Below are 57,671 nucleotides of genomic sequence, written 5' to 3' on the forward strand. Positions count from 1 at the left end.
ATATCTGGCGTTGACTTTTGGCACGCTGTTGAGTTCTCAAGGAACGGACGCTTCCTTCAGGCCCTTTTCACCAGGCCCTCCGGGCTTTCCCTTCGGTCTTGCGTTTCCAACCTTACCAGACCGTTTTCCCATTCCGTTTCCGGACTTGGATTCTGATCGAGTGGCCGTTGGAGAAGCCTTTTTGCCTTTCGGCTGTGCCGACTTTATCAGAAGCATTTCGACTGAGCTAATCAGTCTTCGCGATCCGGATAAGGAGTCGATTTGGCTCCGCGGAAACGTCGTTCCGTCGAGAGCGAGTCAGACACTAGCGGTTGCACTCGGTCATGTCCAGTCCGAGGCAACCGTTCGAATCTACCTCCCCACGCCGACCATGTCAATGGTTTTTGTGGGCAGGCGACGACAGTAGCAGGTCAGGAGGGCTCGACGCACATCAGGCGGCGACGGGAAGCCGGGCGTTCCGGTCGGCTTCCTCCACATCCCCGGTCTCCCCCTCGGCCACCGCGCGGCGGCCGAGGATGTAGACGTACGCGAGGAATGCCAGCTCGGCGGCGATACCGATGGCGATACGGGCCCAGGTCGGCAGGCCGGAAGGGGTGACGAAGCCTTCGATCAGGCCGGAGACGAAGAGGACGAGCGCAAGCCCGATTGCCATGCCGAGGGCCGCCCGGCCCCGCTCGGCGAGGGCCGTACGGCGGGTGAGGGGTCCGGGGTCGACGACGGTCCAGCCGAGTCGGAGGCCCGTACCGGCGGCGACAAAGACCGCGGTGAGTTCGAGCAGGCCGTGCGGGAGGACCAGGCCGAGGAAGACGTCCAGGCGGCCCGCGGAGGACATCAGTCCGATGCCGATCCCGAGGTTGGCCATGTTCAGGAGCAGGATCCAGATGACCGGGATACCGAGGAAGGCGCCCAGGGTGAGGCAGATCGCCGCGGCCTGGGCATTGTTCGTCCAGACCTGGGCGGCGAAGGACGCGGCCGGGTTACTGGAGTAGTAGGACTCGTAGTTCCCGCCGGGGCGGGTCATCTCCCGGAGCTCGTCCGGGGTGGCGATGGAGGACTGGATCCCGGGGTGGGTGCCGATCCACCAGCCGATCAGTGCCGCCACGACGACGGAGAGGACCGCCGCGGGTATCCACCAGTGGCGGGTTCGGTAGACGGCGGCGGGGAATCCCGCCGTGAGGAAGTGGAGCGCGTCCCGCCACCCGGCCCGGCGGGTGCCGGTGACCGTGGCCCGCGCACGCGCCACGAGTCGGGTGAGGCGGCCGGTCAGCATCGGGTCGGGGGCGGTGGAAGTGATCAGGGAGAGATGGGTGGAGGCGCGTTGGTAGAGGGCGACGAGTTCGTCGGCCTCGGCTCCGGTGAGTCGACGTCCCCGGCGCAGGAGGTACTCCAGGCGATCCCACTCGGCGCGGTGGGCTGTCACGAAGACATCGAGGTCCATGTCGGCTGCTGCCCCTCCTGGGCGCGGGGTGCGGGTGTACGTCGGCGGCGCGCTTCCGGGTCAGCTTGGCAGACTGAGGGGGCCGGGGGCCGAGCAGGGCGAACGCTCTGGACGCCGGATGCCCCGGATCGCTTGTGCGAGGGGCTCGTACGACACGGTTCGCGCGGATCGACATGGAGGGGCGGCAGCGGTGAGTGCGCTTGTGACGGGGGACGCGGTCGTCCTGGGGCTTCAGCCCGCGAAGCTGCCGAGCCGGGCGCTGGCGATGACCATCGACCTCGTGCTGGTGTGGGGCCTTTTCCTGCTGGTGTCCTTCGTACTGACCCTGACGACCGCGTCGCTGGATCCCGCGGCCGGCGCGGCGTTGGCGGTGGCCTCCTTCCTGCTGGTGGCGGTGGGGATGCCGATCTCCGTGGAGACGCTGTCGAAAGGGCGGTCGCCGGGGAAGCTGGCGTGCGGGCTGCGGGTGGTGCGGGACGACGGCGGGCCCATCCGGTTCCGGCACGCGCTGGTCCGGGGGGCGATGGGGGTCGTGGAGATCACGGGATCGCTGGGAGTCATCGCCTGTATCGCGTCGCTGGTCTCGGCGCGGGGGCGGCGGATCGGGGATGTGTTCGCGGGCACGCTGGTCGTACGGGAGCGGGTGCCGACGGGCCGGGACGGGCGGGTGCCGCCGCCTCCGCCCTGGCTCGCGGGGCGTTTCGCGGCGCTGGATCTGTCGGCCGTGCCGGACGATCTGTGGCTGGCGATCCGGCAGTACCTGACGCGGTCGGGGCAGCTGGATCCGGCGGTGGGCTGGTCAATGGGCGTGCGGTTGGCGGATGAGATCGTCCGGCGGACGGGCGCGCGGGCGCCGGAAGGGGTGCATCCGGGCGCTTTCCTGGCGGCGGTGGTGCACGAGCGGCAGACGCGGGACGCGCGGCGGGCTTTCGGTACGGAGGCGGTCATCGGAGGGGCGGCCGGGGTGTTCGGCGGGGATCCGTCCGGGGGCGGTGGCGTGGACGCCGTTGCGAGCCGGGGGTGGGCGGCGGTGGAGCCGTTGCCGGGCGCGGTGGCGGAGCCGGGGTCCGGCCGGGTGCCCGGACCACGTGACGTGGGGTCCGGGAGCGGTCGCATTGATGCTGCCGGGGACGGTGGGGGCACTGGTGCAAGTGGGGCGGCGACGGGGTTCGTACCGCCCGGGTAGACCGGGCATCCGTTCCGGAGTGCCGGGACTCCGGGACCCCGGGGCCGGGGCCGGGGTCGGGGTCCGTGTCAGGGGAAGACGGAGGGAGGGCTCTCCAGCTCCTCCAGTTCGATTCCGGGCGCGGCCAGGACGACGTCCCCGGCGATGTGCACGGTGTGCTGTTCCCCGGTGTCCAGGGCGTTGACCTGGTACGCGTCCACGATCAGGGGGCCGTTGTCAGTGGTGTGCGCTTCACTTTTCAGCAGAGCCCAGGACTGGTCGACGGTGAGGGGGGCGAGTACGGGGGCCGTGAACGCGACGAGGCGGACACGGGTCGCCGGGGATCCGGGGGTGAGTCGGAGAAGTCGCGCGGTGGCGACGAGGAAGGCCGGGGAGGTGCCGGTGAAGGCATGGGCCGGTGCGGTGTTCTCGGAGGCATGGACACCGCTGGGGTCGGTGCGGACCCAGGTGACGCCGTCGATGGCGGCGCCGCGAACGCGCCAGCTCGCGGCGTGGAGTTCGAGGCGGATGGGGCGGCCCAGATCGTCCACGGCGAGGTCGACGGAGCCCGTGTGGTCGCCGGAGGGGCTGGTGTTCTGTGCGACGTACCGCCAGCCGGAGGGGCCGGGGGCGCAGTGGAAGTGTTCCTCACCGAGAGGGGTGTGATCGTGCGGATCGTGGAGCGAATAGCGGCCGCGGGGCATGGGGGCTTCGGGGTCCTTGTGCGGTGAGGCGCGGTGGTGTCACCGGACGGCCGTGCGGCGGTCGGTGTCGGCGGCGTCCGGGGACCGGCGGTGGTCCGGGGCCGTCAGGGGGAGCGTACGGGCAGGCCCCCGGCACCGGGGGTGCGGGGGCCTGTCGTGTGATGACCGTGACGGTGGAGTGCCGTGCCCCGGCCGTCGGACCCGCCCTGGAGCGGGCGGTTCCGGGTGGCTCGCGTAGGGGTCGCCGTGCGGCCGGGGCGGGGACGGTCAGTAGCGGTAGTGGTCGGGCTTGTAGGGGCCGTCGACCTCGACGCCGATGTACGCGGCCTGCTCAGGGCGGAGGGTCGTCAGCTTGACGCCGAGGGCGTCGAGGTGGAGACGGGCGACCTTCTCGTCGAGGTGCTTGGGCAGGACGTAGACCTCGGTCGGGTACTCCTCGGGCTTGGTGAAGAGCTCGATCTGCGCCAGCGTCTGGTCCGCGAAGCTGTTGGACATCACGAAGGACGGGTGGCCGGTCGCGTTGCCCAGGTTGAGCAGACGGCCCTCGGACAGCACGATGATCGTCTTGCCGTCGGGGAAGGTCCAGGTGTGGACCTGGGGCTTGACCTCGTCCTTGACGATGCCCGGGATACGGGCCAGTCCGGCCATGTCGATCTCGTTGTCGAAGTGGCCGATGTTCCCGACGATGGCCTGGTGCTTCATCTTGGCCATGTCGGCGGCCCCGATGATGTCCTTGTTGCCGGTCGTGGTCACGAAGATGTCGGCCAGGCCGACGACCTCGTCGAGGGTGGTGACCTGGTAGCCGTCCATCGCGGCCTGGAGGGCGCAGATGGGGTCGATCTCGGTGATGATCACTCGGGCGCCCTGGCCGCGCAGGGACTCGGCGCAGCCCTTGCCGACGTCGCCGTAGCCGAAGACCACGGCGACCTTGCCGCCGATGAGGACGTCGGTGGCGCGGTTGATGCCGTCGATGAGGGAGTGGCGGCAGCCGTACTTGTTGTCGAACTTGGACTTGGTGACGGCGTCGTTGACGTTGATCGCCGGGAAGAGGAGGGTGCCGTCGCGGTGCATCTCGTACAGCCGGTGGACGCCGGTCGTGGTCTCCTCGGTGACGCCGCGGATCTCGGACGCCAGCCGGATCCACTTCTGCGGGTTCTCGACGAGGGTGCGGTTGAGCAGCGTGAGGATGTGGCCGTACTCCTCGCTGTCCGCCGTCGACGGGTCGGGGGCCTCGCCGGCCTTCTCGAACTCGACGCCCTTGTGGACGAGGAGGGTGGCGTCGCCACCGTCGTCGAGGATCATGTTCGGGCCGCCGGTCTCGGTGTCGGGCCAGGTCAGCGCCTGCTCCGTGCACCACCAGTACTCTTCGAGGGTCTCGCCCTTCCAGGCGAAGACGGGGACGCCCCGGGGGTTGTCGGGGGTTCCGTCGGGGCCCACCGCGATGGCCGCGGCGGCGTGGTCCTGGGTCGAGAAGATGTTGCAGGAGGCCCAGCGGACCCGGGCGCCGAGGGCGACGAGGGTCTCGATGAGGACGGCGGTCTGGACCGTCATATGGAGGGATCCGGTGATCCGGGCGCCCGCCAGCGGCTGCTGTGCCGCGTACTCCGCGCGGATCGCCATCAGGCCGGGCATCTCGTGCTCGGCGAGAGTGATCTCTTTGCGGCCGAACTCGGCGAGGGAGAGGTCGGCGACCTTGAAGTCGTGGCTGGTGTCGGTCGTCATGGAGGAACTGCTCCTCAGGTGGTCGAGGGTGGGTACGGCTGACTCCACGGCGGTGGGCACAGGATGCCCGGGCCGCGCGCGGCGCAGTCGTCGGAGGCCCTCTCTCCCTCGGTCGGTCCGTCGCGGACCGCCCGACCGCCATCAGCAGCGACGTCTGACTCTGGTGACGAATCTACACCGAATCCTCCTGGGCGGCTTTGGTCAACGCGGGGGCGCAAACGGGACACGCGCCTGGTGGGAGAGGGGCGGTATGGCCGGATACGGAGGTTGTCGACCGCGGTGGGTCCCCGCAGGGGGGTGGGGCGACGAGCGGACGGGGCGTCAGGGGGTCGCCGGGGGGCGGGCCGGGTTGGTGCCGGCCGCGGCCGCCGCGGCGCTGTAGACGTCGGGTTCCAGATAGATCACCCGGGCGATGGGGCAGGCGGCGCGGATCCGGGCCTCGGCCGCGTTGATGGCCGCCGCGACCTCGCCGGCGGTGTTGTCGTGGCGTACCGCGATCTTGGCGGCGACAAGGAGTTCCTCGGGGCCGAGGTGGAGGGTGCGCATATGGATCAGCCGGGTGACGCTGTCGCCGTCGACGACGGCCGCCTCGATCTTGCGGGTGTCCTCGGCGCTCGCGGATTCGCCGAGCAGCAGGGACTTGGTCTCGACGGCGAGGACGAGGGCGATGAGGATGAGGAGGGTGCCGATGCAGAGGGTGCCGATGCCGTCCCAGATCCCGTCGCCGGTGGCGAGGGCGAGGCCGACGCCCGCGAGGGCGAGGAGGAGTCCGATGAGGGCACCGAGGTCTTCGAGGAGGACGACGGGCAGCTCGGGGGCCTTGGAGCGGCGGACGAACTCCCGCCAGGAGTGGTCGCCGCGCACCGCGTCGGACTCCTTGATGGCGGTCCGGAAGGAGATGCTCTCGGCGATGATCGCGAAGGTGAGGACGCCCACCGGCCAGTACCAGGCCTCGATGGGGTGGGGGTGCTTGATCTTCTCGTAGCCCTCGTAGAGGGCGAACATCCCGCCGACGGAGAAGAGGACGATGGAGACGAGGAAGGCGTAGATATAGCGTTCCCGGCCGTATCCGAAGGGGTGCTCGGGGGTGGCCTGGCGGCGGGCGCGTCTGCCGCCGAGGAGGAGCAGGCCCTGGTTGCCGGAGTCGGCGAGCGAGTGGACGCTCTCGGCGAGCATGGACGACGAGCCGCTGAAGAGGTAGGCGACGAATTTGGCCACCGCGATGGCGAGGTTGGCGGTGAGGGCCGCCACGATCGCCTTGGTTCCGCCTGACGCGCTCATCTCCGGGTGTCCCTTCGGTCCCTGGCCCGGGGTCCCGGCCGTGGGGACCGGACCCCGGGGGCGGTCCCGGGGCCGGGCCGGAGGCGGGAGTGCGCCTGCCGGTGCCGCACGGTAGCCGCCCGATCACTGAGGGGCGCCATTGTTGCAGCAGGGGGCGGGGAAACCGGGTCAGGCGGGCACTGTGGCCCGGAAGAGTGTCCCGGGGCCGCCGTCGGCGCCCGAGATCTCCGCCTTGTCCCCCGCGGGTACGAACACGGAGTCGCCGGGCCCGAGTGTCAGTTCGCCCGCGGTGACGCGGCCGGCGGTGCAGAGCAGGATCTGCGGTCCGGCGGAGGTGAGGTCGCGGGTCGCGCCGTCGGGGGCGAGGGCGAGTCGGGAGAGCCGGAACTCGGCGGCGGGCGTGTCGTACACCTCTTCGCCGTCGGCGTCGGCCTCGGGGCGCAGCACGGCCAGATCGTCGGAGGTGAAGCGGACGACGCCGAGGAGTTCGGGGACGTCGACGTGCTTGGGGGTGAGTCCGCACCGCAGGACGTTGTCCGAGTTGGCCATGATCTCGACGCCGAAGCCGTGGATGTAGGAGTGCGGAACCCCGGCACCGAGGTAGACGGCCTCGCCGGGCTGGAGCCGCATGTGGTTGAGGAGCAGGGCGCCGATGACACCGCGGTCGCCGGGGTAGTGGCGGGCGATCCCCGCGTACGGCTCGTAAGGGCCGCCGATACGGGTCGCGGCCGCGGCCGTTTCGGCGACGGTCTCCGCGATGGCGTCGGGGTCCGCGGTCAGGACGGCGGTGAGGACTTCGCGCAGGGCGGCCTCCTCGGGGTGGGCGTGCAGGAGGTCCGCGTACGGCTTGAGGGAGTCGACTCCCAGACCGGCGATCAGATCGGCGGTCTCGGCCGGCGGGCGGAAGCCGCAGAAGCCCTCGAAGGGGGTGAGGGCGCAGATCAGTTCCGGCTTGTGGTTGCCGTCCCGGTAGTTGCGGCGGGGGTCGCCCACGGGGATGCCCGCGTGTTCCTCGGCGGCGTGGCCCACGCGCGCCTGGTCCAGATCGGGGTGGACCTGGAGGGAGACGGGGGTCTCGGCGGCGAGGAGTTTCAGCAGGAAGGGCAGCTGGGGGCCGTGCCGGCGGACGACCTCGGGGCCGAGTTCACGTTCGGGGTCGGCGGCGATGACCGCGTCGAGGGGGCCGCGGTCGAGATGGGAGGGGGCACCCGGGTGGGCGCCCAGCCACATCTCGGCCTGCGGTTCGCCGGTGGGGGCGATGCCGAGGAGCGCTGGGATGGCGGTGGTGGAGCCCCAGGCGTACGGGCGGATGCTGTTGGTGAGGCGATCCATCGGCGGGAGGTTCTTTCGGCTGGGATGATGCGGTTCGTCCTTCGTACGGGCGCATGTCGCACGACCGTACGAAACTGTGTCGGATGGGCATCGTACGGTCCTGATGCCGTGGGGCGCAGCCGGACCCGTGCGCTCCGGGCGTGCGCCGGGGAGCGGTGGGGGGTGGGCCGGTGAAGGGCAGGCCGGCGGAGGGGGTTCCTCCGGTGGTCGCCCGGGGTGTCAGGAGGGGGTCGCCGGGGTGGCGAGTGCCAGGTAGACGGCGGCGAAGTCGGTGACGGCGAGAAGTTCGGCGAGGGATTCCAGCTCGGTGCCCTCCTCCGGTTCCAGCTCGCTGATCGCGGTGTCGTGGCCGAGCGCGAGTTCACGGGCGGCGGGGGCCGCGGTCAGGCCGCCCGCGGGCCGGTCGCGCAGCAGGACGACCCGGGCGCGCAGCGCCTGCGCCTCGTCGACCCGGTCGCGGAAGAAGTCGTCGGGGTCGGCGCCCGCGGCGAAGTGTCCGGCGAGCAGGACGCCATGGGCGGGCAGGGCCTCGGGGAGTTCGGCGGCCAGGGCGGGGCGGCCCGCGAGTTCGGCGAGAACGGCCGCGAACCGGCGGCCCGTCGGGGCGGCACCGGTGCCTTCGGTCCAGATCAGCGGCAGGCTGTCGGCGAGTTCGGTGGCGAGGGTCTTGGCCGGGTTGCTGTAGGTGGCGATGGCCGGGCCGCAGCGTTCCGCCGTCCGGTCGAGCCGGTCGGCGACGCGGCCGAGTGCCTCGGGGGGCGCTTCGAGGAGCCCGACGCGGTCGAGGAGCGCAAGGAGGGGCGTGAACAGGGCCCACAGTGCGCCGGGGCCCGCGCCCACGGTCTCCTCGTACACCTCGTGCGGCGCGGTGGCCATCGGGACGACGAGGCCGTGCCGGCCGCCGACGCCCTCGGCGAGCGGTGAGCTCCGGGGGGTGACGGCGACGACCGTGCAGCCTCGGCGGTACGCCTGCTCGGCGAGGAGGTCGAGGCCGGGTTCACCGCCGTCGATGGTGATGACGAGAAGGAGGTCGAGGGAGCCCGCCCAGCCGGGGAGCGCCCAGCGGAGGGCTCCCGCGGCGGGGGCGACGCCGGTGGGGTGGAGACGTGTGACGGGGGCGCCCGCTCCCGCGAGTGCGCCGATGAGGTCGGCGACCCCGGTGGCGGCGGTGCCCGCGCCGGCGACGAGGACGGCGCGCGGGCGGCCGTCGGGCCTCAGCTCGGCGATGCCCGCCTCGGCCGCGTGCCGGGCGGCGGTGCGTACCCGCGCCCCCGCTTCGGCGGCGCCCCGCAGCAGACCCCTGCGGTCGGCGCGGGCAAGGGCTTCCGGGTCGTCGAGGAGCGTCTCGTCGAGCATGGGCGGGGGCCTCCGATCGCCGTTTCGGGTGGGTTCGTCGCGGACGGATCCGGCGGATGGGCCGCGGGCGCGGTCACCGGAGCCGCGGGGCGGTGGGGCTGCGGGTTCGTCCGGGTCGGGCTCGTGGGTCGTCAGCCGGGGCGGCGGGCCTCGTCGACGAGGAGGACGGGGATGTCGTCGCGTACGGGGTACGCCAGGCCGCAGGCGTCGCCCGTGCAGACCAGCTCGGGGGCGTCGGCCGTGGACCGGTCCTCCAGCGGGCTGTGGCAGGCCGGGCAGGCGAGGATGTCGAGAAGTCCGGCTTCGAGCGGCATCAGAGGGGATCCCTTCGGGTTCTGCGAGTCGCGGGCGGCGTCCCGGTCGGCGGCGCGGCGGCTCCTCGGGTGGTCGCTGGCCACGGGCGCCGGCACAGCTGTTCGTACGGGGCTTGCGCGCAAGTGCTCGTACGGGTGTCGGCGGGTCGTGGTGTCGCATCGTCCGGGGAACGCGGTGGTCGGGCGATCGGGCCTCGTCAGCGTACCGCCGGGGGAAGGGCGGCGGCGCGTTCCGGGGGCGGGCCGCCGGACGGGGGCGGGGCGGTGACGGCGCGTGGGGCACGGGCTCCGGGGCGGGCAGGGCCCGGCGGCGGCCTTCCGGGTGCTCGCCGGGGTTTCCGGCCCGGGGGCGCGGGAATCCGCCGGGAACGGATTCCTCCGGTCCGGGATCAACCGGAGTTCCCGCCTCGGCGGAGATCACACGATCGGGCTAAAGACCCCGGCGGCAGGAGGCCGCCGGGGTCAGCAGGGGTAACAGAGAGTCAGGGACGGCGAATCAGCGCGAGGACCTCGTCGCGGATCTTCGCGAGGGTGGCGGCGTCCCTGGCCTCGACATTGAGGCGCAGGAGGGGTTCGGTGTTGGAGGGGCGGAGATTGAACCACCAGTCGGGGGTGGTCACCGTCAGCCCGTCGAGGGTGTCGACGGTGGCGTCGGGTACGGAGGCGAAGGCGGAGCGCACCGCTTCGGTCGCCGCCGCCTGGTCCTCGACGGTGGAGTTGATCTCTCCGGAGCCGGTGTAGCGGTCGTACTGGGCGACCAGTTCGGACAGCGGGGCGGGCTGGGAGCCGAGGGCGGCCAGGACGTGGAGCGCCGCGAGCATGCCGGTGTCGGCGTTCCAGAAGTCCCGGAAGTAGTAGTGCGCCGAGTGCTCACCGCCGAAGACGGCACCGGTCCTGGCCATCTCCTGCTTGATGAAGGAATGCCCGACCCGGGTGCGTACGGGAACGCCGCCGTTCTCGCGGACGACCTCGGGAACCGACCAGGAGGTGATCAGATTGTGGATGACCGTACCGCCGGGGTGCTTGGCGAGCTCCCGGGCGGCGACCAGGGCGGTGATCGCCGAGGGCGAGACACCCTCGCCGCGCTCGTCGACGACGAAGCAGCGGTCGGCGTCTCCGTCGAAGGCGAGACCGAGGTCGGCGGATTCGGCCCGCACCCGCTCCTGGAGGTCGACGATGTTCGCCGGGTCCAGCGGGTTGGCCTCGTGGTTGGGGAAGGTGCCGTCCAGTTCGAAGTACATCGGGACGAGGGTCACCGGCAGGGACGAGAAGACGGTCGGGACGGTGTGGCCGCCCATGCCGTTGCCCGCGTCCACGACGACCTTCAGGGGGCGCATGGCGGAGAGGTCGACGAGGGAGAGCAGATGCGCCGCGTACTCCTCCAGCGTGTCCCGCTCGGTGATCGTGCCGGGGGTGGCGGCGGGCTCGGGGGCGCCGTGGTCGCTCCACTCCTCCACCAGGGCGCGGATATCGGTGAGTCCGGTGTCCTGGCCGACGGGGGCGGCTCCCGCGCGGCACAGCTTGATGCCGTTGTACTGCGCCGGGTTGTGGGACGCGGTGAACATCGCGCCGGGGAGGCCGAGGTGACCGGAGGCGAAGTAGAGCTGGTCGGTGGAGCAGAGTCCGATCAGCGTGACATCGGCGCCGCGCGCCGAGGCGCCGCGGGCGAACGCGCCCGAGAGCCCGGGCGACGAGGGGCGCATGTCGTGTCCGACGACGATCGCGTCTGCCGACGTGACCTGGACGAACGCGGCACCGAACAGTTCGGCGAGCGACTCGTCCCACTGGTCGGGCACGACGCCGCGTACGTCGTACGCCTTGACGATCCGGGACAGATCAGCAGCAGCCACGGGGCCAGCCTTCCCTCGGGTCTGTGTGGTGGTCGGACCAAATTATCCGGGTACGTCAGTCCTGGCCGTACCGCGGGTCCACCGATTCGGGAGCCAGCCCCAGAAGTTCCGCCACTTGCTCCACGACGACCTCGTGCACCAGCAGGGCGCGCTCCTCCCGGTTCTTCGTCCGGATCTCCACGGGACGGCGGTAGACCACGACCCGTGCGGGCATGCCCTTGCCTGCGGGAATGGTGCCGCCGAGCGGCACTACCGGGGAGAGCTCGTCGGCCGGGGCCGGGGCGGGGACCTCCAGTACCAGGAAGTCGACATCGGCCAATTGCGGCAGCCGTCGCTCGAGACGCTCGACCGAGTCGCGCACCAGATCGCGGAAGGAGTCGGCCCGGCTGACGGAGAGGGGGACCTGGGGCGGGGCGATCGGGCCGCGCATTCCCCGGCCGTGCCGGTCGCGGTGCCGTGGCCGCGGCCCGTCGCCGGGGGCGGAGCCCGGACCGCGGCGACCGGGTCCGGAGCCCTCGGCGGCCCCGGAGGTACCGGATCCCGGGGCGCCGGATCCGGTGCCGGTATCGGTGTCGGCGGCCGGTCCCGGGGCGGCCCCGCCGGCCGGTCCGGAAGTCGCGCTCTGGTCCTGTCGCGCGGGTGACCCCACCGGACCGGACTCGCCCGGGCTCGGTGGTACGGAACTGTCCATCACTTACGCAGGGTAGCTCTCCCGGAGCCCCGCCAGCGGCAGGGGCGGGCACAGAGACGGCGGGTGATAAGGCCGTGGCACGGCCCGGGGGCGGGCCGGGCCCCGCGGCTCGGGACGACCCCGGCCGGACCTCCGCCGGTCCGGGTGGCACACCGGGAAACTCACGGAGGATACGGAACATACGGAAGAGATGAGGAGGTGAGGTGTCATCGAGTCGCCCGGGGGAAAGGAGGAAGGAGTGACGACGAGCGGCCCGGAGGCGGGCGGAAACGGAAGGCGCAGGTGTGTCGGCAATTGACCGTTACGGCCGCGCTTGGCGTCGGTTGTGTGCCGTCCGGCGATCGGGCGACCCTGCGTGAATGACCTGATTTACGTCACGTCATGACCGGTTCACCAGCGGTCACCCCCCTGCCGCGAAAACCGTCGTCGCAGGTCAGAACGGGTCTTCCGGGGCCTCCCGAAACCCGGTTCGCATCACGACACGGTGGAGTGACCTGGTGGAGAGTCGTCGCAGCCCGTTCAAGAGTGCGGTACCGTCCAACCTCGTGAGCCCTGTACGTCGATGTTCGCGCACCGCGTGCGGTCGCCCTGCCGTCGCGACGCTGACGTACGTCTATGCCGATTCGACTGCGGTCCTCGGTCCGCTCGCCACATACGCCGAACCCCACTGCTACGACCTGTGTGCCGAGCACAGTGAGCGGCTGACCGCGCCGCGCGGCTGGGAAGTCGTCCGTCTCACCGACGGTTCGGCGCCGGCCAGGCCCAGCGGTGACGACCTCGAAGCGCTCGCCAACGCCGTACGCGAGGCGGCGCGTCCGCAGGGACGCGCGGCCGCCGAGGGGCAGTCCGGTCGGCGTACCGCGGACCCGATGGAGGTGGCCCGCCGCGGCCATCTGCGGGTGCTGCGCTCTCCCGACCAGCAGTAGGCCCGTCCCGCCACCGCCCCCTCTGCGAGCTCCGTAAGTCGACGGTGTGTCAGTCGTCGAGGACGGACAGCTCACGCCGGGCCGTCGGGACCGAGACCGTGCCGTGGTCGTCGGGGAGCGTCTGGATGGTGAACATCGCGACGCCGCCGCGCGGCAGGGCCAGGGTCCGGGACGCGTGGACCGGTCCGCCGGAGACCGTCTCCACCGTGAGGGCGTACGAACCCTTCAGTCCGGCCGGGACCGGTGGGGTCACCGCCGCTGTGGTGCCCGCCGCGATCCGGTACTCCCGGACGGCGGGGGTTCCACCTTCGGTGCCCGTCGACGCGGTCACCCTGACGCGGGCGGCCCAGTACGGAGCGGTGAGGGAGAGCGTCGTACCCGTGGCCCGGTTGTCGACGGCGCTCGCGCGGTCGCCGACGGGGCCGGTGGCAGGGATATGGGCGGTTTCGCGGCCCTTGCCGGTACCCCGGACGATCTTCAGGGCGGCGACCACCGGGGTGGCGCGGCCCGGCTCGGCGGGACGGAGGACGAGGGATCCGGGTTCGCCGCGGGTGATGTCGCCCAGTTCCACGGCGGTCGTCATGCCCGCTTTGACCCGTACGGTCTCGTGCCCGACGAGTCCGAACGTCCCACCGGGGGAGGCGAGTCCGGCGCGCAGTTCGGCGTCGGCGTCGCCGGGGGCGAGGACGACCAGGCGAACCGAGGTCGCGTCGGCGGGAATGCCGGGCATGACGACGGTGGCGGAGGGCGCGGCGGACGCGGCGAGCCAGTCGCCGCCGGCGCCGTCCTCGGCGGTACGGACCACGGCGCCGACCCGGCCCGTACGGGTCGTCACCCGGACCGTGGCATCGGGGAGTTCCTCGGCTGTCAGGGTCGAGAGCAGCACGGGGAGCCCGGCGCCCGCGGGGACCGGGAGACCGTCGGGGAGGGTGCCGCGGACCCGGCCGTCCCGGCCGAGGATCTCGATATCGGCGACGGCGGGCGTGTCGTCGGGGTTGACCAGGTGGAGATAGTCCTGACGTCCCTTCGCCGTGGAGGCGCCGGGGAACCAGAAGTCGGTACCGGGCGCGGTGCAGGCGGCGCCGAGGAGGGCGCGGGCCCGGCCGTTGGGCAGGACGGTCGTCTGCTGGGCGGTCCAGCCCGGGGCGAGGGCGGCGGTGGCCGTGCCGACGAGGGCGGGTGCGTCACCGCCGGGTGCCGGGACCGCGACCGGGGTGCCGGGGGCTTTCAGGGCGAGTACGGGTTCGGCGCGCCGCGGACCGTCATCGGTGCCGGGAACCGCGGCGGGGGCCTTGTCCGGGGCCGGCTTCCGTTCGGGGGCGGGGAACGGGGCGCCGGCCGGGCGGAGTTCGGCGGTTCCGGGCCGGACGGCGGGACGGTTGCCGTCGGTGCCGTCGGCCGGTTCCGGGGTCGGCGGGGTGAAGGACGTGTAGGTCGTCTTCGCGCCTTCGGAGTGGCCCACCGAGGGGCAGAGCAGACCGGCGCGTTCGACCGGGAGCCGGGCCGGGGCCTTCGCCCCGGCGCCGTCCGCCCGGTCGCCCGGGGCGGTCAGGGCCGCGATACCGGTGATCGCCGCGAGGGCGGTCACGGCGGCGAGCACTGAGAGGGGCGCGCGGTTCACTCGTCACTCGCCTCGGGTCGCGTTGTCGTGGTGACGGGAGAGCCGGACGGGGTCGGTGTCCGGGTCCGCGCCAACAGGGTCCGGGCGGCCGTCCTCGGAGCGGTGCGGCCGGGGCCGTAGCGACTCGGAGGCTTCGGCGGGACCCCGTTGCGGCGGCAGGGCCGCGAGCCGCGGCTCATCGGGCAGGTCGTCGTCGACGCGGCGGCGCCTGCCGGGCAGGGCGAGGACGACCAGGACGAGGAGCAGTACCGGCCGGATCCGGAGCCACGCGGTGTGGAGGGCGTCCTCCTCGTACGCGACCACCAGCCGGCCGCCGTCGGCGGGCAGGTCGAATCCCTGGGCCCAGCCGTCGACGGTCCGCTTCGGCAGTTGACGGCCGTTCAGGGTGGCCCGCCAGCCGTCGTCGGCGCGGTCGGCGAGCCGCAGGACCCGGCCGCCGCCGCCCGCGGGGATCTCGGCGTCCGCCGTCACCGGCCCGGCGGCGACGGGCAGCGGGTCGGCCGTGCCGTCGACGACGGTGATACGGGCGATCTGACGATCCACCGTCCACAGGGTGTCGCCGTCGATGCTGCTGAGCCGGGTCAGACCGGGAGTGGTGTCGAGGACGCGGGTGGTGGCGCCCGGCATGTCGTCGCGGACGAGGACGTAGCGGATGGCGTAGCCGCCGAGTTCGGCCGTGTGGTCGGCGCCGGTGCCCGCGACGAGCCGGGCGACGAGCCGGTCGAGCCGGGGGTCGCCGCCCGCGGCCCGGGTGAGTTCGGCGTCGCCGAGCCGGGCGCCCGGTCCCCGTACGAGTGCGTACGGCACGGTCCCCGGGGACGTACCGCCGCCGAGGACGAGGGTGCGCGGCCGGTCGCGGGTGGTGCTCTCCTCGGCGACGAAGGCCGGGACCTGGACGGGGTCTCGGCGTTGCAGCGGGCCGTCCGCGCCGTCGGCGACCCAGCGGGCGGCAAGCTGGACGGGGGCGAGGGCCGCGACGACGGCGATCAGTACGGCGACGGGCTGGTGCCAGCCGAAGTCGCGGGCGGAGACGCGGGTACGGCCGAGTTCGGCGGCGAGGCAGGCCGCGGCGATCAGGGCGATGCCGTGCACGAGGGTGGCGGGTCCCGCCCAGTGCGAGCCGTTGACGAGGGCCGCGAGGGCGAAGCCGGTCAGGGCGACCGCCCAGGCCGTTTGGACCGCGAACCGGCGGCCGTCCCGGAGGAGGGCGGCGAGCGCGGCGGCGACGAGGCCCAGCAGCAGGAGGGCGCCTTCGGCCCCGGGGCCGCCGGGGCCGAGGGTGAGCAGTCCGAACGCGGTCGCGTCGCCACCGGTGGACCCGGTGTCGAGTCCGGCTTCCCGCAGGGCGGCGGACGGCCGGGCGAGCAGCGTCAGCGACCAGGGCGCGAGCAGGACCACCGGGGTGATCAGGACCGCTGTACAGCGGACCGCGGCGGCGACGAGGTCGGCCCGGCGGACGACGACGGCGGCGATCCCGAGGACGGCGGCGAGCGGCCAGACGACGGGGGTGAACGCGGTGGCGGCGGTGAGCAGCAGGGCGTACGTCCACACCGCGCGCCGGCTCCCGCGGGCGAATCGGTCTCCGGTCAGACCGTGGGCGGCGACGGCGGCGCGGGCGATCAGCGGGAGCAGGACGGCCAGGACGGCGGTGCCCAGGCGACCGGAGGCGAGGGCTCCGGTGGTGGCGGGCAGCAGGGCGTAGGTGACGCTCGCCCAGGCCCGCAGCGGGCGGGAGGCGACGAGGGCGCGGGAGGCGGTGTACGCGGTCACTCCGGCGAGCGGCACCGAACCGATCAGCAGCACGGTCACCGCGAGCCCGGTGGAGCCGAACAGCAGGTCGGCCAGGGCGGCGACGAGCCCGAGGTAGGGCGGGGCGGCGGGCGTGCCGCCGGTGCCGACGGCGTGCCACTGGTCGGCGTACCGGCTCCACAGACCGGAGGTGTCGGCGGGCACGGGCAGCAGCGCGCCGCCCGCGAGGGCGCCGGGGGCGAGCAGCTCGCGGCAGGCGACGAGGGTGACCAGGAGGAGGGTGACGAGGAGGGCGGGGCCGGGTCGGCGGGCGGTCCTCCGCAGCCGGGGGAAGCGGTCGGATACCGGGGCTGGGTGGGGCTCCGCGTCGGAGTCCGGGTCGCCGTCGGCGGACGGCCGGGGCACGGGGGCGGGCGCCGACGCGGGCGCGACGCTCCGGCCGGAGCTGAGGCGGCTCAGCAGCCGGTCCGTGGTGATCCGTACCGTCGCGCCCGGCGGCGGGAACAGCGGGCGCAGCGCCGCCTTGTCCGCGGGGCCGTTCGCCGTCCGGCGGCGGGCGCGGCGGGCCGTGAGGAGCCGGACCGGGCGCAGCAGTACGGCCAGCAGTCCCATCAGTTCGTCGACGGCGTGCCGGGGGGCCTTGCCGACGAGGTTGGCGAGGGTGCGCAGCAGGGTGCCGAGGGTGAGCCGGAGCAGGGTGTACGGCAGGGCGGGCGTACGGGTGTTGGCGAGGAGGGTGTAGACGGCGCCCGCCTTGGCGACCCGGTGCGGGCGGGCGGCGGTACGGCCCGCGCAGTCGACCGTACGGCGCTCCCTGGCGGCGGCCTCGGCATGGCGCATGACGGCGTCGGGGACGATGAGGACGCGGTGGCCCGCGGCGTGGGCGCGCCAGCACAGATCGAGGTCGTCGCGCATCAGGGGCAGCCGGCGGTCGAATCCGCCGAGCGCGTCGAAGGCGTCCCGGCGGATCAGCATGCCCGCGGTGGACACCGACAGTACGGACCTGACCTGGTCGTGCTGGCCCTGGTCGGGTTCCCGGCGGTCGAGCCCGGTCCAGCGGCGGCCGCTGGGGGCGATCGAGACGCCCACTTCGAGGAGTTGGCTCCGGTCGTACCAGCCGCGGAGTTTGGGCCCGGCGATCACCGCGTGCTCGTCGGCGTCGACGACCCGGAGCAGCTCGGCGAGCGCGGTGGGCTCGGGGGCGCTGTCGTCGTGGAGGAGCCAGAGCCACTGGACGGGTTCGCCGTACGGGAGCTCCGGCATCTCGTACGCCGCGTCGGACCAGGTCCTGGTGGCGGGGTCCCAGCCGCTGGGCCGCTTGAGGTAGGGCAGGTCGTCGGGGGTCGGGGCGCCCGCGGTACGGGCCGCCTCCTCGACGGCGGCGCCGAAGCCGGTACGGCGCGCGAGGTGGAGCACCCGTTCGGCGCCGAGGGATTCGGCGAGGAGGCGGGCGGATTCGTCGGCGCTGCCGGTGTCGGCGGCGACGACGTTCTGGGCCGGGCGGTCCTGGCCGGTGAGCCCGGCGAGCGTGTCGGGCAGCCACGCGGCGCCGTCGTGCGCGACGAGGATCGCGGTGACGACATGGCGCGGGAAGGCGCGGGGGTGGTCGGCGCGGAACACCGCGGGCGACGAAGGGGCGGGCTGCGGGGCGGACATGGGGTGGGGCCCTCCGGCCGGGGGACGGGCGCGCGGTGTGGGGGCGCGTCGGCGTCTGAGACGTGCGCCACGATATCGCCTCCGGCCGCGGGGTGCGTGTTCCCGTCCGGCGCCGCCGAGGTGGTCGGCGGTCCGCTCAACGCCCTTGGCGGAACAGGGGGCTTGAGCCGGGCGCTCCCGGAGAGCGGGGTCGTTCCCGGGACACGTCCGCCGGTGGCCCGGGGGCCGGGACCGGACGCGTCCGGCGCCCACGGGTGTTCGTCGGCCCGCGGCCCGTCTCTGGCTTGTCGCGCAGTTCCCCGCGCCCCTGGATGCTTCCGCTTCGCGGTTGGGTGCGGGCCGTCCATGGTTGTTCGCGCAGTTCCTCGCGCCCCTGGATGCCCTTCTCATCGGCCTTGCGGAGGCTTGGCCCTCCGGGCGGGGCCGTGTTTCGGGTGCACGCCGTCTGTGGCTTGTCGCGCAGTTCCCCGCGCCCCTGGATGCTTGCGCTTCGCGGTTGGGTGCGGGCCGTCCATGGTTGCTCGCGCCCCTGAAAACCTTCCCCCCGTGGCGGGCTCCGGGACGAAGGGCAGGTAGGGGTGGCGGTGGTCGGGTGGATGTGGGGTGGCCCCCGCAGCCGTCGGCGGTACGGAAGCGGTCAGCGCTTCCAAGAAGCCGCGCACCGCCGACGGCGAGGAGGTCACCCCGGAGCCGACCGGCCCCACCCGCGCCAAGCAAGCACCCGCGCAAACCCCCGGAGCAACGGCCACCCCCACCACAGCCCCGCCGGCGACTGAGGCGCAGGAGACCCCGCACCCCGCGGGAAACGGGCACCCCGGGAGGCCCCGGGCGCCCTAGACGGCGGCTTTCTTCAAGCGGCGGCGTTCGCGTTCCGAGAGCCCGCCCCAGATACCGAAACGCTCGTCATTCGCCAGTGCGTACTCAAGGCATTCCGAGCGGACTTCGCACGCCAGGCAGACTTTTTTCGCCTCGCGTGTGGAGCCGCCTTTCTCGGGGAAGAAGGACTCGGGATCGGTCTGGGCGCACAACGCGCGCTCCTGCCAGCCGATTTCATCGTCCGCGTCCTCGACCAGCAGTTGTTCGAACAGCTCGGTCATGTGCGCCCCTCGTCTGTCTTGGCGTCCCCGTGATGTTGCCGTGATCGATTCGGCCGAACGACACGAGTGAAATTACAAGTGTGTGCTTCGGGGGCGTCAAGCGGAGATCTGCTATTGGGCCCCGTATTCACTCTGCGGAACCAAGCCTATGCGGAAAGTGTTCAAATCACCAAAAAACTGACACATGACGCAAGCCTCGCCCTTCACCCCCCGATCGACCCCCTTCCTTGCGTCCGAAGACGTCCACACTTTCGATCTTGTTGCGATCGGACCGGCGAAGCGATCGGGATCACATTCCGGTCACGCCGGCGGCTCGGAGCGACAGAAGAGGTCGGATCGTGCGCGATGTGTCCCAACCCTTGCGCTGCATAAACCTTTCTGCGCGCTCCGTAACCGGATGAGGTGAAAGATTGCCGCCAAACCGGTCATCGAGTTGACACCAAAGAGCCCTACCCGTCACCGTGGGTGCCATGTCAGCAGCCCCCGCGCCTCTCGCGACCCCCACCCGTGGGTTCCGCAGCGCTGTGCAGGCCCGCTGTCGTTGTTGTTGCCGCCGCTGAACCGAATTCGGTGGTGCCGCGTCGTCGCAGCCGTCCGGCTCCGGCCGCCGGGTAGTTCCGCGGGGTAGTTATCCCGTCACCGCCTTCGGTTGATTCCCGTTGCTTTCCCTCCCCCTTCTCCGTCGCTTATGCGCCGCGACGGGCCGTGTCTCTCCTGCCAAGGGATCACCGCGTCTCCATGAACAACGACAGCGACCTCCAGATCGCCGGCGACATCCTCGCCGTCCAGCACCTTCTCCAGCCGCCGCGCCGGCATCCCTCCACCGTCGCGGACTTCGTCGGGCTCGCGCGCGCGATCGCCGCCGACCGGGCGCAGTGGGAGGGGGTCGTCGAGTACGACGCCACCAGCCGCTGGTACCACCGGCTCAGGACCGGCCCCGGATACGAGGTCTGGCTGCTGTCCTGGGTGCCGGGCCAGGGCACGGGGGCGCATGACCACGGGTCGTCGTCCGGGGTGCTGACCGTCCTCGAAGGCCGGCTCACCGAACGCTCCGTACACCCGGCCGCCCGCACCGACGAACGCCGGCCGGACCGGGCCCTCGTACCGGGCGAGGTGCGGGTGTTCGCCCCCGGATACGCCCACGAGATGGTGAACGACGCGCTTGAACCAGCCGTCTCCCTGCACGTCTACTACCCGGCTCTGACCGAGATGCCGATGCATGCCGCCCGGTGCGCACCGGCCGCCCGGGACGTCGCCGTCGCCTGACAGACTGCGGTCATGCGAATTGTGGTTCTGGCCGGAGGTATCGGCGGCGCCCGCTTCCTGCGCGGCCTCAAGCGGGCCGCGCCCGAGGCGGAGATCACCGTGATCGGGAACACCGGTGACGACATCCATCTGTTCGGGCTCAAGGTCTGCCCCGACCTCGACACCGTGATGTACACGCTGGGCGGGGGCATCAACGAGGAACAGGGCTGGGGCCGTACGGACGAGAGCTTCCGGGTCAAGGAGGAGCTGGCGGCGTACGGGGTGGGTCCCGAGTGGTTCGGTCTCGGCGACCGCGACTTCGCCACGCATATCGTCCGTACGCAGATGCTGGCCGCCGGGTATCCCCTCAGCGCCGTCACCGAGGCGCTGTGCACCCGCTGGAACCCGGGCGTACGGCTGCTGCCGATGTCCGACGACCGGGTGGAGACCCATGTCGCCGTCGAGATCGACGGCGAGCGGAAGGTCGTCCACTTCCAGGAGTACTGGGTGAGGTTGCGCGCGTCGGTCCCCGCGGAGGCGATCGTGCCGGTCGGGGCCGACCAGGCGAAGCCCGCGCCGGGAGTGCTGGAGGCGATCGCCGCGGCGGACGTCATCCTCTTCCCGCCGTCCAACCCGGTCGTCAGCATCGGCACGATCCTGGCCGTCCCGGGGATCCGGGAGGCCCTCGCGGAGGCCGGGGTCCCGGTGGTGGGCCTCTCCCCCATTGTCGGGGGCGCGCCGGTGCGCGGGATGGCGGACAAGGTGCTCGCGGCGGTCGGGGTCGAGGCGACGGCGACGGCGGTCGCCGCGCACTACGGCTCCGGACTGCTGGACGGCTGGCTCGTCGACACGGTCGACGCGGACGCCGTCGCGACGGTGGAGGCGGCGGGGATCCGCTGCCGGGCCGTACCGCTGATGATGACCGACACGGACGCCACCGCGGAGATGGCCCGCCGGGCGCTGGAGCTGGCCGAGGAGGTACGGGCGTGACGGCGGGGGTCTCGTACGAGGTGTTCGCGGTCGACGGGCTGCCCGAGGTACGGCCGGGGGACGATCTCGCCGGGCTGATCGCCGCCGCCGGGCCGGGGCTCCGCGACGGGGACGTCCTTCTCGTCACCTCGAAGATCGTGAGCAAGGCGGAGGGGCGGATCCTGTCCGCCGCGGACCGTGAGGCGGCCATCGACGCGGAGACGGTACGGGTCGTGGCCCGGCGCGGCACGCTCCGTATCGTCGAGAACCGGCAGGGTCTGGTGATGGCGGCGGCCGGGGTCGACGCCTCCAACACTCCCGCCGGAACGGTCCTGTTGCTGCCCGAGGACCCCGACGCCTCGGCCCGTGCGGTCCGTGCGGGGCTGCGGGCGGCCCTCGGTGTCGACGTCGGGGTGATCGTGACGGACACCTCGGGGCGGCCGTGGCGCAACGGGCTGACGGATCTGGCGATCGGCGCGGCGGGGGTACGGGTCCTCGACGATCTGCGCGGCGGTACGGACACCCACGGCAATCCGCTGAATGTCACGGTCACCGCCGTCGCGGACGAACTCGCCGCCGCTGGCGACCTGGTCAAGGGGAAGACGTCGGGGCGGCCGGTCGCCGTCGTCCGCGGGCTCGGGCACCTCGTCGGTGAAGCGGCAGGACCGGACGGGGCGCGGGCGCTGGTACGGGGCGCGGCGGACGATCTGTTCCGGCTGGGAACGTCGGAGGCGGTACGGGAGGCGGTGACCCGGCGGCGTACGGTCCGCGAGTTCACCGAGGCGCCCGTCGACCCCGCGGCGGTCCGGCGGGCCGTCGCGGCGGCCGTCACCGCGCCCGCGCCGCACCACACGACGCCGTGGCGGTTCGTGCTGCTGGAGTCGGCGGCGGCCCGGACGGAGCTGCTGGACGCCATGCGCGAGGCGTGGATCGCGGATCTGCGGCGGGACGGGAAGTCCGAGGAGTCCGTGGCCCGGCGGGTCCGGCGGGGCGATGTGCTGCGCCGGGCGCCGTACCTCGTGGTGCCGTGCCTGGTCGTGGAGGGCTCCCACCACTACGGGGATCCGCGGCGGGACGGCGCGGAGCGGGAGATGTTCGTCGTCGCGACGGGCGCCGGGGTGCAGAACCTGCTGGTGGCGCTGGCGGGCGAGGGGCTTGGCTCGGCGTGGGTGTCGTCGACGATGTTCTGCCGTGATGTCGTACGGAAGGTGCTCGGGCTGCCGGAGGAGTGGGACCCCATGGGCGCGGTCGCCGTGGGGCACGCGGCGGCGGCGCCGAAGGAACGGCCGGCGCGGGACGCGTCGGCGTTCATCGAGGTGCGGTAGGGATTCCGGCGGGGTCGGTCGCCGGGGCTCCCCCGGAGACCGACCCCGCCGGTCAGAGGAGGCCGATGTCGACCCGGGGCATCTTCGGCTTGCGGCGGGGCGGCACCCGGCCGCTCAGGAGGACGTAGCGGGCCGCCCGGTGGCGCTGGCCCTCGTACGGCGCGAGGAGTTCCAGCATCGCCGCGTCGTCGGCGTCCCGATCGCCCGCGAGCGCCCAGCCGACGATCCGCGGCAGATGGAGATCGCCGACGGTCACCGCGTCCGGGGCGCCGTTGCTGCGCTGCACGGTCTCGGCGGAGGTCCACGGGCCGATGCCCGGGACCGCCTCCAGCCGGGCCCTGGCCGATTCGGGGTCCATCGCCGCGGCCTCCTCCATCCGGCGGGCCACTCGGACGGCCCGCAGGACGGTGGCGGCGCGCTTGTCGTCGACGCCCGCGCGATGCCACTCCCAGGACGGGATCAGCGCCCAGGTGCGGGGCTCGGGGATCACGTACAGACCACCGTGGCCGGGCATGAGGGCCGTGGGGCCGGGGGCGGGCTCCCCGTACTTCCGTACCAGCAGCCGCCAGGCCCGGTACGCCTCTTCTACGGTGACCTTCTGCTCCAGGATGGAGGGGATCAGCGACTCCGTCACCAGGCCGGTACGGGTCAGCCGCAGCCCGGGGCGGCGGTGGCGGGCCAGCGCGACGAGGCGGTGGCGGGGGGTGAAGGCGTCGGGTTCGTCGTCGGCGCCGAGGAGCGCGGGCAGGGTCTCCAGCAGCCACTCGGCGCCCGGGCCCCACGCCTCGGCCCCGACCTCGCCCGCGCCGGCCCGGACATGGACCCGGAGCGTGCCGGGGCCCGCGGGGGTGCGGGCGGTGCGCCAGACCGCGCCGTCGGGCGCGGTACGGAAGGTGGGGTCGGCCGGGCCGCGGCGGAGTACGCCGAGCACCAGCGCCAGATCCAGCGGAGCCGGCGGCCGCCAGGTCCTGGTGCCGGTGCCGCCCGGGGTGGCCGCGCCGCCCGGGGTGCCCGCGCCGTCCGGGGTGCCCGCGCCCGTGGTGTGCTCCGGGCCCGCGCCCGCGGCGGGTGCGCCCTCGACGAGGGCGGGGCGGGGGGAGAAACGGCCGGACACGGGATCCTCGGGGTGGCGGGACGACGGGGTGGTTACGAGGGTATCCCCGGGCGCGGCCCCTTTCCGAGGGGCGGAACCCCGGGGCGCCCGGGGGCGCGCGGAACTGCGCGACCAGCCACCGACGGCGCGCGGACGGAACTCCACGTCACCCCTACGGCGGGATACCGCCGTCCCGGGCACCGGCAGCGTCTGCCGGGTACCCCCGGCCCCGGACCTCACACCGTGAGTGGCTGGTCGCGCAGTTCCCCGCGCCCCTGGATACCCGTGGCCCAGCCACCCCGAGCAGGGACCGGGATACCCGGGGACGAGCCGCACCGCACGGGGGGCCGGGCGCCCGGGGTACCCGGGGGTGCGGTGTGTCCGGGGAGGGCCCGCGCCCCCGGATGACCGCGGACCGCCCGGAGGGCTAGGGGCGGCCCTGGTAGCCCGCTGATGAGGTGCGGATGGTGGGGAGGCGGTTGTAGAGGCGGGTGCCGGGGCAGTCGGTGGAGACGCCGTCGCGGTGGCCCGAGACCACATGGAAGCTGACCTTCCGGCCCCTCGCGTACTTGCCGCTGCCGCCCGATGTCAGCGTCACCTTGCCCTTGGGGTTCGCCGAGAACAGGCCCAGCTTCCAGGCGGTCAGCTTGGCCACCGCCGTCGACACGGCCGACGGCGGGGTCGTGCTCGTGAAGCTGCCCAGGACCGCGACGCCCATGGTGTTGGTGTTGAAGCCCAGCGTGTGGGCGCCCAGGACCGCCTTGGTGACGCCGCCCGCCCGGCCCTCGTAGATCGTGCCGCACTTGTCGACCGCGAAGTTGTAGCCGAAGTCCCGCCAGCCGCTGCTGACGACGTGGTAGCGGTAGATGCCGCGGAGTACGGACGGCGCCTGCTTGCAGGTGTAGTTGTTCCCGGTCGAGGTGTGGTGGACGAAGGCCGCCTTCACCGTCCCCGTGTAGACGTAGCCGCCCTCCCGCAGCGATTCGTTCGCGCCCCACCCCTTCCGGCTGACGATCGTCGGGCGGGGGCCGACGTACTTCTTCGCCGCGAAGAGGTCGGGGAAGGGGGGCCGGGCGAGCGCGCTCGGCAGCGGGCCCGACGCGGGCGCCACGGCGCGGGTCGCGGGCGAACCCGGGGCCGGGTCCGGGTCCGGTGGTGCCGGGTGCCGGGCTCCGGGTGCGGACGGCTCCGCCGCGCCCGGGTCCACCAGCTCCAGCCGGAGGCCCCGGGGCAGCGCCGTATCGGCGGCCCGGCCGCGTACCCGTACCTCCACGCCGTCCGAATCGCCCACCCACAGCGGGGCCGTGGCGCCGCGCAGCCGGGCGGATTCCGCCTCCGGTGTGCCGGGGTCGGCGCCGTGTCCTTCGGTGTGGGTCTCCACGTCCTGCCAGCCGGACCAGGTGCCCGTACCGGTGGTACGGGTGCGGATCTGGACCGTGCCTGGCAGTTCGGCGGCGGCGTCGTCCCAGACCACGCCGACGAGGGAGAAGGGGCGGACCCGGGGCTCGTACCGGCCGCGTTCGGGGAGCGCAGGGCCGGTCGGGGAGACCGAACGGGTGGACGGGGTGTCGGCGGTGGGGCTCTCGGGCAGCGGGAGCGACTGGGTGGTGCCGGGGACGTCGGGGGCTTTGGGAAGGAGTTCGGGTGCCCGTACGGGTTGGGCGCGGGGCGCCGGTGGGACGGCCCGCGGGGTGGTGGAGGCGGTCGCCGCCGACGCTCCCGAGGGCAGCGCGAGCGGGAGGACGAGCGCGGCACAGGCCGCGACACCGGTCGAGGAAGCCAGAAATCCACGCATGGAAGAGATCCTGAGGGCCCGTCGGGCGGTCCGCTCGCCCAAACCGGGCCGGGAAGGCCGGGGCGCTGCGGGCCGACCGGTGGACGGTGTCACCGGTACGAGGGACGCCGCCACCCGGGCGCGCGTAACCTTGCCGAGATGAACGCCAGCGACCGCACCCCCGCCGACCTGCTGCGATCCGCTCTCACCGCGGACCCGGGGCGCCCCTTGATCACTTTCTACGACGACGCCACCGGTGAGCGCGTGGAATTGTCCGTCGCCACCTTCGCCAATTGGGTGGCCAAGACATCGAATCTGCTCCAGGGCGACCTCGCCGCCGAGCCCGGCGACCGGCTCGCCCTGCTGCTGCCCGCCCACTGGCAGAGCGCCGTCTGGCTGCTCGCGTGCGCGTCGGTCGGGGTGACCGTCGAGATCGGCGGCGATCCGGCCGACGCCGACCTGGTGGTCAGCGGCCCCGACACGCTGGAAGAGGCGCGGGCCTGCGGCGGGGAGCGGGTCGCGCTGGCGCTGCGGCCGCTCGGCGGGCGTTTCCCGCAGCCGCCGGCCGGGTTCGCGGACTATGCGGTGGAGGTGCCGGGGCAGGGCGACCGGTTCGCCCCGTTCTCCCCGGTCGACCCGGCCGGTCCCGCGCTCGTCGTCGGCGGTGGGGCCGGGGAGACCGCGCTGACCGGCGCCGGGCTGGTCGAGCGGGCCCGCGCGGACGCGGACCGGCTGGGTCTCGCCCCGGGGTCCCGGCTGCTCACCGGTGCGTCGTACGGTTCCTGGGAGGGGCTGTCGGCGGGGCTCTACGCGCCCCTGGCGGCGGGCGCTTCGGTGGTGCTGTGCCGCCATCTCGACCAGGCGTCCGACGAGCAACTGGCGCGGCGGATCGAGAGCGAGCGGGTCACGGGGACGACCCTGCTGCCGGGCGGCGAGGCGGGTCTGGAAGACTCCTCGATCACCGGGGACGGCGCCTGACACAGGGGTCACGGCGGTCCCCCGCATGTCTGAAGACTCTCCTTACCCAGTTCCTCAGCACCTCCCGCACCACGAGAACCGTCGGAAGCACGGGAGCCGCCGGGCCGCGCCCGCGCGTCCACGCCCGCACGTACCCATGTCGTCGCGGCCCCAACTCCGTTGGAAGATCGGCCTTCGGCGCCGATCGGCCCCGGTTTTCGCACAACCAAGCGCCAGGCTCAGCCGTCTAGCCCTGCGATCGGCGGTCCAGCGCACCGCCGACGCCGTGAAGGATGGACGCAGAAGTGACGGACAGAGCCGGCACACCGACGGGCCCCGAGGGGTCGGACGACGCAGCCGGTGAGCCGACGGGCGAGAAGGCGAGCGGGGAGGCGAGCGGGGAGACCGGGGAAGCCGAGGGGCGTACGGCCCCGGACCCCGCCCCCGGCCCCGCCCGCGAAGACGCGAGCCCCACCCCGGACACCACGACGGACGATGCCACCGAGCGCGCCGAGCGCGCCGAGCGCGTCGCCGACGACGCCCCGGCCGCGCCCCGCCGCAAGCGGCGCTGGCTGCGGTGGACGGCGCTCGCCGTCTCCGTCGTGCTGCTCGGGGGCGCGGCCACGACCTGGTGGTTCTACCGCAAGCTCGAAGGCAACATCACCACCGACACCGCGACCGCCGTCGAGCTGAGGACGCACGAGAAGGAGCGGCCGGTCCCGATCTCACTCGACGCCAAGAACATCCTGCTGATGGGCTCCGACACCCGCCGGGGCGAGGGCAACAGCAAGTACGGGCGGGACGACGGCGGCAGCCAGCGCGCGGACACGGTGATCCTGCTGCACATAGCCGCGGACCGGCAGAGTTCGACATCGGTGTCGATACCGCGGGACCTGATGACGACGGTCCCGTCCTGCCGCCGCCCGGACGGCACCCGGTCCCGGGAGCAGCTCGCGCAGTTCAACTCGGCTTTCGAGCTGGGCGGCGCGGCCTGCACGATCAGGACCGTCGAGCTGATGACGGGCATACGGATCGATCACCACCTGGTCGTCGACTTCCGCGGCTTCACCGACATGGTCGACGCGGTGGACGGGGTCGAGGTGTGCCTCAAGGAGCCGGTCGACGACCCGGACGCGCATCTCGTGCTGCCGTCCGGGCGGCAGAAGCTCGACGGCGCGGAGGCGCTCGGCTACGTACGCGCCCGGAAGTCGATCGGGAACGGCAGCGACACCGAGCGGATGGACCGGCAGCAGCAGTTCCTGGGGTCCCTGGTGAAGAAGGTGCAGAGCGACGGGGTGCTGCTCAACCCGGGGAAGCTCTATCCGGTGCTGGACGCGGCGACCAAGTCGCTGACGACCGACCCCGGTCTGGACTCCCTGAAGGAGCTGTACGACCTCACGCGCTCGTTGCGGAGCATCCCGACCGAGAACATCCAGTTCCTCACGGTTCCCCGGCGCCCCTGGGTGAACAATATAAACCGGGACGAACTGGTACAGCCCCAGGCGACGGATCTCTTCCGGCAGTTGCGGGAGGACACCCCCATCACCGTCCTGGCGCGCGGGAACGGGAAGACGGAACGTATCAGCGCTCCGGGCACCTCTCCGTCGGGGAGCCCGTCGGGTTCTCCGACGGGCTCCCCCTCGGGTTCGCCCACCGGCAGCCCCGGCTTCGCGGGGACGAACGCGGCGGTGGGCGTATGTGACTGAATCGTGTGGTGTGAGTAAAGCGATGCCCAAGCAAGGTCCCAGGCCAGACGGATTGGGCAGATTGCCCCTTGTAAGCGTCGTGGAATTCGTCACCGGCGTCGCTCCGCATTGACCTGGGCGGTTAATGTGACGCGATCCGGTACGCGGACCCGCGCCGCGCACCGCTGAGATCGAGACACCGGGCGCCCTCGGGGGAAGGCGCTTCGCGTGGCCACCGACGGAGGACTCAGAAAACCGTGGATGCGCAGAGCCGCGGCCGGGCCGACGACATCGACCCCGCCGACCAGTGGGTGTTCAACCCGCAGACCGGCAATTACGAATTGCGACTGGATCATTCCGCAGCGCAGTCGTCTCCGTCCGCCGCGCCCGAGCACCCGAGAACTCCAGGCCCGCGCACCCCGTCCGAGCACGGGGACGGGGGATACGGCGGGCGCGGGGGTCACCACCCCGGCGCCACCACGCGTGGCACCGGTACGGGCACAGGCACAGGCACAGGTGCCGGTACAGGTGCCGGTACAGGTACGGGCCGGGGCACCGGCCGGGGTACGGACGCCGGGGAGACCGATACCGGCGTCCCCGGCCAGGTCCCCGTACCGGGCCAGCGGCGGCGCTCCCGCGACGGCTCCGGCGGCGGTGGTACGCCTCCGGGCGGTCCCGGCCGCCGGAAGCGCAAGCAGGGCGCGTCCCGCAAGAAGAAGATCCTCATGTGGACCGGCGGCGGTCTCGCCCTGGTGCTCACGGCGGGCGCGATCACCGGCTTCGTGATCTACCAGCGCCTCGACGGCAATCTGAACACCGTGGACGTGGTGGGCGGCGCCAACAGCTTCAAGAAGGACCAGGCCGTCAACATCCTGGTCATCGGTACGGACAAGCGGACCGGCAAGGGCAATACGGCCTACGGCGACCGGGAGAGCAAGGGTCATGCCGACACGATGATCCTCTTCCATGTCTCCAAGGACCGGTCGAACGCCACCGCGCTCTCCATTCCCCGGGACCTGATCACCGACATCCCCGACTGCCAGGTCAAGAAGGACGGGGAGATCACCACCATCCCGGGGACGTCGAACACCCGGTTCAACGAGAGCCTCGGGGTCTCGGGACGCGACCCGGGCTGCACCATGCGTACGGTCGAGGAGATGTCGGGGATCCCCGTCGACCACTTCATGATGGCCGACTTCAACGCGGTGAAGGAGTTGTCGACGGCGGTGGGCGGGGTCGAGGTCTGCCTCGACAAGCCCATCAACGACAAGGACTCCAAACTGAACCTGTCGGCGGGAAAACACGTCGTCAAGGGTGAGGAGGCCCTGGCGTTCGTGCGGACCCGCAAGTCCGTGGGCCACGGCAGCGATCTCAGCAGGATCGAGATCCAGCAGCAGTTCCTCAGCTCGATGATCCGCAAGATGAAGTCCGGCGACACCCTGACCAGCCCCACGAAGATGTGGGACCTGGCGAACGCGGCCACCAAGGCGCTCACGGTCGACACCGGCATAGGAAGCATCAAGAAGCTCCAGAGCCTCGGCCTGGAGCTGGCGAAGGTCAACACCAAGAACATCACCTTCACGACGGTGCCCGTCAGGGACAACTCCGACGGCGCGACGGTACTGCTGGAGGAGTCGCAGGCCAGGCCGTTGTTCTCGATGATCGAGAACGATGTGTCGCTGACCGAGGTCGAGAAGAAGGAGAAGGCCGCCGGGAAGAAGACACCGGGACCGCTCGACGGCCCCCGGGCACAGGCGTCCGACGTCCGGGTCGCGGTCTACAACGGCAGCGACACCACGGGCGCCGCGAGCGCCACGCTGACCTGGCTCCAGGGCAAGGGCGTGAACAAGTCCAGCAATGAGGCGAACGCCCCGCAGAACATCGCCAAGACGACTCTGGAGTACGGCCCCAACCAGGCCGACCAGGCGCGCAAGCTCGCGGACCTGATGGGCCTGCCCGCCGCGGCGCTGAAGCAGAAGGCGGCGGACGCGCAGGGACGTGAGCCGATGGTGCTCACGCTGGGCGCCGACTTCGAGGGCGCCGGGATCCCGGTCTCCGCCGCGAACGCCAAGGTGCCCGAGGGCGTCAAGAAGGTCGAAGCAGACAAACAGAAGTGCGCCGCGTGACCTCGGCACATCCGATCGGATCCCGGTCCCCTCGGCGCACCTGACACAGGGGACTTTGGGGTGGGACAGAACCACGCACGGGGGAGGGGGAACCGGGACGGCGGCGCAGACCGCCGCGCCGGGGACTCCGGCTGGGGCGATATACCCGGCCAAGGTTCGGCGGGTCACGGCCCGCGCGGCCGGGGCGCCGAAGGAGGCGGCCGTGGCGGCGACGGAGGCGGCGAGGGCCGCCGTACGACGGTGGCCACCGCGTCCGACGACGGCCGGGGGCCCGACGACGGACCACCGGGCGGCGGGCGGGCGGCCCGCCGCAAGGGCGGTGGAGACGGCGGCAGGGCCGGCGGCAGGGCGGCCGACCGGCGCGGACGCCGCAAGCGCGCCCTCGTCTGGACGGCCGGAGTGCTGTCGTTCCTGGTGCTCGGCACCGCGGGCGCGGGCTATCTCTACTACGAGCATCTCAACAGCAAGCTCAAAAAGGACGAGCTGAATCTCGGCAAGGACATGGGCGACCACAAGCCCAACGCGGCGGGACAGACCCCGCTCAATATCCTGCTGATCGGCTCCGACGCCCGGAACAGCAAGGCGAACCAGCGGCTGGGCGGCGCCAAGAAGACCTTCAACGCGCCCCCGCTCGCCGATGTGCAGATGCTGATCCATGTCTCCGCGGACCGCTCCAACATCTCCGTACTGAGCATGCCGCGGGACACGATGCTGGAGATACCCGAGTGCCGGGACAAGAAGAAGAACAAGACCCATCCGGCCCTGGAGTTCGCCCAGACCAACGAGTCCCTGAACCGCGGCGGTCCCGGGTGCACGGTGGCGACCTGGTACAACCTGACCGGGATACCCATCGACCACTTCATGATGATCGAATTCGAGGGTGTGGTCTCGATGGCCGACGCGATCGGCGGCGTACCGGTCTGCGTCGACAAGAACGTCCACTCCCTCACCCGCGACGGCAAGGGCTCCAATCTGAAGCTGAAGGAGGGCACCACCTACATCAAGGGCGAGCAGGCCCTCCAGTGGCTGCGGACCCGCTACGGCTTCGGTGACGGCACGGATCTGTACCGGGCCAGGGCGCAGCAGATGTATATGACCTCGATGGTGCGGGAGTTGCGGAAGAACACCAAGCTCACCGACCCCAACAAGCTGCGCAAGCTGGCGGAGGCGGCGATCGAGTCGCTGACCGTCAGCGACACCGTCAACTCGGTGAAGAAGCTGCTGGACATCGGGAACGACCTGAAGAAGGTCCCGGCGAACCGGATGACCACCGTGACGATGCCGAACGTCTACTCGTCGCGGCGGCCGGGGAAGGTGGAGCCGGAGCCCGGGGCGGCCGAGGAGGTCTTCCGGAAGATCCGTGAGGACATCGCGCTGGACGGCAAGGACAAGCCGAAGAAGCCCGCGGCCGGGAAGACGCCGGTGTCGAAGGATCCGGCGGCCCCGGCAGGGGAGATCTCGGTCCGGGTGCAGAACGGTACGGACGGGGACGGGCTGGCCCCGGCGCGCGGCCGGGCCGGCGAGATCGCGGGCGCGCTCGGCGCGAAGGGCTTCACGCAGGCGGTCACGTCGTCGGTGAGGAACCCGAAGGCGAAGACGGTGATCCGGTACGGCGCCGACGACTTGGCGGGTGACGCCCAGGCGGTCGCGAAGGCGCTGGGGGTGCCGCTGTCGGCGGTGGTGAAGGCCCCGGCGGCGGACGGGTTGACCGGGATCACCCTGACGGTCGGCGCGGACTGGCGGACGGGCGACAGCTTCCCGAAGGCGCAGGCGAAGCCGGCCGGCGACAAGCTGCCGGAGTCGGCGCAGGCGCTGAACGGCGGCGACGACAAGGCGTGTATGCCCGTACAGGAGGGCTACACCTGGTAAGGCGCGAGACGGCAGAAGAGAGCGGGGCCCGGCGGCCGGAGAGCCGCCGGGCCCCGCTCGCGTACTCGATCAGGCGGCGGGCGTCGGGTTCGTGGACTTTGCCGGGCCGGTCGCCGTGACCGCGGGACGGCGGCTCGCGATGACCTTCTTCGCCAGGGACCGGGGGCTGGTGAGGAAGCCGAAGCCCCACGACATATGCATGGTCGCCAGCGCCACCGGGATCCACAGCCGGGCCTTCGGCGGCAGTCCCTTGCCCGCCGGTACGGAACCGGCGGTGATCGCGGCCAGATAGCCGCCGGGGACGATCAGCGCCCAGGGCGTCAGCACCGCACCCGCCACGAGCCCCGCGGCGATCGCGCAGACCGCGACCGGCGGTGCCAGATAGCGGGGGTTGATGGAGCCGCGGTGGAAGCGGGCGACGACATGCCGCCAGCGGCCGTAGTCCTTGTACTGCTTGGCCAGCGCGCGGACCGAAGGGCGGGGCCGGTAGCTCACCCTCAGCTCGGGCGAGAACCAGATCGCGCCGCCCGCCTCACGGATGCGGTAGTTCAGCTCCCAGTCCTGGGCGCGGACGAACTCCACGTTGTAGCCGCCCTGCCGTTCCAGCGCCTCCCGGCGGAAGACGCCGAGATAGACGGTCTCGGCGGGCCCGGCGGCGCCTCCCGTGTGGAAGGCGGCGTTGCCGACCCCGATCTTCGACGTCATCGCGGCGGCGACGGCGCGCTCCCAGTCGTTCTCGCCCTCGGCGTGCATGATGCCGCCGACGTTCTGGGCGCCGGTCTCCTCCAGGAGCCGGACGGCCGTGGCGATGTAGTTCGCGGAGAGCATGCCGTGCCCGTCGACGCGTACCACGATCGGATGGGACGACGCCTTGATGGCGGCGTTGAGCGCGGCCGGGGTACGACCGGTCGGATTGGGCACCGTACGGACCCGGGGGTCCTCACGGACCAGTTCGGCGGCGATCTCGTCGGTACGGTCCGTGGACGGGCCGAGCGCGATCACCACCTCCATCTCGCCGTCGTACTCCTGGCCGAGGATGTGACGGACCGAGTTGCGCAGATGCCGCTCCTCATTGAGGACCGGCATGATCACGGAGACAGGTGGCGTGGCGTTCATCGCCCGCCACGTTACCGCGAATGGGGGACACGGACGCGCGGCGGCCGTCCGGTGCGACCGGCCGCCGATCGTATGGGCCTACGGTGTGCTGGATTCGCCCTTGTAGCCGCATCCGTCCTCACCCGTCCGGGAACGTTCACGGACGTCCTCGCAGCCGGAGGCCCCGCGCCGCATGAAGTCACCACGAGTAGTCATACGTTCATGGGATTGAGCCGGTCGCCCGGCTCGTCACCCGTTCGCCGCCCGCCCCCTTCACTCTTTCGGACCACGGTCCCGTCCGGACCCCGGCCCCTGACCCGGGACCCCTGACCCGGACCCCCGACCCGGTCCGCCGACGCCCGCGGAGGTGTCCCTCTCGTGCCCCCACCGCCCCGCTCCCCCCGCCCCCGACCGCCGCGCCCCGCAGCGCCCCGGGTCAGGGCCGCGGGCAGACGTCCGGCGCCGCCGCCGCGGCGTACGCGGTGGGCGCTGCGGGCCGTGACGGCGCTGTCGGTACTGGTCCTGGCGGCCGGGGCGATCGGGCACGCGCTGATGTCGGGGATCGACACCGGGATCGCGCGGGTGGACCCGTTCCGGGACATGAAGAACCGTCCGGCGGGCGGGCACGGCACCAATCTGCTGGTGGTCGGTACCGACGGCCGGGAGAAGATCACCGGGACGGAGAAGGAGAAGTACCGGCTGGGCGGAGCGCCCTGCAACTGCACGGACACGATCATGCTGGTGCACATCTCGCGGAACCGGGACCGGGCGAGCGTCGTCAGCCTGCCGCGCGACAGCTACGCCGAGCTGCCCGCGCATACCGACCGGACCAGCGGCCGGACGCACAAACCGCATCCGGTGAAGCTGAACGCGGCGTACGCGGAGGGCGGCCCGGCCCTGACCGTACGGGCCGTGGAGCGGCTGACGCGGGTGAAGATCGACCACTATCTGGAGGTCGACTTCACCAGCTTCATGAAGACGGTCGACGCCGTCGGCGGTGTGGACATCTGTACCGCGAGCCCGATGAAGGACAAGTACACCGGGCTCGACCTGCCCGCGGGCAACCACCGGCTCGACGGCGGGCAGGCGCTCCAGTACGTCCGCTCCCGCCATGTCGACGGCGCGAGCGATCTGGGCCGGATGCAGCGCCAGCAGCGGTTCCTCGCGGCGCTGGTCAAGGAGGTCGGGGGTACCGGGATCATGCTCAATCCGGTGCGGTTCCGGCAGGTGGCGTCGACGATGCTGGGCTCGGTGCGGGCGGACCGGGACTTCGGTACGGACGAGCTGCTGGCGCTGGGCCGGGCGATGCGCGGCTTCTCGGCGGCGTCGTCGGAGTTCGCCTCCGTACCGGTCGCGTCCGGTGTCCGCCGGGTGCCGGGCGGCGGCTCGGCGGTGGCCTGGGACCGGGCGAAGGCGGACCGGCTGTTCCGGATGATCCGGGAGGACCGTCCGCTGGCGGGTGCCGGGCTGCGGAAGCCGGGCCAGCGGCGGACGCTGGTGGAGGTCTCCCCGCGGCAGATCCGGGTGCAGGTCTACAACGGGACGCGGACGGACGGTCTGGGCCGCCGGGTGGACGCGGCGCTGCGCGGTACCGGCTTCGACACCACCCGGACGCCGCGGAACGGGACCGGCCACGAGGAGGACCGTACCTTCATCTCGTACGACCCCCGCTGGGACCGCTCCGCGAAGGCGCTGGCCACGGCGCTCAAGGGATGCGAGACCCGGCCGGTGAAGGGCCTGGGGCGGACCCTGCGGGTGACGGCGGGCAAGGACTACTCCGGGGTGGTGCCGGTCCGGGCCGAGAATGTGTACGAGGGCGAGTTCGGGGCGGTACGGGGCGACGAGGTGGTCTGCCCCTGATGCTTCGGGACCCCGGGTGCCGGGCCCCCGGGGTCCCTGGCCCTGGCGGCCCTGGGGCCCCTGGGGCCCCTGGGGTCAGTCCTGCATGCCGTCGGCGGCGCGCTGCTCCCGCAGTTCCTTGATCGCCCGGCGGCGGGCCAGCCGGTGCGTCCGGCGGATCTGGGCCTCCTGGTAGCGCCGCTTGTCGCGCTCGGTCTCCGGGACCACCTGCGGTACGGGCCGGGGCTTGCCATCCCCGTCGACGGCGGCGAAGACGAGATACGCGGAGCCGACCTGCTGGGCGGGGGTCGACTCGTTCCACCGCTCGGCCAGTACCCGGACCCCGACCTCCATGGAGGACCGGCCGGTCCAGTTGACCTGGGCCTTCACATGGACCAGATCGCCGACCCTGACCGGCTCCAGGAAGACCATCTCGTCCATGGAGGCGGTGACGGCGGGCCCGCCGGAGTGCCGACCCGCGACCGCGCCCGCCGCGTCGTCGACCAGCTTCATGATCACCCCGCCGTGGACGGTGCCGAGCAGGTTGGTGTCGCTGCCGGTCATGATGTGGCTGAGGGTGGTGCGGGAGGCGGAGGTCGGCTTGTCCGGGATCGCCGGCCCGCCCTTCTCCGCCACGTGCTGGACGTGATCTGTCATGCCTTCCACCCTAAGCGGGACATGCCGCACATCCGTCCGCTTCCCGGCCCCGCCCGACCCCGGCCGACCCCGGCCGAGGGGGCTCGGAACGGCCCGTGACCGCCCGGCCACGGGGTCGCGCCGACACTCTTCGGACATCCGGCGACGAATGCCACAGCTCTGCTACGAGGCCGCCCCGAAACCGCACCCGCCCTGTCGGGCCGGCCGTGTGATTCGGCACACTGATCACATGAACGATTGGCCCGATGGGTACGGACGAGGCAGCCGGGGCGAGCAGCCCGAAGGCGCGCGGGCGATGCGCCATGTGCAGCGCCCCCAGGTCCCACCGCAGCAGTCGCAGGGGTACGACGACCACCAGGGACCGGCCCCGTACGACAGCGGGTACAACACGGGCCAGGTCTACGGCGGCCCGTCGGGCCACGGTCATCAGCAGGGCGGTCCCCACGGCCCGCACGCCCCCCACAACCCGCACGACCCGCACGACCCGCACGGTCAGGGTCCGGGGCAGCCGCCGCCCGGCGGTCCGCCCGGGCCGCCACCCGGCTCCCAGCCGTACCGGCAGCCGCCGGACTGGCGGCGCCGGATAAAGATCGGCTCCCTGGCGCTGGTGATCACCCTGCTCGTGGTGTCCATCGGGACGTACTTCTGGGCCGACTCCAAGGTCAAGCGGGAGGTCGACCTCTCCAAGGTGATCGAGCGGCCCAAGGGCGGCGAGTGCACGACGTATCTGATCGTCGGCTCCGACAGCCGTGAGGGCCTGTCGGCCGAGGACAAGAAGCGGCTGCGGACCGGGTCGTCGGAGGGCAAGCGCACCGACTCGATGATGATCCTCGCCGACTGCTCGCGCGGCCCGGTGATGGTGTCCCTGCCGCGCGACTCCGATGTGGAGATCCCGTCCTTCAAGGGGTCGGAGTCCGGTAAGACGTTCCCGGCCAAGGGGCAGCGGACAAAGCTGAACGCGGCGTACGCGATGGACGGGCCTGAGCTGCTGGTCCGTACCGTCGAGCACAACACCGGGCTGCGGATCGACCACTACGCGGAGATCGGTTTCGCGGGCTTCGCGGAGATCGTGGACGCCATCGGCGGGGTCGAGATGGACATCCCGAAGGCGTTCAAGGACAAGAAGTCGGGCGCGGACTTCAAGGCGGGCAAGCAGACCCTCGACGGCGAGGAGGCGCTGGCGTTCGTCCGCACCCGGTACGCCTTCGCCGGGTCGGACCTGGACCGGACGAAGAACCAGCAGAAGTTCCTGGCGGCGCTGGCGAGCCAGACGGCGACCCCGGGCACGATCCTCAACCCGTTCAAGCTGTATCCGACGATGGGCGCGGGCCTCGACACCGTCATCGTGGACAAGGACATGTCCCTGTGGGACCTGAGCCAGATGTTCTTCGCGATGAAGGGCGTCACGGGCGGCGACGGCACCTCGATGAACATCCCGATCTCGGGCACCAGGGGCGGCAACCTGACCTGGGACAAGGCGAAGGTGAAGCAGCTCGTGGAGCAGATCGAGAAGGACGAGAAGATCACCGTCACCGAGCGATGACGGCGGGCCTTCGGCCGTAGAGTGGGGGAGAACGAAAGTTCTCCCCCACTTTTCCTTTGAGCCCCCGGGAGGGACGACGGTGGACGCGCGAACGGCGGAACTGCGGGCGGTCGACACGGCCCTGACCCTCTTCGGGGAGCGCGGTGTGCAGGCCGTCGGGATGGACGCGATCCGGACCGCGTCCGGGGTCTCCCTCAAGCGGCTCTATCAGCTCTTCCCGTCCAAGGACGCCCTGGTCGAAGCGGTGCTGCGGCGCCGGGACGAGGAGGTACGGACGGCGATCGCGGCCCATGCGGAGGCGTCGGGCGCGGTGTCGGCGTACGACCGGGCGCTGGACGTCTTCGACCATCTCGCCCGGTGGTTCGAAGAGCCCGGCTTCCGGGGCTGCTCCTTCATCAACGCGTACGGGGAGCTGGGCGGGGTCTCCCCGGGCGTGGCGGACCTGGCGCGGGCGCACAAGGCCGCGGTGCGCGACTACTTCTCGGGGCTCGTCGCCGAGCTGGGCGGGCCGCCGGTGCTGGGGGCGCAGCTGGCGATCCTGGCGGACGGGGCGATGGCGACGGCGGCGATCAGCGGTACGCCGCGGGCGGCGGGCGAGGCGAAGGCGGCGGCGCGGGTGCTGCTGGACGCGGCCCTGAGTTCCGGGGAGGGTCAGGGCGGCCCGGAGCCGTGCAGCCAGAACGCCCCGTAGCCGGCGGATCCGGCCGCCAGCACCCCGATCACGGTCCACACCACGGGTCTCCTCGCCCGGGCGAGGGCGAGGGCAGCGGGGATCAGCAGCGGGAAGGCGGGCATCAGGAGCCGCGGCTTGGAGCCGAAGTAGCCCGATGAGCACAGGGCGAGGGCGGTGACGATGCCGCAGTACACCAGGAGGGGCGCGGGCTGCCCCTGCCGTACCCCGCGTCCGTAGAGCCAGAGCAGACCGGCGACCCCGGCGGCGAGCGCGAGGCCCGCGGGCGGGGTGGTGGCGATCAGATCGCCGATGAAGCGGGCGAAGGCGAGCCCGCCGTCGAAGCCGTTGCCCCAGGCGCCCTGGACGTCGAGATAGCCGAAGACGGGGTCGCCCTCGCGGACCCCGACCCACAGGACGTACCCGGCGGCGCCGAGGGGCGCGATCAGGGCCCCGGTGAGCGGCCGCCACCGGGGGGTGGCGGGGGTTTCGGAGGTGCCGCGCCGGAGGGCGGCGTACGCCCCCACCCAGACGGCGGCGGCCACCGCGAGCCCCACGGGGCGGGTGAGCCCGGCGAGGGACGCGAGCAGCCCGGCGGTGAGCCAGTGGCCGCGGACCACCGCGTACAGCGACCAGGCGGCCAGGGCCGTGAACAGCGACTCGCTGTACGCCATGGACTGCACGATCCCGACCGGCAGCGCCGCGTACAGCGCCACGGTCAGCACCCCGGCGCGCCGCCCGTACAGCAGGGCCACGAGTCGGTGGATGCCCCAGGCGGCGGCGAGCGACGCGACGGCGCTCACCACGAGACCGGCGTCGGCGGGCGACAGCGGGGTGCCGGCCGAGATCCCCTCCTCCAGCCACGGCAGCAGCGGGAAGAACGCCATATCGGAGAGGACCCGCCCGTCGGGCGCGGTGAGGGTGAAGTCGTAGCCGTGCTCGACGACCCGTACGTACCAGAGCGCGTCCCACCGCTCGGCGAGCAGTTGATGCGCGTCGCGATCGGCGACGGCCGCCCAGAGGAACAGCGCGGCGATGCCGAGCAGCCGGATCGCGGCATAGACGGCGAGTGCGGGCCCGGCGTCCCGCAATCCGTCCCGGAACGCCCGCCCCCCACCGCCGCCCTGCCACCGGATCCGGTCCGCCGTGTCGATGGGGGTACGGGTCACGCCTGGTCCTGGTGCTCGGGTCGTCGTACGGAACCCGACCAGTATCCGTGACGGGCTCCTACGGCAGGTTGCGGGCCATGACGATGCGCTGGATCTGGTTGGTGCCCTCGTAGATCTGGGTGATCTTGGCGTCGCGCATCATGCGCTCCAGCGGGTAGTCGCGGGTGTAGCCGTAGCCGCCGAGGAGCTGGACCGCGTCCGTGGTGACCTCCATGGCGACGTCGGATGCGAAGCACTTGGCCGCGGCGCCGAAGAAGGTGAGGTCCGCATCGACGCGCTCGGACTTGGCCGCCGCCGCGTACGTCAGCTGGCGGGCCGCCTCCAGCTTCATGGCCATGTCGGCGAGCATGAACTGGACGCCCTGGAAGTCGCCGATCGGCTTGCCGAACTGCTTGCGTTCGAGGACGTAGCCCTTGGCGTAGTCCAGCGCGCCCTGGGCCACGCCGAGGGCCTGGGCGGCGATGGTGATACGGGTGTGGTCGAGGGTCTTCATCGCGGTGGCGAAGCCCGTGCCCTCGGGGCCGATCATGCGGTCGGCGGGGATGCGGACGTTGTCGAAGTAGACCTCGCGGGTCGGGGAGCCCTTGATGCCGAGCTTCTTCTCCGGGGCGCCGAAGGAGACGCCTTCGTCGGACTTCTCGACCACGAAGGCCGAGATGCCCTTGGAGCGCTTCTCCGGGTCGGTGACGGCCATGACCGTGTAGTACTCGGAGACGCCCGCGTTGGTGATCCAGCGCTTCACGCCGTTGAGCACCCAGTGGTCGCCGTCGCGGACGGCGCGGGTCTTCATCCCGGCGGCGTCGGAGCCCGCGTCGGGCTCGGAGAGGGCGTACGAGAACATCGCGTCGCCCTTGGCCAGCGGGCCGAGGTACTTGGCCTTCAGCTCCTCGGAGCCGGAGAGCATCACGGGGAGCGACCCGAGCTTGTTGACGGCGGGGATCAGGGAGGACGAGACGCAGACCCGGGCGACCTCCTCGATCACGATCACGGTGGCCAGCGCGTCGGCGCCCGCGCCGCCGTAGGTCTCGGGGACGTGGACGGCGTGCAGATCGCCCGCGACCAGCGCGTCCAGCGCCTCCTGCGGGAAACGGGCCTGCTCGTCGACGTCGGCGGCGAACGGGGCGATCTTCGCCTCGGCCAGGGAGCGGACGGCGTCGCGGAGCATGTCGTGCTCGTCGGACGGGCGGTACAGGTCGAATTCAGCCGATCCGGCCACGTTCTCTCACTCCCCAATGACGTTCACTACCGTTAAGTAACCCATGGTAGGACCGTCGCCCCCGTCGGCATAGGTGACCTGCGCGACAGCCGGGGAACGGCGGCCCGGACCACGCGGTTATGCTCGGGCCGTCCCGCCGGGTAGGTATTTGGAGTGCGCATGGCCCTGAAGATCACCGTGATCGGTACCGGCTACCTCGGTGCCACGCACGCCGCGGCCATGGCCGAGCTGGGCTTCGAGGTCCTCGGGCTCGATGTCGTACCCGAGAAGATCGAGATGCTGGCGGCCGGGCGCGTACCGATGTACGAGCCGGGGTTGGAGGAGCTGCTGGCCCGGCACGTCGCCGGGATCGAGGGCTCCACCGGGCGGCTGCGGTTCACCACCTCCTGGGAGGAGGTCGGGGCCTTCGGCGACGTCCACTTCGTCTGTGTGAACACTCCGCAGAAGCACGGCGAGTACGCCTGCGACATGAGCTATGTGGACGCCGCGTTCACATCGCTCGCCCCGCATCTGACGCGGTCGGCGCTGGTCGTCGGCAAGTCGACCGTGCCGGTCGGCAGCGCCGAGCGGCTGGCCGGGCTGCTGCGCGAGCTGGCGCCCGGCGATGTCGAGCTGGCCTGGAACCCCGAGTTCCTGCGGGAGGGCTTCGCCGTCCGGGACACCCTCCACCCCGACCGGGTCGTGGTGGGCGTGGAGAGCGAGCGGGCCGAGAAGCTGCTGCGGGAGGTGTACGCCGGGCCCGTCGGCGAGGGCTCCCCGTTCGTCGTCACCGACTTCCCCACCGCCGAGCTGGTGAAGACGTCCGCGAACTCCTTCCTGGCGACGAAGATCTCCTTCATCAACGCCATGGCGGAGGTCTGCGAGGCCGCGGGCGGCGACGTCGCCAAGCTGGCGGAGGCCATCGGGCACGACGACCGGATCGGGAAGAAATTCCTGCGGGCCGGCATCGGCTTCGGCGGCGGCTGTCTGCCCAAGGACATCCGCGCCTTCATGGCCCGCGCCGGCGAGCTGGGCGCCGACCAGGCCCTCACCTTCCTGCGGGAGGTCGACTCGATCAATATGCGGCGCCGCTCCCATATGGTCGAGCTGGCCCGTGAGGCGGTCGGCGGGTCCTTCCTCGGGAAGCGGGTCGCGGTCCTGGGCGCCACCTTCAAGCCGGACTCGGACGATGTACGCGACTCCCCCGCCCTCAATGTCGCGGGGCAGATCCACCTCCAGGGCGGACAGGTCACGGTCTACGACCCCAAGGGCATGACCAACGCGCGGGCCCTGTTCCCGACGCTGGCGTACGCGGACTCCGCGCTCGCCGCGGTCCGGGGCGCCGACGTGGTCCTGCACCTCACGGAGTGGGGCGAGTTCCGCGATCTCGACCCGGCGGAGCTGGGCGACGCCGTCGTCGGCCGGGTCGTCCTCGACGGGCGCAACACCCTCGACCCGGCCGCGTGGCGCGAGGCCGGCTGGACGTACCGGGCGATGGGCCGCCCGACGGCCTAGCTTTTCGGGGGTGGCGGGGCCCGTCCGGGCGTGGGTGGCGGAGTCGCGCCGGGTGCCCGTCCGGGCGTGGTGGCGGAGTCGCGCCGAGCGCCCAGCCGGGCGGGGTAGACGAGCGACCGCGCGCCGTCGGTGGCTGGGCGCGCAGTTCCCCGCGCCCCTAAAAACCCGGGCTCGCCCGGCAGCTTCAGGCCGGATACGGTCCGCGGACCGAAGGTGGCTGATCGCGCAGTTCCGCCCCCTATGCCTTCGGCAATGGGGGGACCCCCAGCGCCCATAAAGACCCGGGCTCGCCCGGCCCGCGCCCTGCGGAGGGCCTGGATCAGGGAATCCAGGGGCGCGGGGAACTGCGCGACAAGCCACTCACGGTCCGCGGACCGGATATGACCTGCGGTCGCCGGGCGCGGCCGGAACACCGGGCCGCCCTGAGGGCCACGGCCTCCCACGGCGCGGGGCTCAGCACGGGTCCCGGGGCGCGCGGCGGGGGCCGCTCCTCGCGCGGTAGGCGCGCATTTTGGCGCGGGCGCCGCAGACCGACATGGAGCACCAGCGGCCGCGGGCCGCGGGGCTGCGGTCGTAGTAGGCCCAGCGGCAGGTCTCCGCCTCGCAGCACTTCAGCCGCAGCCAGGTGCCCGTGGTGAGCGATGCGGCGATCGCGGCGGCCACCCGCGCCGCCAGGGCGGGTGCGGCGCCGGGCGCCGGGGTCAGGGTCGCGGCGCCGTCGTCGGTGACCGTGACCGCGAGGGGCGCGCCGGCGAGCAGGCGCCCGAGTTCGGCGGGGCGCGGGCCGCCGGGGACGGTATGGCCCGCGTGGGCCAGCAGGGCGGACCGCAGCGCCTCGCGCAGCTCGCGGGCGGCGGGCACGTCGTCGGGCGTCAGACCGAAGGGGGCACGGCCGTCCGGGGTGTCCAAGGCGTCCGCCCCGGACTCCAGGTCCAGCGTGTTCACCAGCGCCTCGATCAGCGCCAGGCCGCCGGGCGCGGCTTGCCTCTCATTCACCCTTGCGACGTTACCTCCATTGAGGGAGCATGAAGTAACCGTTACCCGTAGATGGACTCTGGCAGTAACGCGCCGGGGACGTCCGAGGAGAGTCATGAGCATCGCCACCGTCCACATGGTCACCGTCGACTGCCCCGATCCGGCCGCGCTCGGCCGCTTCTACCAGGGGGTTCTCGGGGGCGAGCTGGAGTTCCCCGACGACGGCTGGGCGGTGCTGCGGCCTCCGGCCGGTCCGCCGCTGGGGTTTCAGAGGGTGCCCGGGAACATCCGGCCGACCTGGCCGGAGGGTGCCGTACCGCAGCAGTCCCATCTGGATCTGACGGTCACGGACCTCGACGCCGCCGAGAAGGAGGTCCTGGCGCTGGGCGCGACCCGGCTGGCGGCCCGGCCCGACCAGGGCTGGCGGGTGTACGCCGATCCGGTCGGACACCCCTTCTGTCTCTCCCTCTGAGGATCCGTTCGTACGACGGAGGGCGCGCGGCCGGTGTCGGCCGCGCGCCCTCCTGTCGTCGTTCGAACGGGCCGGTCAGCCGTCCAGTTCGGTGATCGTCGCGTTCGACGGTCCCCGGCGGGATCGCTCCTCGCGGGCGACCGCCTCCGCGTCGCGCAGTACCCGTACCGCGTTCGACCAGGTCAGTTTGGCGATATCGGCCTCGGACCAGCGGCGGTCCAGGAGCTCCGCGATCAGCCGGGGGTAGCCGGAGACGTCGTCGAGCCCGGCCGGGGTGAACGCCGTGCCGTCGTAGTCGCCGCCGATGCCGATGTGGTCGACGCCCGCGGTCTCGCGCAGATGGTCGAGATGGTCGGCGACGGTGGCCGCGGTGGCGACCGGGCGCGGGTGGGTCTCCTCGAAGGCGGCGTGGAGCCGCATCGCCTCGGGGCCGGTGTCGAGGTGGTGGAGGCCGTGGGCGCGCAGGTTCTCGTCGGCCGCGGCCGTCCAGTCGACCGCGGCCTGGAGCACGAACTTGGGGACGAAGGTCACCATGGCCACGCCCCCGTTGCCGGAGAGGCGTTCCAGTACGTCGTCGGGGACGTTGCGCGGGTGGTCGCAGACGGCGCGGGCCGAGGAGTGGGAGAAGATCACCGGCGCGGTGGAGACGTCGAGCGCGGCCCGCATGGTCGCCGGGGCGACGTGGGAGAGGTCGACCAGCATCCCGCAGCGGTTCATCTCCCGGACGACCTCCCGGCCGAAGGCGGTGAGCCCGCCGTGCCGGGGCGTGTCGGTCGCCGAGTCCGCCCAGTCGTTGTTGTCGTTGTGGGTGAGGGTCAGATAGCGGACGCCGAGCCGGTGGAGCGTCCGGAGAGTGGCGAGGGAGTTGTTGATGGAGTGGCCGCCCTCGGCGCCCATCAGGGACGCGATCCGGCCCTCCGTCCTGGCCTTCTCGATCGCGTCGGCGTCGTCCGCGGCGGCCAGGTCGGCCGGGTAGCGGGCGATGAGCTGCCGTACGGCGTCGATCTGTTCCAGCGTCGCGCTGACGGCCTCGTCCCCGGTGAGGGACGAGGGCACGTACACGGACCAGAACTGGCCGCCCACTCCCCCGGCCCGCAGCCGGGGGATGTCGGTGTGCAGCCGGCCGGTGCGGTCGCCGGAGACGTCGAGCCGGTCGAGGTCGTAGCGGACCTGCTCGCGCAGGGCCCAGGGCAGATCGTTGTGGCCGTCGACGACGGGGTGGGCGGCGAGGATCTCCCGCGCCCGGGCCAGCCGCTCTTCGGCGGGGGTTTCGGTTGCCATGGCCGTTCTCCTGCCCGCCGGGTTACTTGCCGAAGCCGAAGGCGTCCTGGCCGCCGACCTTGGCCCGCAGCCGCTTGCCCTTCTCGGTGGCCTGCTGGTTCAGCTCGGTCTGGAAGTCGCGCATCCGGGCGCGCAGTTCCGGGTCGTCGGCGCCGAGGATCCGGGCGGCGAGCAGTCCGGCGTTGCGGGCGCCCGCGACGGAGACCGTGGCGACGGGGACGCCCGCGGGCATCTGGACGATGGAGAGCAGGGAGTCCATGCCGTCGAGGTACTTCAGCGGTACGGGGACGCCGATGACGGGCAGCGGGGTGACGGAGGCCAGCATGCCGGGGAGGTGGGCGGCGCCCCCGGCGCCCGCGACGATCACCTTCAGACCGCGGGCGTCGGCGCCCTCGCCGTACGCGATCATCTCGTGCGGCATCCGGTGCGCGGAGACCACGTCGACCTCGTACGGCACCTCGAACTCGGCCAGGGCCTGGGCCGCGGCCTCCATCACGGGCCAGTCGGAGTCCGAACCCATCACGATGCCAACCAGCGGGGCGGTGCTGCTCATTCGGTGATCGTTCCTCTGAGGTAGTCGGCCGCGTGGCGGGCGCGCTCGCGGACGTCCGCGAGATCGTCGCCGTAGGTGTTGACGTGCCCCACCTTCCGGCCGGGCTTGACGTCCTTGCCGTACATATGGATCTTGAGCCGCGGGTCGCGGGCCATGCAGTGGAGATACGCCTGGTACATGTCCGGGTAGTCGCCGCCCAGCACATTGCACATCACGGTCCACGGCGCGCGGGGCCGGGGGTCGCCCAGCGGCAGGTCGAGTACGGCCCGGACATGGTTGGCGAACTGGGAGGTGACGGCGCCGTCCTGGGTCCAGTGGCCCGAGTTGTGGGGGCGCATGGCCAGCTCGTTGACGAGGACGCGGCCGTCGGCGGTCTCGAACAGCTCGACCGCGAGATGGCCCACGACGCCCAGTTCGGCCGCGATCCGCAGGGCGAGCCGCTGGGCCTCGCCCGCCAGCTCCTCACCGAGGCCGGGCGCGGGGGCGACGACCGTGTCGCAGACGCCGTCGACCTGGGTGGACTCCACGACGGGGTAGGCGACGGCCTGGCCGTGCGGGGAGCGGACGACATTGGCCGCCAGCTCCCGGACGAAGTCGACCTTCTCCTCCGCGAGTACGGGGACCCCGGCGGCGAACGGCTCGGCCGCCTCCTCCTCGTCCGCCACGACCCAGACGCCCTTGCCGTCGTAGCCGCCGCGGACGGTCTTCAGGACGACGGGGTAGCCGTCGCCCTCGGCCGCGAAGGCGGTCACATCGGCGGGGTCGGCGACCACGCGGTTACGGGGACAGGGGACACCCAGCGCGCCGAGGCGGGCCCGCATCACCCCCTTGTCCTGGGCGTGCACGAGCGCGTCGGGTCCCGGGCGGACGGGAATGCCGTCCGCCTCCAGGGCGCGCAGATGCTCGATCGGGACGTGCTCGTGATCGAAGGTGATCACGTCGCAGCCGCGGGCGAACTCGCGGAGGGTGGCGAGGTCGCGATGGTCGCCGACGACGACATCGCTCACCACCTGGGCCGCCGAGTCCTGCGGAGTGTCACTGAGGAGCTTGAAACGGATGCCGAGGGGGATGCCCGCCTCGTGGGTCATACGGGCGAGCTGACCGCCACCGACCATGCCGACTACCGGGAACGTCACCCTCACAGGGTATCGGGGGCGGCGGCGGGGCCCGCGAGGGTGTACGAAGAGTGACGCGGCGGGGGCGCGGGACGGGGCCGGCGGGGGCGCGGTGAGGGTGTCGCGGGACCGCCGTCGGCCGGTGACCATCGGTGATCGAAGGGGGCGGCGGTACGGGGCGGCGGTACGGAGGTGGGCCGGAAGGCTCCGGGCCCGTACGGAAGGACGATCTTCGGCTGGATTTTCGATCTTCGGAACGGATCGGAGCGGATCGGAACGGAGTAGTCGGAGCATCACGAAAAGCTGACCAATTCGATCGCCTTTGATCGTTATGTGTCTTATTTACACCACTCGGCGACCTCTTCTGTATCTTCTTGCCCACGGTCGGAGTCCGTCGCCGGGTGCGAGTATCGGTGAGGTCCCCGGGCGCGCGGGTCGACCGCTGGTTAGCATGATTGAAATGACGCTGTCAACGAGACGGAGCTGGACTCTCACTATGGGTGAACGAGGCGGAGCGTTGCGCGGACAGCTCGACCAACTGTTGCGCGAAGTCGCCAAGTTCGGGGCGGTCGGGGGCGCCGGGGTCCTCGTCAATCTCGGGGTCTTCAATCTCGTCCGGCAGACCACCGAGATCCCGGTGGTCCGGGCGTCGATCATCGCCACGGTCGTGGCCATCGCCTTCAACTACGTGGGCTTCCGCTACTTCACCTACCGCGACCGCGACAAGACGGGCCGTACCAGGGAGCTGTCGCTCTTCCTGCTCTTCAGCATGATCGGCCTGGTGATCGAGAACGGGATCCTCTACGCGGCGACGTACGGCTTCGGCTGGGCCACGCCGCTGCAGAGCAACTTCTTCAAGTTCTTCGGGATCGGGGTCGCGACGCTCTTCCGGTTCTGGTCGTACCGCACCTGGGTCTTCCGCAGCCAACCGGAGCCGGACGCGTCCGGCGACGGCGGCGCGGACGCCGCGCCCCGGCTCCCGGCGGACCAGTCGATCGGGGCCGTACTGCCGGGACACCAGGGCGTACGGTCCGGCTCCGCCGTCCGGCCTTCGGCGGACCGGCTGGCACCGAGGCGCTGACGGCCCGCGTCCGGCCCGTCAGCGGACCGTGGGGGGCTCGTCCTCCTGCTTGCGCGCCACCCGGCTCAGGAAGAGCGCGAAGACGGGCGGGTGCTGCTGGAGCAGTTCGAGCCGCCCGCCGTCCGCCTCCGCGAGATCCCGGGCCACGGCCAGTCCGATGCCGGTCGAGTTGCGGCCGCTGATCGTCCGCTCGAAGATCCGGGCGCCCAGGTCGGCGGGGACGCCGGGACCCTCGTCCGTCACCTCGACCACGGCCTGGTTGCCGACGACCCGGGTCCGGATCGCGACGGTGCCGCCGCCGTGCATCAACGAGTTCTCGATCAGCGCGGCCAGCACCTGGGCGACCGCGCCGGGGGTGCCGACCGCGCGCATGCCCTGTTTGCCCGAGCGGACCACGGCCCGGCCGGCGCTGCGGTAGGCCGAGCGCCACTCCTCGATCTGCTGCTTGACGACCTCGTCGAGGTCGAAGGCGAGCGCCGAGCCCTCCCGGGGGTCCCGGGCGTTCGTCAGCAGCCGCTCCACGACGTCCGTGAGCCGCTCGACCTGGGTGAGGGCGATGCTCGCCTCCTCCTTCACGGTCTCCGGGTCGTCCGTCGCCGAGATCTCCTCCAGCCGCATCGACAGCGCCGTCAGCGGGGTCCGCAGCTGGTGCGATGCGTCCGCGGCGAGCCGCCGCTCGGCGGTGAGCATCCGGGCGATGCGCTCGGCGCTGGCGTCGAGGACGTCCGCGACCCGGTCCAGCTCCGGGACGCCGTACCGCCGGTGCCGGGGGCGGGGATCGCCGGAGCCGAGCCGTTCGGCGGTCTCCGCGAGATCGGTCAGCGGGGACGCGAGCCGGTCCGCCTGGCGTACGGCGAGTACGACGGCGGCGACGACGGCGAGAAGGGCGACCCCGCCGATGATCAGGAGGGTGCGGGCGACCTCCTCGTACACCGCGGAACGGGGCTCCATGACCGTGACGGTCTGGCCGTGGTCCCCCTGCTTGGTCACCTTGATCGAGTTGTCGGACGGCTTCTTCCCGACCGAGAAGGCCGTCCCGTCCCGCAGCTCGATCCGGGCATAGCGCTGGAGGCGGCTCTGCTCCTCCACGATCTTCGGGGTGATCGGCTGGCGCTCCAGGATCCGGCCGTCGAGAAAGCTGACCAGCTGGACGGCCTCGGCCTCGACGGACTCCTCGGCGGTGGAGGTGATGGTGCGGGTCTCGACGAGGACGAGGGAGACGCCGAAGACGGCGATCACGACGAGGACGACGGCCAGGGTCGAATTGATCAGTCGCCGACGCATGTGCCCTCCGGGCGGGGGTGGGGGTGAGCGCGCTTCCGTTGCCGCTCCGCCGCCGCGCGCGGGGGCGTTCTCGGGGAGGGTACTGCGTGGACCTGTCGTTCTCCGGCCGCGCGCCGCCGTGGGCCGTTCGCGCAGTTCCCCGCGCCCCTGAAAGCCCTGGCCTGCCTGCACCCGCGAGGGCAAGGAGCCGGGGTTCCAGGGGCGCGTGGCCCCCGCAGGGGCCGGGGGCTAGTTCTTCTCGAAGCGGAAACCGACGCCCCGGACCGTCGCGATGAAACGCGGATTCGCGGCGTCGTCGCCGAGTTTCTTGCGGAGCCAGGAGATGTGCATGTCCAGCGTCTTGGTGGAGGACCACCATGTGGTGTCCCAGACCTCGCGCATCAGCTGGTCGCGGGTGACGACCCGGCCCGCGTCGCGGACCAGGACGCGCAGGAGGTCGAACTCCTTCGCGGTGAGCTGGAGCTCCTCGTCGCCCATCCACGCCCGGTGCGACTCGACGTCGATCCGGACACCGTGTGTGGAGGGCGCGGGGGCGGGCTCCGTGGCGCCGCGGCGGAGCAGGGCCCGGACCCGGGCGAGCAGCTCCGCGAGGCGGAACGGCTTGGTGACGTAGTCGTCGGCGCCCGCGTCGAGGCCGACGACCGTGTCGACCTCGTCGGCGCGCGCGGTCAGCACCAGGATGGGCACGGTGTGGCCGTCGGCACGGAGCCGCCGGGCGACCTCCAGGCCGTCCATACCGGGCAGGCCGAGGTCGAGTACGACCAGGTCCACGCCGCCCGCCAGGCCCGCTTCCAGTGCGGCCGGGCCGTCCTCGCGCACCTCGACCTCGTATCCCTCACGGCGCAGCGCGCGCGCCAGCGGCTCCGAGATGGATGCGTCGTCCTCTGCGAGCAGTACACGCGTCATGGGGCGATGGTAGTCCGCCGGGAGACGCACCGGGGCTTGATCCACATCCCCTGCGGGTCTCGGGTTGAAAAGGGACGCCAGCCTTCGAATCCAGGTTACCGTTCCGTTTCCTCCTGTGATCCATCTCTCAAATCCTTCCTTATGGTCAGGTGTCGTGTCGTATGGTGTCGAGTACGCCTGTAGCACTATGCGGAGACCTTTGGCCTGCCGAGCAGCAGCCCAGAGGTCTTCCTCTGTGTGAGGACCGGTCACCCCGGTCCGCCGACAGTGAATGACCTGTGGACCGGGCCCCGAGCGCAAGGACGCGTACGGGGTGTGGATCCCGGTGCGGACACGTCCCCCATTCCGGCCCCCACGCCGGGATGAGCCCCGTCAGGCGTGGGGCGGGTCGTTCTCCCACCGGTGCCGGTCACCCCCCACCGGGCGCATTCCCCGTGCCAATCGCACGGCGCGTCCCGAACGCAAGGAACGACCATGGCGTCAAGCCTGACGAAGGCTCCGGCCGGCTCTGCCGCGACCGAGAAGACCTTCCTCGGCCACCCCCGCGGCCTGGCCAATCTCTTTATGACCGAGATGTGGGAGCGGTACAGCTTCTACGGCATGCGCGCGCTGCTCGTGCTCTATCTGGCCACCGAGGTGGCCGACGGAGGTCTCGGTCTCAAGGACGCGACGGCGGTCGCGATCTACTCCGTCTACAACGCCATGGTCTATCTGCTCGCCCTGCCGGGCGGGTGGCTGGGCGACCGCGTCTGGGGCGCCCGTAAGGCGACGGCGATCGCCGGTGTGGTGATCATGTGCGGTCACTTCATGCTGGCCGTGCCCGTCAAGGCCGCGTTCTTCGTCGGTCTGGCCCTGATCGCGGCCGGTTCCGGTGTGCTGAAGGCCAATATCTCCACGATGGTCGGCCAGCTCTACCCGGACAAGAACGACCCGCGCCGGGACGGCGGCTTCACGATCTTCTACATGGGCATCAACCTGGGTGCCTTCCTCGCGCCGCTGACCATCGGCGCCGTGGGCCAGAAGGTCAACTGGCACCTCGGCTTCGGGCTGGCCGGTGTCGGTATGGCCATCGGTCTGCTCTGCTACTTCCTCGGCTACCGCCATCTGAACGAGGAGTCCTCCCGGGTTCCGGACCCGCTGCCCAGGGCCGACCGCTCGGCGCTGCTGCGCAAGGGTCTGATCTGGCTGGGTGTCGCCGCCGCGTTCTACGCCGTCGTCGGCCTCGCGGGCGTCTTCCACGAGAACTGGATCCTGGCGCCGCTGGCGATCGTCGGTATCAGCCTGCCGGTCTGGTACGTCCTGCGGATCCGCCGCGACCAGGACCTCACCGAGGTCGAGCGGGGCCGGATGTCCGGCTACATCTGGTTCCTCGCGGCGTCGGCCGTGTTCTGGGTCATCTACGACCAGGGCGGCTCGGTGCTGGCTCTGTTCGCCAAGAACGACACCCAGTCCTCGCTGTTCGGCTTCGACTTCCCGGAGAGCTGGTTCCAGTCGCTGAACCCGCTGTTCGTGATGGCGCTCGCACCGGTCTTCGCGATGCTGTGGGTGGCGCTGTTCAAGCGGGACAAGGAGCCCGGCACCCTGTCGAAGTTCGCCATGGCGCTGGTGCTCATCGGTACCTCGTTCGGCGTGATGATGATCGCGCAGGGTCTGGCGTCGGGCGACGTCCGGGTCTCGCCGATGTGGCTGGTCTCGGTCTACTTCCTGCAGACCATGGGTGAGCTGTGCCTCTCCCCCGTCGGCCTGTCGCTGACGGCGAAGCTGGCGCCGGAGAAGTACTCGTCCCAGATGATGGGCGTCTGGTTCCTGGCGATCTCCGTGGGCAGCTCGGTCACGGCCCTGCTCCAGATGGTCGGGGCGCCGACGGACTCGCAGGCGTGGTTCGCGATCCAGGGCGCGCTCGCGGTCCTCACCGGTGTCGCGATCTATCTCTCGCGCCGCAAGGTGCAGAAGCTGCTGGGCGCCGTCGTGTCGTCCCAGCCGCCTTGTTTCAGCAGCCCTGTCTCAGTCGTCCTGTCTCAGTCGCCGTAGATCGCGTCGATCTCCGCCGCGTAGTCCCGCAGCACGACCGCCCGCTTCAGCTTCAGGGACGGCGTCAGATGGCCCGACGCCTCGGTGAACTGGGATTCGAGGATCCGGAACTTGCGGACGGACTCGGCCTTGGAGACCGCCGCGTTGCCGTCGTCGATCGCCCGCTGGATCTCCGCGAGCAGTACCGGGTCGTCGCGGAGCTGGGCCACCGTGACCCCCTCCGGCTTGCCGTTCTGGGCCGCCCAGCGGGGCAGGAACTCCTCGTCCACGGTGATCAGGACGCCGACGAAGGGCTTGGCCTCGCCGACGACCATGCACTCGGCCACCAGGGCGTGGGCCCGGATCCGGTCCTCGATCACGGCCGGGGCGACATTCTTGCCGCCCGCGGTCACGATGATCTCCTTCTTCCGGCCGGTGATCTTGAGATAGCCGTCGTCGTCGAGGGAGCCCAGGTCGCCGGTGAGGAACCAGTCGTCCTCGAAGACCGCCGCGGTGGCGTCGGGGTTGTTCCAGTAGCCGGTGAAGATATGCGGGCCGCGCAGCAGGATCTCGCCGTCCTCGGCGATCTTCACCCCGGTGCTGGGCAGCGGCTGGCCGACCGTACCGATCTTCTGCTGGTCCAGCGGGTTGAGGGTGGTCGCGGCACAGGACTCGGCGAGTCCGTAGCCCTCCAGGACGATGATGCCGAGGCCGCGGTAGAAGTGGCCGAGGCGTTCGCCGAGCGCGGCGCCGCCGGAGATGGCGTAGCGGGCCCGGCCGCCGAGGGCGGCGCGCAGCTTGCCGTAGACCAGCTTGTCGAAGAGCGCGTACCGCAGCCGCAGGCCGAAGCCGGGGCCCTTGGCGGTGTCGCGGGCCCGGCTGTGGGCGATGGCGGTGTCGACGGCCTTGTCGAAGATCTTGCCCTTGCCGCTCGCCCTGGCCTGGGCGCGGGCCGAGTTGTAGACCTTCTCGAAGACCCGCGGGACGCCCAGGAGATAGCTGGGGCGGAAGGCGGCGAGTTCGGCGGAGACGTCCTTGAGGTCGCTGACATGGCCCAGCTTCACCGGGCCCATGATGGCGCCGATCTCCACGACCCGGCCCAGGACGTGGGCGAGCGGGAGGAAGAGGAGGACGGAGGCGTCCTCGGAGAACATCTCCGGGTTGCGGTTGATGATGTTGCCGCACTCGGCGAGGAAGTTGCGGTGGGTCAGCTCGCAGCCCTTGGGGCGGCCGGTGGTACCCGAGGTGTAGACGATGGTGGCCAGCGAGTCGGCGGTCGGGGTGGCGGCCCTTTCGTCCACCAGTTCGTCGGTGACGTCGCTCCCGGCCGCGGTCAGTTCGCCGACCGCGTCGCCCTCGATCCGCCAGACGTTCTTCAGCAGCGGAAGGCGTTCGCGAACGCTTTCCACCAGGGCCTGATGGGTTTCGGTCTCGACGATGGCGGCGACCGCCCCGGAGTCGCCGACGACCCATTCCACCTGTTCGGCGGACGAGGTTTCGTAGACGGGTACGGAGACCGCGCCGGCGAACCAGATGGCGAAGTCGAGAAGGGTCCATTCGTAACGGGTACGGGACATCAGGGCGACCCGGTCGCCGGGCTGGACGCCGGAGGCGATCAGCCCTTTCGCCACGCCCCGGACCTCGGCGAGAAATGCCGTGGATGTGACATCACGCCACCGTCCGGACTCCTTACGGGCGAGAATCGCGCGCTCCGGGAACTCGGTGGCGTTCCGGATGGCGATATTCGCCAGATTTCCGTCCGGCGGAACATCGTACAGGGCCGGGACGTTGAACTCGCGCACGGCTCCTCCTCCTTCTCGGCGACGCTGTGGAGTCGGCTGAGACGCATCGGAAGAACCGGTTCCGGCGGGCCCGGACGCTACCAGCCGCTTGCGGACGCTACCAGTGGGTAAGGGAGGCGGTACAGATGTCGGACCGCTGGACTTTTCCCAAGGACCCAATATGTTTCGTGTGTCATGAAGGGGATGCCTGTGCCCGCTCTGCCGCGTGATGCTCCCCCTCCGTACGACCGTACACAACTGCCGTCGGTCGTCGGGGTGTCGGGGGATTACGGGCCGTGTACGCCGTCACGGCGTGCGCGGCTCGTCGTCGTGCGCGGCGGCGCGACCTGCCGCGGACCACCGTTGGGCCACAGGTGGTCCGGCGTTTCGTGGGTCCCGGTGTCAGATCCGCGGTAACGCCATGGGTTTCCGCTGCCGTAGCGCAGCCGCACCCGTCGGACACGAGAGGAGTGGCGAGGCGGTCCCGGCGCGGGAGCGACGGGTCCTCTCCGGTTCCGGCGTGCCGCGGTTGCCGTAACGGCGTCTTCCCCCGTGCGGGCTCGTTCGTCCACCAGATGAGAGCACGGCCTCCTGTCGCCCTGCCACGGGCCAGGGGCCCTGTCTCGGCTCGACAACCACCGGTCCAGCCACAGGAACCATTCGACCGAGAGGCACCACGTTCATGCGCAGCGATACCTGGAATTCCCCTTCCGCGTCACCCGGCCGCAACCGCCATCCCCTGGCCACGCTGCGGACCAAGGCCGGTTACACCCACGGCGAATACGCCCAGCTGATCGCCGTCACCCATGCCGAACTCGGCTTCGGCCATATGGCCGCCCGCCGGGAGAAGGTCTCCCGCTGGGAGGCGGGCCGCGCGGTCCCCGAGCGCACGGCCCAGCTCGCCATCGCCCATATCCACGCCGTTCCCCAGGAGGAGGTACTGAGGCTCGACTGGCCGGACTGGCTTCACCTCGCCAATGGAGACACCCGGCAGCTGGAATTACCGTGGACGCGTGCGGCGGTGCCCGAGGCCATCCTCGACGCGGTCGCCGGACGGAAGCAGCTCCAGCAGGAGTATCTGCTGGCCACCGGATGGTCGGCCAGGTCGCTGGTGAAGAACTGGCTCGACGCGGTCACCGAGGAGGTGTCCATGGCGCCGACGGTCCCGTTGCGCGGGGTCGTGGGCCGGGTGCCGGCGCCGGGCGCCGACCCCCTGGCGGGCAGTCTGATAGAGGCCTGCACCAGGCTGCGGACACTGCACCAGTTCGCCGCCAAGTTCTCGGCCGGCTGGCTGGCTCCGGCGACCGAACTGGAGCTGCGCAATCTGGCCGACCACTTCCTGGCGTCGCCCGACGCGCTCCACACCAGTCGGGACGTCCTGATCCTGGCCGCCGAGGGGTTGTCGGTCTGCGGATTCATCGCCCGGGTGCAGGGCGAGCACGTCAACGCCCAGCGGTACTACGTGGCGGCGCTGCGGTGCGCGACCGCCGCGGCCGATCCCGAGGTGGCCGCCGCCGTGGTCACCATGCACGCGGGGCAGTACCTCGATCTGGAGATGCACGAGGAGGCGGCCGAGCTGCTGGGGGCCGTACGGGAACTGCTCAGGCGTCATCCGGACCAGATGACGGACCCTTCCCTCCAGGCGCTGCTGTACGCCCAGACCGCCCGGATCCACGCCCAGCGCGGGGACGACATGGGGCGGGTACGGGCGATGGCCGCGGGGCGGCGGATCCTGAGCACCACCTCGGCATCGGGCATGCCGATCCTGCCGCTGCGCTCCGAGGGCTGGCTCAGCTGTATCGACGCGGTGTCCCTGCTGGACATGCAGCAGCCGGACCGGGCGATCAAGTACTTCGACCCGCTGTTCACCCGTCAGGGGCCGGGGTTGAACCTGCCCCCGGTGGTCAGGGCGATGTATCTGCTGCGCGCCGCGGAGGCGCAGATCGCGCTCGGGGACGTGACGGCCGGAGCCGAGTCGGAGGCGAAGGCGTCGGCACTGCTGGGCGGAGTGCAGGCGGCCGCGGCCGAGCGGGTGCGCGGCGCTCTGCGGGCCGCCCGCAACGAACGGAAGTGAGCGGGGGTACGCGCCCCGGTCCGTAGCGGAGGCGGGAGCAGCGCCCGACAGGGCCCGACGGCGGGTGCCGGGGCCGGCCGGCCGGAACGACGACGGGTGACCGCCCGAACCGACCGAACCGGCTGAACCGCCTGAACCGGCCGATACGACCGAACCGGCCGATACGACCGCCCGGCACAGGGGACAGTGCCGGGCGGTTCCCGTTGTCCGGGAAGCGGCGACCGCCTTCGCCGGACACCCGGCAACCGCCGTCCGGATACCCCGATGACCAGGGGCGCGGCTGGAATGCCGAATTCCGGGTCGGGGATATCCCACGGCCGTGGTGGCGGAAAACGGTGTGCTTACCGTGTGCTCCCGAAAACGCTCGGACGGCGAGGCACGCCCGAGGCACACCGTGCCATCTGGCGAACGCGGAACGTCGGGCCAAAACTCTTTCTGTGCCCGTCCGACGAACGCGGGGACTCACCTTTGGTGGACTACACCATTGCTATCGACTGTTGTCGTTCCCGGCGCGAACAGGGCGCTGTTTCCGACGTCGGTCCCGATGTTTCCGCTGCTCGTGCCGTGTCCACTGTTATCGATGTTTCTGATGTTTCCACTGTTCCGAAGCTCACGGTGCTTCCCGCCTTCACCAGTGCTACCGGATTCGTCGCCGCGTGCGCTGTGTCGCTGTGTTCGCCGTGTTCGCCGCGGGGCTGCATTTCCCGACGTCCACCACCACCGGGCTGGAGATTGCTCATGAGCCGTTCTGTCCTCGTCACCGGCGGAAACCGGGGTATCGGCCTGGCCGTGGCGCGCAGGCTGAGCGCCGCCGGTGACCGGGTCGCGGTGACCAGCAGGTCGGGCGAAGCCCCGGACGGGCTGCTGGCCGTGCCCTGCGACGTACTGGACCCCGTCTCCGTCGACGAGGCCTTCCAGAAGGCCGAGGCGGCGCACGGCCCGGTCGAGGTCCTGGTCGCCAACGCCGGGATCACCCGGGACCAGTTACTGATCCGGATGACCGAGGAGGACTTCACCTCGGTCGTCGACACCAATCTGACCGGCACCTACCGCGTGGTGCGGCGGGCCGCCCGGAATCTGATGCGGTCCCCGGGCGGCCGGGTGGTGATCGTCTCGTCGACGGCCGCCCTGAGCGGGGTCGCGGGACAGGTCAACTACGCGGCCTCCAAGGCGGGGCTGATCGGCCTGGCCAGGTCCCTCGCCCGGGAACTCGCGCCGCGCGGGGTGACGGCGAACGTCGTCGCCCCCGGGCTCACCGACACCGCGATGACCGACGCGCTCACGGACAAGCAGCGCGAGCGGATCGTGGGGCTGATCCCCCTGGGCCGGATGGCCGAGCCGGACGAGGTGGCGGCGGCCGTCGAGTTCCTGGCGTCGCCCGGCGCGGCGTACATCACCGGGGCGGTCGTCCCGGTCGACGGCGGCATGGGCATGGGGCACTGACGTGCGATCCGTACCGACGCTGGGAGGCGAGGGATGAACAGCACCACCGGAGCGGGCGGGCCCACGAGGTCCGTGGTCCTCACCGGAATGGCGGTGACCACGGGGTACGGGCACGGGGTCGACGCCCTGCGCGAGGGGATCTACTCGGGCGTCCCCGCGTTCAAGCCCGTGACCAGGTTCGACACCGACAGGTACCGGGTCGGGGTGGCCGCGCAGGGCCCGGCGGACCTCGATCTCGACACCGAGCTGAAGACCCTGACCGAGGAGGCGTGCAAGCAGGCCGGGCTCTCGCCCGACGACCGGGCCGGAGCCCTTCTGGTCGCGGCCCGCCACGCCGATCCCGCCGTCTCCCGGCTGCCGCGCGAGCGGCAGCGGGAGCGCCCCATCGGGGACACCGCGCAGTGGCTGGCGCGGGAGTGCGGCTTCGGCGCGGCGGGCCGTACGTACATCAACGCCTGTGTCGCGGCGGGCGCCGCGGTCGCCGAGGCTGCCGTGCTGATCGCATCGGGCCGGCAGGACCGGGTCGTCGTCGCCGCCGGGCATCTGGTCGACGCCGAGTCCTTCACCACCTTCAATGCGGGCCGGGCGCTCGCCCCGGACGGGCGGCTGCGGCCGTTCAGCGCCGGCCGCAAGGGCCTGCTGCTGGGCGACGGCGCCGGGGTGGTGGTGCTGGAGGCAGAGGGGGTCAGGGCCGGGGCCAGGCCACTGGCCCGGCTCACCGGCTGGGGCATGGCGGGCGACGCCCACCATGTGTGCCAGCCGCATCCGCAGGGCCTGGGCATGGCGCGCACCATCGCACTGGCGCTGCGCCGCTCCGGGCTCGGCCCCGGCGACCTCGACTACGTCAACGCGCACGGCACCGGGACCCCGTACAACGACTCGGCCGAGACCGCGGGCATGCACCGGGCGTTCGGCGAATGGGCCGAGCGGATACCGGTCAGCTCGACCAAGTCGATGACCGGCCACGCCCTCCAGGCCGCCGGGATGGTCGAGCTGGTCATCTCGGTCCTGGCCGTCGGCTCCGGGCTGCTGCCGGTGAACTCGGGCTATCTGGGACCCGACCCCGAC

Annotated in this window: 45 protein-coding genes (1 of these 45 running past the window's edge); 20 read left to right on the forward strand and 25 right to left on the reverse strand. The window is 72.0% G+C overall.

Annotation, left to right across the window (positions count from 1 at the left end):
• Positions 1 to 430: 430 nt before the first annotated feature.
• Positions 431 to 1,438: a stage II sporulation protein M gene (locus ACFXG1_RS19285; RefSeq protein ID WP_384711610.1), complete on the reverse strand. Its 1,008-nt coding sequence runs from the start codon at positions 1,436 to 1,438 to the stop codon at positions 431 to 433.
• A gap of 190 nt (positions 1,439 to 1,628) precedes the next feature.
• Here ACFXG1_RS19285 and ACFXG1_RS19290 point away from each other — a divergent pair, with 190 nt between their 5' ends.
• Positions 1,629 to 2,624 (forward strand): RDD family protein, encoded by a 996-nt coding sequence (locus ACFXG1_RS19290; protein WP_384711613.1) that lies wholly within the window; start codon positions 1,629 to 1,631, stop codon positions 2,622 to 2,624.
• Between the two features lie 68 nt (positions 2,625 to 2,692).
• On the opposite strand, the gene ACFXG1_RS19295 is transcribed toward ACFXG1_RS19290, so the two are convergent.
• From ACFXG1_RS19295 to ACFXG1_RS19330, 8 genes are all read right to left on the reverse strand, one after another.
• Positions 2,693 to 3,307: a hypothetical protein gene (locus ACFXG1_RS19295; RefSeq protein ID WP_384711616.1), complete on the reverse strand. Its 615-nt coding sequence runs from the start codon at positions 3,305 to 3,307 to the stop codon at positions 2,693 to 2,695.
• A gap of 267 nt (positions 3,308 to 3,574) precedes the next feature.
• The gene (gene ahcY, locus ACFXG1_RS19300; RefSeq protein WP_384711619.1) at positions 3,575 to 5,029 is read right to left on the reverse strand and encodes an adenosylhomocysteinase; all 1,455 of its coding nucleotides are present in this window, start codon (positions 5,027 to 5,029) and stop codon (positions 3,575 to 3,577) included.
• 321 nt (positions 5,030 to 5,350) lie between these two features.
• Positions 5,351 to 6,310, reverse strand: coding sequence for a cation diffusion facilitator family transporter (locus tag ACFXG1_RS19305; protein ID WP_384711622.1), 960 nt, complete (start codon positions 6,308 to 6,310; stop codon positions 5,351 to 5,353).
• Positions 6,311 to 6,478: 168 nt separating this feature from the next.
• Complete coding sequence (gene manA / locus ACFXG1_RS19310) at positions 6,479 to 7,642, reverse strand: mannose-6-phosphate isomerase, class I (RefSeq protein ID WP_384711625.1); 1,164 nt, start codon at positions 7,640 to 7,642, stop codon at positions 6,479 to 6,481.
• A gap of 219 nt (positions 7,643 to 7,861) precedes the next feature.
• The gene (locus tag ACFXG1_RS19315) at positions 7,862 to 8,998 is read right to left on the reverse strand and encodes an SIS domain-containing protein (protein WP_384711628.1); all 1,137 of its coding nucleotides are present in this window, start codon (positions 8,996 to 8,998) and stop codon (positions 7,862 to 7,864) included.
• A gap of 131 nt (positions 8,999 to 9,129) precedes the next feature.
• A complete protein-coding gene (locus tag ACFXG1_RS19320) occupies positions 9,130 to 9,312 on the reverse strand; it encodes a Trm112 family protein (RefSeq protein WP_384711640.1) in 183 nt (60 codons plus the stop codon).
• A 482-nt stretch (positions 9,313 to 9,794) separates the two neighbouring features.
• Positions 9,795 to 11,162: a phosphomannomutase/phosphoglucomutase gene (locus ACFXG1_RS19325; RefSeq protein ID WP_384711631.1), complete on the reverse strand. Its 1,368-nt coding sequence runs from the start codon at positions 11,160 to 11,162 to the stop codon at positions 9,795 to 9,797.
• 55 nt (positions 11,163 to 11,217) lie between these two features.
• Positions 11,218 to 11,811, reverse strand: a complete 594-nt coding sequence (locus ACFXG1_RS19330) for a metallopeptidase family protein (protein ID WP_384711643.1) — start codon at positions 11,809 to 11,811, stop codon at positions 11,218 to 11,220.
• Positions 11,812 to 12,350: 539 nt separating this feature from the next.
• Between ACFXG1_RS19330 and ACFXG1_RS19335 the strand changes: the two genes are divergently transcribed.
• Positions 12,351 to 12,779, forward strand: coding sequence for a DUF3499 domain-containing protein (locus ACFXG1_RS19335; protein WP_384711634.1), 429 nt, complete (start codon positions 12,351 to 12,353; stop codon positions 12,777 to 12,779).
• A 49-nt stretch (positions 12,780 to 12,828) separates the two neighbouring features.
• On the opposite strand, the gene ACFXG1_RS19340 is transcribed toward ACFXG1_RS19335, so the two are convergent.
• The 3 genes from ACFXG1_RS19340 to ACFXG1_RS19350 all read right to left on the reverse strand — a co-directional run bounded on the left by ACFXG1_RS19340 (position 12,829) and on the right by ACFXG1_RS19350 (position 18,902).
• Positions 12,829 to 14,400, reverse strand: a complete 1,572-nt coding sequence (locus ACFXG1_RS19340; RefSeq protein ID WP_384743758.1) for a DUF5719 family protein — start codon at positions 14,398 to 14,400, stop codon at positions 12,829 to 12,831.
• 3 nt (positions 14,401 to 14,403) lie between these two features.
• Positions 14,404 to 17,805: a glycosyltransferase gene (locus ACFXG1_RS19345; protein WP_384743760.1), complete on the reverse strand. Its 3,402-nt coding sequence runs from the start codon at positions 17,803 to 17,805 to the stop codon at positions 14,404 to 14,406.
• A gap of 833 nt (positions 17,806 to 18,638) precedes the next feature.
• Positions 18,639 to 18,902 carry a WhiB family transcriptional regulator gene (locus ACFXG1_RS19350; protein WP_006348971.1) on the reverse strand — a complete coding sequence of 88 codons (264 nt, stop codon included), beginning with the start codon at positions 18,900 to 18,902 and terminating at the stop codon, positions 18,639 to 18,641.
• A 738-nt stretch (positions 18,903 to 19,640) separates the two neighbouring features.
• Between ACFXG1_RS19350 and ACFXG1_RS19355 the strand changes: the two genes are divergently transcribed.
• The 3 genes from ACFXG1_RS19355 to ACFXG1_RS19365 are packed head-to-tail and all read left to right on the forward strand — an operon-like array spanning position 19,641 to position 22,441.
• On the forward strand, positions 19,641 to 20,168 hold the full coding sequence (locus ACFXG1_RS19355; protein WP_384715768.1) for a cysteine dioxygenase: 528 nt from the start codon (positions 19,641 to 19,643) through the stop codon (positions 20,166 to 20,168).
• 12 nt (positions 20,169 to 20,180) lie between these two features.
• A complete protein-coding gene (cofD, locus tag ACFXG1_RS19360; protein WP_384715765.1) occupies positions 20,181 to 21,137 on the forward strand; it encodes a 2-phospho-L-lactate transferase in 957 nt (318 codons plus the stop codon).
• The gene (locus tag ACFXG1_RS19365; RefSeq protein WP_384743762.1) at positions 21,134 to 22,441 is read left to right on the forward strand and encodes a coenzyme F420-0:L-glutamate ligase; all 1,308 of its coding nucleotides are present in this window, start codon (positions 21,134 to 21,136) and stop codon (positions 22,439 to 22,441) included. The genes cofD and ACFXG1_RS19365 overlap by 4 nt, the downstream gene beginning before the upstream one ends.
• A 52-nt stretch (positions 22,442 to 22,493) precedes the next feature.
• Here the strand turns inward: ACFXG1_RS19365 and ACFXG1_RS19370 are convergent, their stop codons facing one another.
• Complete coding sequence (locus ACFXG1_RS19370) at positions 22,494 to 23,555, reverse strand: DNA-3-methyladenine glycosylase family protein (RefSeq protein WP_384743764.1); 1,062 nt, start codon at positions 23,553 to 23,555, stop codon at positions 22,494 to 22,496.
• 406 nt (positions 23,556 to 23,961) lie between these two features.
• Complete coding sequence (locus ACFXG1_RS19375) at positions 23,962 to 25,329, reverse strand: N-acetylmuramoyl-L-alanine amidase (RefSeq protein ID WP_384711138.1); 1,368 nt, start codon at positions 25,327 to 25,329, stop codon at positions 23,962 to 23,964.
• 138 nt (positions 25,330 to 25,467) lie between these two features.
• Here ACFXG1_RS19375 and ACFXG1_RS19380 point away from each other — a divergent pair, with 138 nt between their 5' ends.
• From ACFXG1_RS19380 to ACFXG1_RS19395, 4 genes are all read left to right on the forward strand, one after another.
• Positions 25,468 to 26,286 carry a TIGR03089 family protein gene (locus ACFXG1_RS19380; RefSeq protein ID WP_384743767.1) on the forward strand — a complete coding sequence of 273 codons (819 nt, stop codon included), beginning with the start codon at positions 25,468 to 25,470 and terminating at the stop codon, positions 26,284 to 26,286.
• Positions 26,287 to 26,558: 272 nt separating this feature from the next.
• Positions 26,559 to 27,971 (forward strand): LCP family protein, encoded by a 1,413-nt coding sequence (locus ACFXG1_RS19385; protein WP_384743769.1) that lies wholly within the window; start codon positions 26,559 to 26,561, stop codon positions 27,969 to 27,971.
• A 236-nt stretch (positions 27,972 to 28,207) separates the two neighbouring features.
• Entirely contained in the window at positions 28,208 to 30,076 is a 1,869-nt protein-coding gene (locus tag ACFXG1_RS19390; RefSeq protein WP_384711147.1) for an LCP family protein, read from the forward strand.
• 240 nt (positions 30,077 to 30,316) lie between these two features.
• A complete protein-coding gene (locus tag ACFXG1_RS19395) occupies positions 30,317 to 31,945 on the forward strand; it encodes an LCP family protein (protein ID WP_384711150.1) in 1,629 nt (542 codons plus the stop codon).
• 69 nt (positions 31,946 to 32,014) lie between these two features.
• Here the strand turns inward: ACFXG1_RS19395 and ACFXG1_RS19400 are convergent, their stop codons facing one another.
• On the reverse strand, positions 32,015 to 33,061 hold the full coding sequence (locus tag ACFXG1_RS19400) for a glycosyltransferase family 2 protein (protein WP_384743772.1): 1,047 nt from the start codon (positions 33,059 to 33,061) through the stop codon (positions 32,015 to 32,017).
• Between the two features lie 531 nt (positions 33,062 to 33,592).
• On the opposite strand from ACFXG1_RS19400, the gene ACFXG1_RS19405 reads away from it, so the two are divergent.
• Positions 33,593 to 34,900, forward strand: coding sequence for an LCP family protein (locus ACFXG1_RS19405; protein ID WP_384711164.1), 1,308 nt, complete (start codon positions 33,593 to 33,595; stop codon positions 34,898 to 34,900).
• 75 nt (positions 34,901 to 34,975) lie between these two features.
• Here ACFXG1_RS19405 and ACFXG1_RS19410 read toward each other — a convergent pair whose 3' ends face one another.
• Positions 34,976 to 35,536, reverse strand: a complete 561-nt coding sequence (locus tag ACFXG1_RS19410) for an acyl-CoA thioesterase (RefSeq protein ID WP_384711157.1) — start codon at positions 35,534 to 35,536, stop codon at positions 34,976 to 34,978.
• Positions 35,537 to 35,765: 229 nt separating this feature from the next.
• Here ACFXG1_RS19410 and ACFXG1_RS19415 point away from each other — a divergent pair, with 229 nt between their 5' ends.
• Together ACFXG1_RS19415 and ACFXG1_RS19420 are read left to right on the forward strand one after the other, a co-directional pair.
• Positions 35,766 to 37,079: an LCP family protein gene (locus tag ACFXG1_RS19415; RefSeq protein WP_384711160.1), complete on the forward strand. Its 1,314-nt coding sequence runs from the start codon at positions 35,766 to 35,768 to the stop codon at positions 37,077 to 37,079.
• A 79-nt stretch (positions 37,080 to 37,158) separates the two neighbouring features.
• Entirely contained in the window at positions 37,159 to 37,770 is a 612-nt protein-coding gene (locus tag ACFXG1_RS19420) for a TetR/AcrR family transcriptional regulator (protein ID WP_384717519.1), read from the forward strand.
• Here ACFXG1_RS19420 and ACFXG1_RS19425 read toward each other — a convergent pair.
• Positions 37,731 to 38,840, reverse strand: coding sequence for a hypothetical protein (locus ACFXG1_RS19425; protein WP_384743790.1), 1,110 nt, complete (start codon positions 38,838 to 38,840; stop codon positions 37,731 to 37,733). The genes ACFXG1_RS19420 and ACFXG1_RS19425 overlap by 40 nt on opposite strands.
• A gap of 136 nt (positions 38,841 to 38,976) precedes the next feature.
• Positions 38,977 to 40,134, reverse strand: a complete 1,158-nt coding sequence (locus ACFXG1_RS19430; protein ID WP_384717522.1) for an acyl-CoA dehydrogenase family protein — start codon at positions 40,132 to 40,134, stop codon at positions 38,977 to 38,979.
• A 159-nt stretch (positions 40,135 to 40,293) separates the two neighbouring features.
• Between ACFXG1_RS19430 and ACFXG1_RS19435 the strand changes: the two genes are divergently transcribed.
• Positions 40,294 to 41,628, forward strand: a complete 1,335-nt coding sequence (locus ACFXG1_RS19435; protein WP_384717525.1) for a UDP-glucose dehydrogenase family protein — start codon at positions 40,294 to 40,296, stop codon at positions 41,626 to 41,628.
• 453 nt (positions 41,629 to 42,081) lie between these two features.
• Here the strand turns inward: ACFXG1_RS19435 and ACFXG1_RS19440 are convergent, their stop codons facing one another.
• A complete protein-coding gene (locus ACFXG1_RS19440; protein ID WP_384724171.1) occupies positions 42,082 to 42,624 on the reverse strand; it encodes a CGNR zinc finger domain-containing protein in 543 nt (180 codons plus the stop codon).
• A 94-nt stretch (positions 42,625 to 42,718) separates the two neighbouring features.
• Between ACFXG1_RS19440 and ACFXG1_RS19445 the strand changes: the two genes are divergently transcribed.
• Complete coding sequence (locus ACFXG1_RS19445; protein ID WP_384724173.1) at positions 42,719 to 43,075, forward strand: VOC family protein; 357 nt, start codon at positions 42,719 to 42,721, stop codon at positions 43,073 to 43,075.
• A gap of 75 nt (positions 43,076 to 43,150) precedes the next feature.
• Here the strand turns inward: ACFXG1_RS19445 and ACFXG1_RS19450 are convergent, their stop codons facing one another.
• From ACFXG1_RS19450 to ACFXG1_RS19460, 3 genes are read right to left on the reverse strand one after another with little or no spacing between them, the layout of a single operon-like run.
• Positions 43,151 to 44,356, reverse strand: coding sequence for a dipeptidase (locus ACFXG1_RS19450; protein WP_384743776.1), 1,206 nt, complete (start codon positions 44,354 to 44,356; stop codon positions 43,151 to 43,153).
• Between the two features lie 22 nt (positions 44,357 to 44,378).
• Complete coding sequence (gene purE, locus ACFXG1_RS19455) at positions 44,379 to 44,909, reverse strand: 5-(carboxyamino)imidazole ribonucleotide mutase (RefSeq protein ID WP_384716534.1); 531 nt, start codon at positions 44,907 to 44,909, stop codon at positions 44,379 to 44,381.
• Entirely contained in the window at positions 44,906 to 46,045 is a 1,140-nt protein-coding gene (locus ACFXG1_RS19460; protein WP_384716531.1) for a 5-(carboxyamino)imidazole ribonucleotide synthase, read from the reverse strand. The genes purE and ACFXG1_RS19460 overlap by 4 nt, the downstream gene beginning before the upstream one ends.
• Before the next feature lie 475 nt (positions 46,046 to 46,520).
• On the opposite strand from ACFXG1_RS19460, the gene ACFXG1_RS19465 reads away from it, so the two are divergent.
• Positions 46,521 to 47,105 (forward strand): GtrA family protein, encoded by a 585-nt coding sequence (locus tag ACFXG1_RS19465; RefSeq protein ID WP_384716528.1) that lies wholly within the window; start codon positions 46,521 to 46,523, stop codon positions 47,103 to 47,105.
• Positions 47,106 to 47,123: 18 nt separating this feature from the next.
• Here ACFXG1_RS19465 and ACFXG1_RS19470 read toward each other — a convergent pair whose 3' ends face one another.
• Together ACFXG1_RS19470 and ACFXG1_RS19475 are read right to left on the reverse strand one after the other, a co-directional pair.
• Positions 47,124 to 48,389 carry an ATP-binding protein gene (locus ACFXG1_RS19470; protein WP_384743778.1) on the reverse strand — a complete coding sequence of 422 codons (1,266 nt, stop codon included), beginning with the start codon at positions 48,387 to 48,389 and terminating at the stop codon, positions 47,124 to 47,126.
• Between the two features lie 228 nt (positions 48,390 to 48,617).
• Positions 48,618 to 49,295, reverse strand: coding sequence for a response regulator transcription factor (locus ACFXG1_RS19475; protein WP_384716524.1), 678 nt, complete (start codon positions 49,293 to 49,295; stop codon positions 48,618 to 48,620).
• Positions 49,296 to 49,456: 161 nt separating this feature from the next.
• On the opposite strand from ACFXG1_RS19475, the gene ACFXG1_RS19480 reads away from it, so the two are divergent.
• Both ACFXG1_RS19480 and ACFXG1_RS19485 read left to right on the forward strand, forming a co-directional pair.
• Positions 49,457 to 49,570, forward strand: a complete 114-nt coding sequence (locus ACFXG1_RS19480) for a DUF3039 domain-containing protein (RefSeq protein ID WP_384716521.1) — start codon at positions 49,457 to 49,459, stop codon at positions 49,568 to 49,570.
• 199 nt (positions 49,571 to 49,769) lie between these two features.
• On the forward strand, positions 49,770 to 51,326 hold the full coding sequence (locus ACFXG1_RS19485; protein WP_384743779.1) for a peptide MFS transporter: 1,557 nt from the start codon (positions 49,770 to 49,772) through the stop codon (positions 51,324 to 51,326).
• Here ACFXG1_RS19485 and ACFXG1_RS19490 read toward each other — a convergent pair.
• Positions 51,314 to 53,107 carry an AMP-dependent synthetase/ligase gene (locus tag ACFXG1_RS19490; protein WP_384743780.1) on the reverse strand — a complete coding sequence of 598 codons (1,794 nt, stop codon included), beginning with the start codon at positions 53,105 to 53,107 and terminating at the stop codon, positions 51,314 to 51,316. The two genes, ACFXG1_RS19485 and ACFXG1_RS19490, sit on opposite strands and share 13 nt — an antisense overlap.
• Before the next feature lie 661 nt (positions 53,108 to 53,768).
• On the opposite strand from ACFXG1_RS19490, the gene ACFXG1_RS19495 reads away from it, so the two are divergent.
• From ACFXG1_RS19495 to ACFXG1_RS19505, 3 genes are all read left to right on the forward strand, one after another.
• Positions 53,769 to 55,160, forward strand: coding sequence for a transcriptional regulator (locus ACFXG1_RS19495; protein ID WP_384710417.1), 1,392 nt, complete (start codon positions 53,769 to 53,771; stop codon positions 55,158 to 55,160).
• Positions 55,161 to 55,898: 738 nt separating this feature from the next.
• On the forward strand, positions 55,899 to 56,603 hold the full coding sequence (gene fabG, locus ACFXG1_RS19500; RefSeq protein ID WP_384710419.1) for a 3-oxoacyl-ACP reductase FabG: 705 nt from the start codon (positions 55,899 to 55,901) through the stop codon (positions 56,601 to 56,603).
• 33 nt (positions 56,604 to 56,636) lie between these two features.
• Positions 56,637 to 57,671 carry the 5' portion of a beta-ketoacyl-[acyl-carrier-protein] synthase family protein gene (locus tag ACFXG1_RS19505; protein WP_384743783.1) on the forward strand. It continues 114 nt past the right edge of the window, so 1,035 of the gene's 1,149 nt are visible here — the first part of the coding sequence; the start codon lies at positions 56,637 to 56,639; the stop codon falls past the right edge of the window.

This window comes from Streptomyces sp. NPDC059248 (assembly GCF_042753905.1).
In the GTDB taxonomy this organism is placed as follows: Bacteria; Actinomycetota; Actinomycetes; order Streptomycetales; family Streptomycetaceae; genus Streptomyces.

What these genes read in the sequence shown, in the direction of transcription:
- ACFXG1_RS19415 (WP_384711160.1), top strand. Translation starts at nt 35,766, where the DNA reads ATGAACGATTGGCCCGATGGGTACGGACGAGGCAGCCGGGGCGAGCAG.
- manA (WP_384711625.1), bottom strand. Translation starts at nt 7,642, where the DNA reads ATGGATCGCCTCACCAACAGCATCCGCCCGTACGCCTGGGGCTCCACC.
- ACFXG1_RS19350 (WP_006348971.1), bottom strand. Translation starts at nt 18,902, where the DNA reads ATGACCGAGCTGTTCGAACAACTGCTGGTCGAGGACGCGGACGATGAA.
- ACFXG1_RS19375 (WP_384711138.1), bottom strand. Translation starts at nt 25,329, where the DNA reads ATGCGTGGATTTCTGGCTTCCTCGACCGGTGTCGCGGCCTGTGCCGCG.
- ACFXG1_RS19480 (WP_384716521.1), top strand. Translation starts at nt 49,457, where the DNA reads ATGGTGTCGAGTACGCCTGTAGCACTATGCGGAGACCTTTGGCCTGCC.
- ACFXG1_RS19315 (WP_384711628.1), bottom strand. Translation starts at nt 8,998, where the DNA reads ATGCTCGACGAGACGCTCCTCGACGACCCGGAAGCCCTTGCCCGCGCC.
- purE (WP_384716534.1), bottom strand. Translation starts at nt 44,909, where the DNA reads ATGAGCAGCACCGCCCCGCTGGTTGGCATCGTGATGGGTTCGGACTCC.
- ACFXG1_RS19485 (WP_384743779.1), top strand. Translation starts at nt 49,770, where the DNA reads ATGGCGTCAAGCCTGACGAAGGCTCCGGCCGGCTCTGCCGCGACCGAG.
- cofD (WP_384715765.1), top strand. Translation starts at nt 20,181, where the DNA reads ATGCGAATTGTGGTTCTGGCCGGAGGTATCGGCGGCGCCCGCTTCCTG.
- ACFXG1_RS19450 (WP_384743776.1), bottom strand. Translation starts at nt 44,356, where the DNA reads ATGGCAACCGAAACCCCCGCCGAAGAGCGGCTGGCCCGGGCGCGGGAG.
- ACFXG1_RS19285 (WP_384711610.1), bottom strand. Translation starts at nt 1,438, where the DNA reads ATGGACCTCGATGTCTTCGTGACAGCCCACCGCGCCGAGTGGGATCGC.
- ACFXG1_RS19435 (WP_384717525.1), top strand. Translation starts at nt 40,294, where the DNA reads ATGGCCCTGAAGATCACCGTGATCGGTACCGGCTACCTCGGTGCCACG.
- ACFXG1_RS19345 (WP_384743760.1), bottom strand. Translation starts at nt 17,805, where the DNA reads ATGTCCGCCCCGCAGCCCGCCCCTTCGTCGCCCGCGGTGTTCCGCGCC.
- fabG (WP_384710419.1), top strand. Translation starts at nt 55,899, where the DNA reads ATGAGCCGTTCTGTCCTCGTCACCGGCGGAAACCGGGGTATCGGCCTG.
- ACFXG1_RS19295 (WP_384711616.1), bottom strand. Translation starts at nt 3,307, where the DNA reads ATGCCCCGCGGCCGCTATTCGCTCCACGATCCGCACGATCACACCCCT.
- ACFXG1_RS19475 (WP_384716524.1), bottom strand. Translation starts at nt 49,295, where the DNA reads ATGACGCGTGTACTGCTCGCAGAGGACGACGCATCCATCTCGGAGCCG.
- ACFXG1_RS19470 (WP_384743778.1), bottom strand. Translation starts at nt 48,389, where the DNA reads ATGCGTCGGCGACTGATCAATTCGACCCTGGCCGTCGTCCTCGTCGTG.
- ACFXG1_RS19445 (WP_384724173.1), top strand. Translation starts at nt 42,719, where the DNA reads ATGAGCATCGCCACCGTCCACATGGTCACCGTCGACTGCCCCGATCCG.
- ACFXG1_RS19400 (WP_384743772.1), bottom strand. Translation starts at nt 33,061, where the DNA reads ATGAACGCCACGCCACCTGTCTCCGTGATCATGCCGGTCCTCAATGAG.
- ACFXG1_RS19405 (WP_384711164.1), top strand. Translation starts at nt 33,593, where the DNA reads ATGTCGGGGATCGACACCGGGATCGCGCGGGTGGACCCGTTCCGGGAC.
- ACFXG1_RS19465 (WP_384716528.1), top strand. Translation starts at nt 46,521, where the DNA reads ATGGGTGAACGAGGCGGAGCGTTGCGCGGACAGCTCGACCAACTGTTG.
- ACFXG1_RS19305 (WP_384711622.1), bottom strand. Translation starts at nt 6,310, where the DNA reads ATGAGCGCGTCAGGCGGAACCAAGGCGATCGTGGCGGCCCTCACCGCC.
- ACFXG1_RS19380 (WP_384743767.1), top strand. Translation starts at nt 25,468, where the DNA reads ATGAACGCCAGCGACCGCACCCCCGCCGACCTGCTGCGATCCGCTCTC.
- ACFXG1_RS19355 (WP_384715768.1), top strand. Translation starts at nt 19,641, where the DNA reads ATGAACAACGACAGCGACCTCCAGATCGCCGGCGACATCCTCGCCGTC.
- ACFXG1_RS19385 (WP_384743769.1), top strand. Translation starts at nt 26,559, where the DNA reads ATGGACGCAGAAGTGACGGACAGAGCCGGCACACCGACGGGCCCCGAG.
- ACFXG1_RS19410 (WP_384711157.1), bottom strand. Translation starts at nt 35,536, where the DNA reads ATGACAGATCACGTCCAGCACGTGGCGGAGAAGGGCGGGCCGGCGATC.
- ACFXG1_RS19495 (WP_384710417.1), top strand. Translation starts at nt 53,769, where the DNA reads ATGCGCAGCGATACCTGGAATTCCCCTTCCGCGTCACCCGGCCGCAAC.
- ACFXG1_RS19320 (WP_384711640.1), bottom strand. Translation starts at nt 9,312, where the DNA reads ATGCCGCTCGAAGCCGGACTTCTCGACATCCTCGCCTGCCCGGCCTGC.
- ahcY (WP_384711619.1), bottom strand. Translation starts at nt 5,029, where the DNA reads ATGACGACCGACACCAGCCACGACTTCAAGGTCGCCGACCTCTCCCTC.